This is a genomic window from Paenibacillus sp. AK002 (genome assembly GCF_053903045.1).
In genome coordinates this window covers 6,731,199-6,788,869 of sequence record NZ_CP096377.1, presented here as the reverse complement: position 1 = coordinate 6,788,869, position 57,671 = coordinate 6,731,199, and the positions used below count along the sequence as shown (strand labels likewise).

General features: G+C 50.8%; 55 protein-coding genes and 1 other annotated feature (2 of these 56 cut by a window edge). Of the genes, 35 read left to right on the top strand and 20 right to left on the bottom strand.

Annotated features, from left to right (window positions below; genetic code table 11):
• From M1D70_RS30645 to greA, 4 genes are all read left to right on the top strand, one after another.
• Positions 1-1,317, top strand: the 3' portion of a protein-coding gene (locus M1D70_RS30645) for a BglG family transcription antiterminator (protein ID WP_456288753.1). Its footprint begins 753 nt before the window's first position; only the last 1,317 of its 2,070 coding nucleotides appear in the window; the start codon falls outside the window, past its left edge; the stop codon is at positions 1,315-1,317.
• 16 nt (positions 1,318-1,333) lie between these two features.
• Positions 1,334-1,774, top strand: coding sequence for a PTS sugar transporter subunit IIA (locus M1D70_RS30640; protein WP_009591149.1), 441 nt, complete (start codon positions 1,334-1,336; stop codon positions 1,772-1,774).
• Positions 1,771-2,940: a mannitol-1-phosphate 5-dehydrogenase gene (locus tag M1D70_RS30635; RefSeq protein WP_456288752.1), complete on the top strand. Its 1,170-nt coding sequence runs from the start codon at positions 1,771-1,773 to the stop codon at positions 2,938-2,940. The genes M1D70_RS30640 and M1D70_RS30635 overlap by 4 nt, the downstream gene beginning before the upstream one ends.
• Before the next feature lie 240 nt (positions 2,941-3,180).
• Positions 3,181-3,657, top strand: a complete 477-nt coding sequence (gene greA, locus M1D70_RS30630) for a transcription elongation factor GreA (RefSeq protein ID WP_036671773.1) — start codon at positions 3,181-3,183, stop codon at positions 3,655-3,657.
• Positions 3,658-3,776: 119 nt separating this feature from the next.
• Here the strand turns inward: greA and M1D70_RS30625 are convergent, their stop codons facing one another.
• Both M1D70_RS30625 and M1D70_RS30620 read right to left on the bottom strand, forming a co-directional pair.
• Complete coding sequence (locus M1D70_RS30625; RefSeq protein ID WP_456288751.1) at positions 3,777-4,982, bottom strand: MFS transporter; 1,206 nt, start codon at positions 4,980-4,982, stop codon at positions 3,777-3,779.
• 660 nt (positions 4,983-5,642) lie between these two features.
• Complete coding sequence (locus M1D70_RS30620; protein ID WP_009591136.1) at positions 5,643-5,954, bottom strand: hypothetical protein; 312 nt, start codon at positions 5,952-5,954, stop codon at positions 5,643-5,645.
• 162 nt (positions 5,955-6,116) lie between these two features.
• Between M1D70_RS30620 and M1D70_RS30615 the strand changes: the two genes are divergently transcribed.
• The 5 genes from M1D70_RS30615 (at position 6,117) to M1D70_RS30595 (ending at position 9,468) form a co-directional block, all read left to right on the top strand.
• Positions 6,117-6,473, top strand: a complete 357-nt coding sequence (locus tag M1D70_RS30615; RefSeq protein WP_009591150.1) for a nucleotide excision repair endonuclease — start codon at positions 6,117-6,119, stop codon at positions 6,471-6,473.
• A gap of 271 nt (positions 6,474-6,744) precedes the next feature.
• The gene (locus M1D70_RS30610; RefSeq protein WP_009591218.1) at positions 6,745-7,074 is read left to right on the top strand and encodes an ArsR/SmtB family transcription factor; all 330 of its coding nucleotides are present in this window, start codon (positions 6,745-6,747) and stop codon (positions 7,072-7,074) included.
• Between the two features lie 29 nt (positions 7,075-7,103).
• The gene (locus tag M1D70_RS30605) at positions 7,104-7,613 is read left to right on the top strand and encodes an SRPBCC domain-containing protein (RefSeq protein WP_456288750.1); all 510 of its coding nucleotides are present in this window, start codon (positions 7,104-7,106) and stop codon (positions 7,611-7,613) included.
• A gap of 260 nt (positions 7,614-7,873) precedes the next feature.
• The gene (locus tag M1D70_RS30600; RefSeq protein WP_009591187.1) at positions 7,874-8,935 is read left to right on the top strand and encodes an LLM class flavin-dependent oxidoreductase; all 1,062 of its coding nucleotides are present in this window, start codon (positions 7,874-7,876) and stop codon (positions 8,933-8,935) included.
• Positions 8,936-9,036: 101 nt separating this feature from the next.
• A complete protein-coding gene (locus tag M1D70_RS30595) occupies positions 9,037-9,468 on the top strand; it encodes a hypothetical protein (protein ID WP_456290517.1) in 432 nt (143 codons plus the stop codon).
• Positions 9,469-9,532: 64 nt separating this feature from the next.
• On the opposite strand, the gene M1D70_RS30590 is transcribed toward M1D70_RS30595, so the two are convergent.
• From M1D70_RS30590 to M1D70_RS30575, 4 genes are all read right to left on the bottom strand, one after another.
• Positions 9,533-10,237: a zf-HC2 domain-containing protein gene (locus tag M1D70_RS30590; protein WP_009591222.1), complete on the bottom strand. Its 705-nt coding sequence runs from the start codon at positions 10,235-10,237 to the stop codon at positions 9,533-9,535.
• Entirely contained in the window at positions 10,234-10,722 is a 489-nt protein-coding gene (locus M1D70_RS30585) for an RNA polymerase sigma factor (protein WP_456288749.1), read from the bottom strand. The genes M1D70_RS30590 and M1D70_RS30585 overlap by 4 nt, the downstream gene beginning before the upstream one ends.
• 80 nt (positions 10,723-10,802) lie before the next feature.
• Complete coding sequence (locus M1D70_RS30580; protein WP_456288748.1) at positions 10,803-11,318, bottom strand: Crp/Fnr family transcriptional regulator; 516 nt, start codon at positions 11,316-11,318, stop codon at positions 10,803-10,805.
• Positions 11,319-11,330: 12 nt separating this feature from the next.
• Positions 11,331-11,501, bottom strand: a complete 171-nt coding sequence (locus tag M1D70_RS30575; protein WP_456288747.1) for a hypothetical protein — start codon at positions 11,499-11,501, stop codon at positions 11,331-11,333.
• Positions 11,502-11,804: 303 nt separating this feature from the next.
• Between M1D70_RS30575 and M1D70_RS30570 the strand changes: the two genes are divergently transcribed.
• From M1D70_RS30570 to M1D70_RS30540, 7 genes are all read left to right on the top strand, one after another.
• Entirely contained in the window at positions 11,805-13,088 is a 1,284-nt protein-coding gene (locus tag M1D70_RS30570; protein WP_456288746.1) for a BclA C-terminal domain-containing protein, read from the top strand.
• 134 nt (positions 13,089-13,222) lie between these two features.
• Positions 13,223-14,410 (top strand): amino acid deaminase/aldolase, encoded by a 1,188-nt coding sequence (locus tag M1D70_RS30565; RefSeq protein ID WP_456288745.1) that lies wholly within the window; start codon positions 13,223-13,225, stop codon positions 14,408-14,410.
• Positions 14,407-15,741, top strand: a complete 1,335-nt coding sequence (locus M1D70_RS30560; protein ID WP_456288744.1) for a D-arabinono-1,4-lactone oxidase — start codon at positions 14,407-14,409, stop codon at positions 15,739-15,741. Before M1D70_RS30565 ends, M1D70_RS30560 begins: the two co-directional genes overlap by 4 nt.
• 306 nt (positions 15,742-16,047) lie before the next feature.
• Positions 16,048-16,476, top strand: coding sequence for a MarR family winged helix-turn-helix transcriptional regulator (locus tag M1D70_RS30555; RefSeq protein ID WP_456288743.1), 429 nt, complete (start codon positions 16,048-16,050; stop codon positions 16,474-16,476).
• On the top strand, positions 16,469-17,701 hold the full coding sequence (locus M1D70_RS30550) for an MFS transporter (protein ID WP_456288742.1): 1,233 nt from the start codon (positions 16,469-16,471) through the stop codon (positions 17,699-17,701). The genes M1D70_RS30555 and M1D70_RS30550 overlap by 8 nt, the downstream gene beginning before the upstream one ends.
• Before the next feature lie 121 nt (positions 17,702-17,822).
• Positions 17,823-18,224, top strand: a complete 402-nt coding sequence (locus M1D70_RS30545; protein ID WP_009591144.1) for a hypothetical protein — start codon at positions 17,823-17,825, stop codon at positions 18,222-18,224.
• 138 nt (positions 18,225-18,362) lie between these two features.
• Positions 18,363-18,848 carry a DinB family protein gene (locus M1D70_RS30540; RefSeq protein WP_009591194.1) on the top strand — a complete coding sequence of 162 codons (486 nt, stop codon included), beginning with the start codon at positions 18,363-18,365 and terminating at the stop codon, positions 18,846-18,848.
• 81 nt (positions 18,849-18,929) lie between these two features.
• On the opposite strand, the gene M1D70_RS30535 is transcribed toward M1D70_RS30540, so the two are convergent.
• The 4 genes from M1D70_RS30535 to M1D70_RS30520 all read right to left on the bottom strand — a co-directional run bounded on the left by M1D70_RS30535 (position 18,930) and on the right by M1D70_RS30520 (position 23,420).
• Complete coding sequence (locus M1D70_RS30535) at positions 18,930-20,879, bottom strand: FtsX-like permease family protein (RefSeq protein ID WP_456288741.1); 1,950 nt, start codon at positions 20,877-20,879, stop codon at positions 18,930-18,932.
• The gene (locus M1D70_RS30530) at positions 20,869-21,630 is read right to left on the bottom strand and encodes an ABC transporter ATP-binding protein (RefSeq protein WP_009591195.1); all 762 of its coding nucleotides are present in this window, start codon (positions 21,628-21,630) and stop codon (positions 20,869-20,871) included. The genes M1D70_RS30535 and M1D70_RS30530 overlap by 11 nt, the downstream gene beginning before the upstream one ends.
• Positions 21,631-21,729: 99 nt before the next feature.
• Positions 21,730-22,734 carry a sensor histidine kinase gene (locus M1D70_RS30525; RefSeq protein WP_009591203.1) on the bottom strand — a complete coding sequence of 335 codons (1,005 nt, stop codon included), beginning with the start codon at positions 22,732-22,734 and terminating at the stop codon, positions 21,730-21,732.
• A complete protein-coding gene (locus M1D70_RS30520; protein ID WP_009591170.1) occupies positions 22,731-23,420 on the bottom strand; it encodes a response regulator transcription factor in 690 nt (229 codons plus the stop codon). Before M1D70_RS30520 ends, M1D70_RS30525 begins: the two co-directional genes overlap by 4 nt.
• Positions 23,421-23,664: 244 nt before the next feature.
• Here M1D70_RS30520 and M1D70_RS30515 point away from each other — a divergent pair, with 244 nt between their 5' ends.
• From M1D70_RS30515 to M1D70_RS30495, 5 genes are all read left to right on the top strand, one after another.
• Positions 23,665-25,155, top strand: a complete 1,491-nt coding sequence (locus tag M1D70_RS30515) for a copper amine oxidase N-terminal domain-containing protein (RefSeq protein ID WP_456288740.1) — start codon at positions 23,665-23,667, stop codon at positions 25,153-25,155.
• 262 nt (positions 25,156-25,417) lie between these two features.
• Entirely contained in the window at positions 25,418-26,368 is a 951-nt protein-coding gene (locus M1D70_RS30510; protein ID WP_456288739.1) for a DMT family transporter, read from the top strand.
• A gap of 152 nt (positions 26,369-26,520) precedes the next feature.
• Positions 26,521-26,763, top strand: coding sequence for a helix-turn-helix domain-containing protein (locus M1D70_RS30505; RefSeq protein ID WP_009591216.1), 243 nt, complete (start codon positions 26,521-26,523; stop codon positions 26,761-26,763).
• Between the two features lie 4 nt (positions 26,764-26,767).
• Positions 26,768-27,286 carry a peptide deformylase gene (gene def, locus M1D70_RS30500; protein WP_009591212.1) on the top strand — a complete coding sequence of 173 codons (519 nt, stop codon included), beginning with the start codon at positions 26,768-26,770 and terminating at the stop codon, positions 27,284-27,286.
• Positions 27,287-27,497: 211 nt separating this feature from the next.
• The gene (locus M1D70_RS30495) at positions 27,498-28,475 is read left to right on the top strand and encodes a ring-cleaving dioxygenase (RefSeq protein WP_456288738.1); all 978 of its coding nucleotides are present in this window, start codon (positions 27,498-27,500) and stop codon (positions 28,473-28,475) included.
• 85 nt (positions 28,476-28,560) lie between these two features.
• On the opposite strand, the gene M1D70_RS30490 is transcribed toward M1D70_RS30495, so the two are convergent.
• Positions 28,561-28,965 carry a YybH family protein gene (locus M1D70_RS30490; RefSeq protein WP_009591138.1) on the bottom strand — a complete coding sequence of 135 codons (405 nt, stop codon included), beginning with the start codon at positions 28,963-28,965 and terminating at the stop codon, positions 28,561-28,563.
• A gap of 123 nt (positions 28,966-29,088) precedes the next feature.
• Here M1D70_RS30490 and M1D70_RS30485 point away from each other — a divergent pair, with 123 nt between their 5' ends.
• Positions 29,089-29,430 carry a winged helix-turn-helix transcriptional regulator gene (locus tag M1D70_RS30485; RefSeq protein WP_456288737.1) on the top strand — a complete coding sequence of 114 codons (342 nt, stop codon included), beginning with the start codon at positions 29,089-29,091 and terminating at the stop codon, positions 29,428-29,430.
• 127 nt (positions 29,431-29,557) lie between these two features.
• Positions 29,558-31,108, top strand: coding sequence for a BCCT family transporter (locus M1D70_RS30480; protein WP_456288736.1), 1,551 nt, complete (start codon positions 29,558-29,560; stop codon positions 31,106-31,108).
• A 298-nt stretch (positions 31,109-31,406) separates the two neighbouring features.
• Here the strand turns inward: M1D70_RS30480 and M1D70_RS30475 are convergent, their stop codons facing one another.
• Complete coding sequence (locus tag M1D70_RS30475; RefSeq protein ID WP_456288735.1) at positions 31,407-32,282, bottom strand: ABC transporter ATP-binding protein; 876 nt, start codon at positions 32,280-32,282, stop codon at positions 31,407-31,409.
• A gap of 324 nt (positions 32,283-32,606) precedes the next feature.
• On the opposite strand from M1D70_RS30475, the gene M1D70_RS30470 reads away from it, so the two are divergent.
• A complete protein-coding gene (locus M1D70_RS30470) occupies positions 32,607-33,656 on the top strand; it encodes an NAD(P)/FAD-dependent oxidoreductase (protein WP_096775683.1) in 1,050 nt (349 codons plus the stop codon).
• Between the two features lie 77 nt (positions 33,657-33,733).
• On the opposite strand, the gene M1D70_RS30465 is transcribed toward M1D70_RS30470, so the two are convergent.
• The gene (locus M1D70_RS30465; RefSeq protein ID WP_009591146.1) at positions 33,734-34,345 is read right to left on the bottom strand and encodes a TetR/AcrR family transcriptional regulator; all 612 of its coding nucleotides are present in this window, start codon (positions 34,343-34,345) and stop codon (positions 33,734-33,736) included.
• Positions 34,346-34,517: 172 nt separating this feature from the next.
• On the opposite strand from M1D70_RS30465, the gene M1D70_RS30460 reads away from it, so the two are divergent.
• The 6 genes from M1D70_RS30460 to M1D70_RS30435 all read left to right on the top strand — a co-directional run bounded on the left by M1D70_RS30460 (position 34,518) and on the right by M1D70_RS30435 (position 41,116).
• Positions 34,518-35,696: a YhgE/Pip domain-containing protein gene (locus M1D70_RS30460; RefSeq protein ID WP_456288734.1), complete on the top strand. Its 1,179-nt coding sequence runs from the start codon at positions 34,518-34,520 to the stop codon at positions 35,694-35,696.
• Positions 35,697-35,898: 202 nt separating this feature from the next.
• Positions 35,899-36,552 (top strand): response regulator, encoded by a 654-nt coding sequence (locus M1D70_RS30455; protein WP_456288733.1) that lies wholly within the window; start codon positions 35,899-35,901, stop codon positions 36,550-36,552.
• A 47-nt stretch (positions 36,553-36,599) separates the two neighbouring features.
• On the top strand, positions 36,600-37,673 hold the full coding sequence (locus tag M1D70_RS30450; RefSeq protein WP_456290516.1) for a sensor histidine kinase: 1,074 nt from the start codon (positions 36,600-36,602) through the stop codon (positions 37,671-37,673).
• 208 nt (positions 37,674-37,881) lie between these two features.
• Positions 37,882-38,817 carry an ATP-binding cassette domain-containing protein gene (locus tag M1D70_RS30445; protein WP_456290515.1) on the top strand — a complete coding sequence of 312 codons (936 nt, stop codon included), beginning with the start codon at positions 37,882-37,884 and terminating at the stop codon, positions 38,815-38,817.
• A 29-nt stretch (positions 38,818-38,846) separates the two neighbouring features.
• Positions 38,847-39,965: an ABC transporter permease gene (locus M1D70_RS30440; protein ID WP_456288732.1), complete on the top strand. Its 1,119-nt coding sequence runs from the start codon at positions 38,847-38,849 to the stop codon at positions 39,963-39,965.
• Positions 39,965-41,116, top strand: a complete 1,152-nt coding sequence (locus M1D70_RS30435; RefSeq protein ID WP_456288731.1) for an ABC transporter permease — start codon at positions 39,965-39,967, stop codon at positions 41,114-41,116. Before M1D70_RS30440 ends, M1D70_RS30435 begins: the two co-directional genes overlap by 1 nt.
• Positions 41,117-41,298: 182 nt before the next feature.
• Here the strand turns inward: M1D70_RS30435 and M1D70_RS30430 are convergent, their stop codons facing one another.
• The 5 genes from M1D70_RS30430 to M1D70_RS30410 form a co-directional block, all read right to left on the bottom strand.
• The gene (locus M1D70_RS30430) at positions 41,299-42,999 is read right to left on the bottom strand and encodes a DUF4855 domain-containing protein (RefSeq protein WP_456288730.1); all 1,701 of its coding nucleotides are present in this window, start codon (positions 42,997-42,999) and stop codon (positions 41,299-41,301) included.
• 27 nt (positions 43,000-43,026) lie between these two features.
• Positions 43,027-45,270 carry a helix-turn-helix transcriptional regulator gene (locus M1D70_RS30425; protein WP_456288729.1) on the bottom strand — a complete coding sequence of 748 codons (2,244 nt, stop codon included), beginning with the start codon at positions 45,268-45,270 and terminating at the stop codon, positions 43,027-43,029.
• 100 nt (positions 45,271-45,370) lie between these two features.
• A complete protein-coding gene (locus tag M1D70_RS30420) occupies positions 45,371-47,017 on the bottom strand; it encodes an extracellular solute-binding protein (RefSeq protein ID WP_009591209.1) in 1,647 nt (548 codons plus the stop codon).
• Between the two features lie 165 nt (positions 47,018-47,182).
• Entirely contained in the window at positions 47,183-48,091 is a 909-nt protein-coding gene (locus tag M1D70_RS30415; protein ID WP_433941794.1) for an ABC transporter permease subunit, read from the bottom strand.
• Positions 48,092-48,102: 11 nt separating this feature from the next.
• Positions 48,103-49,035 carry an ABC transporter permease gene (locus M1D70_RS30410; RefSeq protein WP_456288728.1) on the bottom strand — a complete coding sequence of 311 codons (933 nt, stop codon included), beginning with the start codon at positions 49,033-49,035 and terminating at the stop codon, positions 48,103-48,105.
• Between the two features lie 330 nt (positions 49,036-49,365).
• On the opposite strand from M1D70_RS30410, the gene M1D70_RS30405 reads away from it, so the two are divergent.
• Genes M1D70_RS30405 through M1D70_RS30395 form a run of 3 tightly spaced genes read left to right on the top strand, consistent with a single transcriptional unit; the run spans position 49,366 to position 53,093 of the window.
• Positions 49,366-50,778: an MFS transporter gene (locus tag M1D70_RS30405; RefSeq protein ID WP_456288727.1), complete on the top strand. Its 1,413-nt coding sequence runs from the start codon at positions 49,366-49,368 to the stop codon at positions 50,776-50,778.
• Positions 50,775-51,599: a MerR family DNA-binding transcriptional regulator gene (locus M1D70_RS30400; protein WP_456288726.1), complete on the top strand. Its 825-nt coding sequence runs from the start codon at positions 50,775-50,777 to the stop codon at positions 51,597-51,599. Before M1D70_RS30405 ends, M1D70_RS30400 begins: the two co-directional genes overlap by 4 nt.
• Positions 51,600-51,611: 12 nt before the next feature.
• Positions 51,612-53,093 (top strand): cellulase family glycosylhydrolase, encoded by a 1,482-nt coding sequence (locus M1D70_RS30395; RefSeq protein ID WP_456288725.1) that lies wholly within the window; start codon positions 51,612-51,614, stop codon positions 53,091-53,093.
• A gap of 209 nt (positions 53,094-53,302) precedes the next feature.
• On the opposite strand, the gene trpS is transcribed toward M1D70_RS30395, so the two are convergent.
• Entirely contained in the window at positions 53,303-54,286 is a 984-nt protein-coding gene (trpS, locus tag M1D70_RS30390) for a tryptophan--tRNA ligase (RefSeq protein WP_009591156.1), read from the bottom strand.
• 50 nt (positions 54,287-54,336) lie between these two features.
• Positions 54,337-54,611 (bottom strand) — a binding site (T-box leader).
• 120 nt (positions 54,612-54,731) lie between these two features.
• Between trpS and M1D70_RS30385 the strand changes: the two genes are divergently transcribed.
• On the top strand, positions 54,732-55,703 hold the full coding sequence (locus M1D70_RS30385) for a hypothetical protein (protein WP_456288724.1): 972 nt from the start codon (positions 54,732-54,734) through the stop codon (positions 55,701-55,703).
• A 64-nt stretch (positions 55,704-55,767) separates the two neighbouring features.
• Positions 55,768-57,348, top strand: a complete 1,581-nt coding sequence (locus tag M1D70_RS30380) for a sigma-70 family RNA polymerase sigma factor (protein WP_456288723.1) — start codon at positions 55,768-55,770, stop codon at positions 57,346-57,348.
• A 121-nt stretch (positions 57,349-57,469) separates the two neighbouring features.
• Here M1D70_RS30380 and M1D70_RS30375 read toward each other — a convergent pair whose 3' ends face one another.
• Positions 57,470-57,671, bottom strand: the final stretch of a protein-coding gene (locus tag M1D70_RS30375) for an SDR family oxidoreductase (protein WP_456288722.1). It continues 563 nt past the right edge of the window; the window shows 202 of its 765 coding nt (coding positions 564-765); its start codon lies beyond the right edge, outside the window — the gene reads right to left on this strand; its stop codon occupies positions 57,470-57,472.

Below are 57,671 nucleotides of genomic sequence, written 5' to 3'. Positions count from 1 at the left end.
ATCGCGGGATACCCTCCTTCCTCTGTTTCCGTCGAGGAGGCGCGAGATTTTGTTGGTCGCCTCGGCGAGAAACTGGAGATGATTTTCCCCGAATCTGAAATGATCTATATCGCCTATTTGTTTGAGGCGGCGAAGAACATGTCCGAGGTCAGCGAACTGGTTCATGCGGACGTGGAAATGGTGGAGATCGCCCATCGCCTGATCGAACGGGTTCAGGGGCGCACCGGCATTCCGTTCCAGGAGGACCGCACGCTGCGGGCAGGTCTGGTGGAGCACATCGGGGCTGCACTGAAACGGATTCGGGAAGGGACCCGGATCCGAAATCCGCTGCTCAGTCCGATTCGGAAGGATTATGAGGAATTGTTCGGGGTCGTCCGGCGCTCGGTCGACGAGCTGAAGCTGGATTTAAGCATCCCGGATGAAGAAATCGGGTTTCTGGTTATGCATTTCGGAGCATCGAGCGAACGGCTGAACCAGCCGGGACACCATCTGAAGGCCATCCTGGTATGCTCCAGCGGTCTCAGCTCCTCCAGGCTTCTCGGGACCCGGCTGAACAAGGAGATGCCGCAGATCGAGGTGCTCGGCAACGTATCGTGGTATGAAGCGGCGCGGATCCCGAAGGAGCAATACGATCTCATCATATCGACCATTGATCTGCCGCTGCCGAAGGATCGATATGTAAGATTAAGCCCGTTGCTGACGGCGGATGATAAAGAGGCGCTGCTTCGATTCATCCAGAGCACATCCTTCGAGCCGGCCAGCAGCAGGGCTGCAATCAGCCGAATCGAGGAAGATCGTAAAGCTGCATCTTTCGAGCGGCTCCGCATGCAGGCCGCCCTGATGAACGAAATCGTATCGCTTCTGGACGGCTTCCATGTCTACCATCTGGATAATCTTCAGAATGATTTGCAGGGCACTTTGAACGAGGCTTTGGCCAAGGTATATGAGCAAGGGGCTGTCCGTGATGCGGAGATGGTGAAGGAGCGCCTGCTTGAACGCGAACGGATGGGTACCCAGCTAATTCCCGACACGACGCTGGCTTTATTCCATACGCGAAGCCGCTATATCACCTGGCCTTCGCTGTCCTTGTTCAGGCTGGCGCATCGAGCGCCGCTTGAGGATGGGGCCCAGGCGGGCGTCATTCTGCTGATGCTGGCACCGAAGCAGCTCCCGAAGGAGAGCCTGGAGGTGCTCAGCGAAATCAGCGCCATGCTGCTTCGCTCCGAGCTGATCGAGCTGATGGAGCGGGGCGGCGAGGAAGAGATTCGATCCTATTTGGCGGAAGAGCTTCAGCATTTTTTCAATCACAGACCATAGAAAGAGGGAGACTAACATGAATAACATACTGTCCAAAGATAAAGTCGTACTGAACGCAAAGGCTGACAGCAAGAGCGAAGCCATTCGCATGGCGGGGAACCTGCTGGTGCAGGCAGGCCATGTATCGGCCGATTACGTGGATAAAATGCTCGAACGCGAAGAAATTGCGTCCACTTACATGGGCGGGGGACTTGCGATTCCCCATGGCACGAAAGAAGCAAAAGGTATGGTCATCTCCACGGGATTGTCGATCGTTCGCTTCCCGGAAGGCGTGGATTTCGGCGGAGACGAGCCGGCGTTCATCGTCATTGGCATCGCGGCTGCCGGCGGCGACCATATGGAGATTCTGACGAATGTGGCCATGATTTTCACGGATGACGAGAGCATTGAGAAGGTCATGAACGCTTCCAGCGAGGAGGAGATTCTGGCCATCTTCGAGGGAGGAATGGGCGCATGAAGGCAGTCCATTTCGGAGCGGGCAACATCGGACGCGGTTTTATAGGGCTCTTGCTGTCACAGGCCGGTTATGAGGTTTGTTTTGTCGACGTAAACGAAGAGCTGGTATCAGAGCTGAAGGCGCGCGGGGAGTATCCCGTAACCCTGGCCAGCGAAGGGCAGGAGACCACGGTGGTCAAAGGCATCACCGCTCTCAATAGCGCCTCGGAACCGGAAGCTGCCGCGCGTGCGGTAGCGGAAGCGGATCTCGTCACGACGGCGGTCGGCGTCAACATCCTCAAATTTATCGCCGGCACCATTGCCGAGGGGCTGAAGCTTCGGCTGCAAACGGGCTCGGCATCGCCGCTTCATATTATTGCATGCGAGAACGCCATCGGCGGCAGCTCGCAGCTGAAAGAGCATGTCTATGGGAAGCTTGATGACGAGACGAAGCGTAAGGCTGACCAGCTCGTGGCTTTCCCGGATGCGGCCGTAGACCGGATCGTGCCGCTGCAGCAGCATGAGGACCGTCTGAAGGTCGTGGTGGAGCCGTTCTATGAGTGGGCGGTGGATCGTTCGCAGATGTTTGAGGATTATGTCCCTGTTGAAGGCATACACTACGTGGACCGCCTGGAGCCATACATTGAACGCAAGCTGTTCACGGTGAATACCGGTCACTGCTCGGCTGCGTATGTAGGCTTTCTGAAAGGCTATGAGACGATCCAGGACGCCATGAAGGACGAAGCGGTTGCAGGCCATGTCCGCGCGGTGCTCGAGGAAACGGGAGCTGCGCTCATACACAAGCACGGCTTCGATCCTTCCGAGCACCAAGCGTACATTGACACCATCCTGGAGCGTTTTCGCAATCCCGCGCTGACCGACGAGGTGTCCCGCGTTGGCCGCTCCCCGATCCGGAAGCTGTCCCCGGGCGACCGTCTGGTTTCGCCGGCTATGTTGGCTTTCGAGAGCGGACTCGAGTATAAGAGCCTGGCAAAATCCATGGCGGCGGCCCTGCTGTTCGATGTTCCGGAAGATCCGGAAAGCGTGGAGCTGCAAGCCTCCGTCCGGGATATCGGCGTAAGCGACACGGCTTCCCAATATACCGGCATTGCCGGAGAGCATCCCATCATGGGCGAGCTGATGGAGCAGTATGAGGCCTTGAAGGCCGAGCTCGAAACGAATGCATAATGATTTGAAAGTAAGATCATAAGCCCCTGGTTCTCCTCGCGGAGACATCTGGGGCTTTATGCATAGCGGCCAGGTTCACATGCATTAAAATCTGTTCGCTTCGTTGGCGCTGATCGGTCGAAACTACCATTAGGTATTAAATACCAAATATTCCATCCATAATATTTCAGAAAATTTTCGCTTATTTTCGAAATAAAGAGTACACTAGAAGTAAGAAACTACAAAATGGATGTGATGAGCATGGCAGAAGAACTGATCTTGACCCAGGAGGGCTATGACAAACTCCAGGAGGAACTTGACGATCTCAAGTATGTAAAACGCAAAGAATTAGCGGAACGGATCAAGCTCGCGATCAGCTATGGTGACTTGAAGGAGAACAGCGAGTACCACTCGGCCAAGAACGACCAGGCGTTTATGGAAACGCGCATCATCATCCTGGAAAAAACGCTTAACAACGCCCGGATCGTCGACGCTAAGGATATCAGCTCGACGACGGTGAATGTCGGTTCGAACGTCGTCCTGAATGACATCGAGTTTTCGGAGAGGCTTGAATATCAGGTGGTCGGCCCGGCTGAAGCGGATGTGGCGAACAATAAAGTTTCTTATGAAAGCCCGCTCGGCAAAGCGCTGATGGGCAAAGCGGTAGGCGATAAAGTCCACGTGGAAGCGCCGATGGGCATCGTGAAGTACGAATTGCTGGAGATCAAGGCGTTGTAGCACCGATGGATCAACGCATATATAGATGCAAAAAGGCGTAACCGTGCACATGTCCGGTTACGCCTTTCTTACTGCTCGTCCCGGTTAAAGGATCGGCTTTTCATGCCTGTTGGAGCCCTTTAGGCATTAGCCGTCACGGCCTTGCGCTCATACATATAGCAGGCTGCTCCCAGAATGAAGGCGAGCGCTACCAATCCGGCGCCCACCCAAGGCAGGGCCGTTAAGCTTAGATGCGTAATGACCAATCCCCCGATAAAAGCGCCCGCCGCATTTCCGAGATTGCCTGCGGAATGGGTTGCTGTGGAGGCCAGTGCAGGAGCGGATTGGGCCAGACTCATCACGCGCACCTGCATTCCCGGCATAACGGCGAAAGAGGCGGCTCCCCACAGCACGATGGTCAGCACAGCCGTGAACGGGTGATGGATAGTCACCGTGAGGATGGTCAGAATGACGGCCGTCGCAAAGTAAACGCCCAGGATGGAGGGCAGCAGCTTCCAGTCCGCCAGCCTGCCGCCTACGATGTTGCCGACGGTCACGCCGATACCGAACAGGATCAGAATCCAGGTGACGCTGGGTTCCGCAAAGCCCGTGATCTCAATCAGCAGGGGCGCGATATAAGTGAAGACGGCGAACAGGCCGGCATTGCCAAGCGCGCCAATCAGCAGGAAGAGAAGAAGCTGGGGTCTAATGATGGCCGTGATCTGCTGAACGATGCTTGTCGCTTGCTCCTGCCGTATCTTAGGTATGAAAATCAGGATGCCGATCAATGCCAACACGCCCATGATGGCAATCGCGCCGAATGAAGCGCGCCAGCCCATCGTTTGGCCGATGAAGGTACCGATCGGAACCCCGATGATATTGGCTATCGTTAATCCTGCCATCATGATGGACACCGCTCCGGCACGCTTGTCCGGCCGCACCAGATTGGATGCGATGACAGCGCCCACGCCGAAGAAGGTCCCGTGCGTCAGCGCGGTCAGCATCCGGGCGCCCATCAGAACGGCATAGTTCGGAGCGAAGACCGAGATGCCGTTGCCCAGGATGAACAGGCCCATGAGCAGCAGTAACAGCTTTTTCTGCGGAATTTGGTTAGTAAGGACGGTCAGAATAGGGGCTCCTACGGCTACCCCGAGGGCATACATCGTAATCAGCTGCCCGGCAGACGCGATGCTGACATTCAGATCATCGGCTACATTGGGGAGGATCCCCATAATGACAAACTCCGTCATGCCAATGGCAAATGCACCCACGGTGAGAGAGAGTATAGAGATGGGAAAGGGTTCTTTGCCGCTTTTTTCCCCAGTGGCATGTTGCGAAATATCCATGGTGTTCAAGTCAACCTTTCTGCTCTGTATGTTAAAGATATAATCCAATCTCCATTATCGGTTTTATAGAGGGACTGTTACATATTATTTAACGTAGCGGGAGGATAATCAAGAACTTTATTTTTCGTAAAACAGGGGCATCCTGTTAAGGTAGACTCTTCCATGAACAGGAGCTTGTCCGTCATGTAAGAGCTTAAGAGCGCCATTGCAGGCGCTCTTCCCATAAGCAGGCGCTATAGAGGTGCCTGTGGGAGCGGATTGACCCATTCCTTTTGATATAAGAGCATCAGAAGCAGGTGAACGACTCGATACTTCTTAAGTCGAGCCCTGAATATACCCACATCCATCCCGTCCAGCGGAAGCCGGCAACCGAGGTGCGGCCAACAAAAGTCGGGAAAAACCAGAAGCCGGGTCCACGTGTCGGCCAAATATAGGTATTTCTGAACAAACAGCCCCTGATCGCTCCAGGATCAACTGCGAAGGTACTGGCCAAAGGCTGTTGGGGGACAGATGTTGGGGGCGGGGAAGTGGGCCCTTGCATCGGTCCCTGGGGTCCTTGCGGCGGCATAAATGCCATAATGAATTCACTCCTTAATCGGGTAATTAGGTTTGGAATTACGTGGGACGCTGCCGAATAACGATGTAAGCCTAGATCTTCTTCTAGATGTAAAGCAAGGTGATGACAAGCAATTCGAAGAGGACAAGTGGCAGGATTACATTATTATAGTAACTGGGACCGAAGCCGCGCTGGTTTCCGTATCCGGGCATGCTCAAGTACAGAATTCCCTTTTCGCAATGCATGATCGTACCTTCAAAAACATCGCCGTCAAGCGTTTCGACGCGAACCAGCTGGTTCGCATGCTGCTTGCATAGATGGTGGATATGATCGCGAACCGATTTGATGCTGTGCTTCATGCTGGGTTCAGCTTGATATAAGGTTTGCTCCTGGTGTCCGGGATATTGAATGCTCATATGGAAAAGACCCCCATCGTGAATTAGTCATACATAATCTCATCCTATGCAAATGCCCAGAGAAGGGTGTTAAGGGTCTGTTGTATTTTCCGCATGGGCAAATGAGCCGATCAGTGATACGATTTAGGTCAATACATTGAATAGAGGAAGTGAACGTTAGTCGTGATCCATATAACCATCCCTAAGCCGGACGTCACCATAACCAAGCAGGATGCTCCGGAACTGAGCCATATTTACGGATTTACGGATTTTCACCTGATTCCGAGAGACCGGGGCGGGATTTTCATGTTCTACAACAGCAAAGGGGAGCTTCTGTTCGTTGGCAAAGCAAGAAAGCTGAGACCGCGGATCAAGAAGCATTTTGAAGACAGCGTCTCCCCGATCAAGGAGCATCGGAACGAAGTGGCGAGCATCGAGGTTTGCGTCATTGAAGATGCCGTGCATAGAGAGATATATGAAACCTACATCATTAATGAATTCAAGGCCAAATACAATGTGGACAAGGTGTTCTTTCGATAAGGAATACGAATAGTAAAGCGAAGAGGAGCAATAAGCGAGGTCAGGTAAGGAGCCGCGTTTGTTGCTTTTTTTTGCGCTGTGATAAAAATAAATTGAAAAAACATCTAAATATTCCTTTACAGGAATATTCCCTTCATGGTATATTTAAGACAAGAAGAACGGCAGCAAAAAAGAAGCCGAAAAAAGAGGTGATGATGGTGACGGTAACAGAGAGAACAGACATTCACCGTAAACGCTGTAACAGCGGGTCTGTACCCGTCATCACGACAAGATGGAACTGACCACATTTAACGCATTAGCCGAACCAAGCCGTTTTCGCATCGTGAATCTCCTGCAGAAGGGGCCGCTTACGGTAGGGGAAATCGCCGAACGTCTTGACATTCGCCAGCCTCAAGCCTCGAAACATTTGAAGGTGCTGCTGGATGCCGGACTGGTCGAGGTGAGGGCGGATGCAAACCGACGGAATTACATGCTGCGGTCGGAGCCGTTTCAGGAATTGGACCGTTGGCTCGATAATTACCGCAGCATATGGAACGAACGGTTTGACAACTTGGATGATTACTTGGAGAAGCTTCAATCGGATATGAAGAAACAAGAATAAACACCATCTAATTCGAGGAGGAATAGATAATGACAAGCAAAATGATTACACGGGTAGAAGGTCAAGTGATCGTACTGGAGCGCGTATTTAATGCACCAAGAGAGCTGGTATTCAAGGTGCTCACCGATGGAGAGCATCTGAAGCAGTGGTGGGGACCTCGCGGATGGGAAGTTACCGTATCCAACATGGATTTCCGTCCTGGCGGCCAATGGCATTACTGCATGAAGTGCATGGATCAGAATCAAGGGGATTTCTATGGTATGGAATCCTGGGGCAAATCGGTCTACCAGGAAATTGACGAGCCCGAGAAAATCGTCTACATCGACTATTTCTCGGATGCGGAAGGCAATATTGCGGAGGGAATGCCCGCAACCACGGTGACGATGACGTTTGAGAAAGTGGATGGAAAGACCAAGCTGGTCAATCGAGGGGTATATGAATCCGCGGAAGCGCTCCAAGCGGTATTGGATATGGGAATGGAAGAAGGCATTACCCAAACCTGGGATCGGTTGGAGGAATACTTGGCATCGAAACAATAAGCCCATTTCAAATGCATGGTGAAAAGGTAAAATGAATGGCCGGAATCCGTATGGATCCCGGTCATTTTTGGATTCCCAATGCATCGAATCCACCGATTTCACGTTATCAGTTAACTTGTAACTTGAAAAATCCGAGCCAAAAGTTCAATATAAAGATAATTGCAAGATGATTAACGATATGGACTGCCCTAGGCGGGAAGCATCGATAACCTTTGCCTACGGTTTTGACCGCGGCAAAGCATAATAGGGAGGAAATCATAATGGAGATTGGGGTTAGCTCGTTCGTGGAGACGTGGCCGGATGTGAAGACCGGCGAAGTGATAAGCCATGCGCAGCGGCTGCGCGAGGTGGTTGAGGAAATCGTCCTGGCCGATCAGGTTGGATTGGATGTTTATGGCGTAGGGGAGCATCACCGCAAGGATTATGCAGCGTCTTCGCCTGCGGTCGTTCTTGCCGCGGCTGCGTCGCAGACGAAGTGGATTCGGCTGACCAGCGCGGTGACGGTGCTGTCTTCCGCGGATCCGGTACGGGTCTTTCAGGATTTTGCCACCTTGGACGCGATTTCGAACGGACGCGCGGAGATTATGGCCGGCAGGGGTTCGTTCATCGAATCGTTCCCGTTATTCGGCTATGATCTGAGTCATTATGACGAGCTGTTCGAGGAGAAGCTGGAGCTGCTGCTCAAAATACGCGAGTCGGAAAAAGTCACTTGGCAGGGCGAGCATCGCCCGGCGATCCATAACTTGGGCGTCTATCCGCGTCCGGTTCAGAACCCGCTGCCGGTGTGGATCGGAAGCGGAGGCAATTCGGAATCGGTCGTGCGGGCAGGCCTGCTCGGCCTCCCGCTGGTACTGGCGATTATCGGCGGCAGTCCCCTGCAGTTCGCGCCGCTGGTCAAGCTGTATAAAGAAGCGGCAGCTCATGCCGGTCATGATGTGTCAAAGCTGCCGATCGGCTCGCATTCCCACGGATTCATTGCGGAAGAAACCGAGCTGGCAGCGGACAAGTTCTTCCCTTCAACCCAAGCCAGCATGAACGTGCTGGGACGGGAGCGCGGCTGGGGGTACTATGACCGGGCAAGATTCGATGCGGCCCGAAGCTTCGAAGGTGCATTGTATGTAGGAGATCCTGAGACGGTGGCCGAGAAGATCATTCACCTGCGCAAGCATGTGGGCATTACCCGCTTTATGCTGCATGTGCCTGTGGGAACGATGCCTCACGACGAAGTCATGAGGGCCATCGAACTGCTGGGGACCGAAGTCGCCCCTTTGGTCCGCAAGGAAATCGACCGCTGGGAAGCGGCTGGTGAGCCTGCGGAGTAAGCAGAATTACTTTTTGACGATATGAAATGAAGACGCATGTAACTTTTTCCGGCACGAATTCGTCTATGACATAAACGGACAGGGCGGTGTACAACTTGCGGGTGGCCAGATATTTTGTGTTGTGGTTCGTCTTTATATTTCTGTTTACCGGTGCTGTCGTAGGCTTGGAGTATACCGAAGGATACAAGATCACGACGACGGAATATTTCGGCCTTCGTAATGCGGGTTTTGTTCTGATGATTATCCCGATTCTCATATCCTCGCTTCTATACCCGGTGATCGTGCTCCCTTTATCGTGGTTAATGGGCATGATTCGATGGGTCAGAGCTTCACTCATCCTGAATGCCCTGCTGTATGCCGTAATGTGGGCTGCGGCCGGAATCGTGCTGTTCTATGAAATCTATGATGATCGATTCATACAGGAATATGAACTTCATGTCAGCAACGCAGTCATGCTGTTTGGGGTTATCGGCTTGATCTACGGCTGGATCGAGCGGAAGGTTCGGCGTAATCATCCGGCCGACTTGGTGTAAGGTTCAAGAAAAGACCATGGGAAGCCATTAGGGCATCCGATGGTCTTTTTAATACAAATAAAATTTACTCGCCGCTCCTGAACTGCATCTCGACAGACTCGCTTGCCGGTGGCAGCTCCATGCCTTGCTCCCAGATCAGAACGCGGTCATCCGGCGTCCCCAAGTAGAGGGCCTTGATCTGAACGCCGTCGCCAAAGCTCTTCTCGTAGGCATTTCGCTCTTCAATATCGTTCGTATAGTACATATTGGACAGTCCCATATTCGCGAATTTTTTAGATTTGATGATGGGACGCTTGGGTGTCACATAGAAGTTTCCTTCCTCATCCGTATCGTAGCTGGCTTGGTTGACATTATAGCCGTCGGTCATCTTCACGTGATAAGCAATGCGCCCATCCTTCAGCTGACTGATATCGGATACCTGCATCACGCGGGTCGGCACGCTTGTAATGTTCCATTCGAACAGTCCCGCATATGCCAGGAACAAGAGGCCGACTGCTAAGCAGCTGATCAATAGACCTTTGGTAAACGAGATCCATTTGGTGCGCGACCACTGGGCCGCAACTTGCCGCAAGGCGGCTCCCTCATCCTTGTTTTGCTCCATCGTTTGGGTGGGCAGCGACATCGGGGAGCTCATATGGCTCAGCACCTCCCGGCAAGCCGGGCAATCCGCCAGATGCTCTTCTACCAAGGTTTTGGTGTCTGCGCTGCATACATCATCATGGTACAAAGGCAGCAAATCCTGAATAATCTCGCACGATATTCGGCTCACGATTGATTCCCCTCCTTGTATAGGCTTTGGATTTTTTGCTTGGCTCGAAAGAAGGTGACTCTTGCCCAGCTCTCGGTTTTTCCAAACAGCCGGCTGATTTCGCCAAACGACAATTCCCCGAACACTCGCAGCGTAAACACCTCTTTATACGGCTCGTCCATCCGGTGCAGGATTTGATGGATGCGAAAAGCCTCAGCCCTTTCCACGGTTTTCCATGCGATATCCTGACCGCTGCCGTGGTCGATCTGCGGGGCCGGCTCATACCGCTTTTGTTTATCAAGATAGGAGAAGTATGTATGTTTAGCGATTTGGCATAGCCACACGCTCAGCTTGCACGTGCCTTGAAACGAATCGATATGCTTCAGTGCTTTGAAAAACGTCTCCTGCGTGAGTTCTTCCGCAACATGCTCGTCTCTGCTTAGCGACTGCAGAAACCGGTACACGTCTTGAAAGTGTTGATGGTAGATCTGGTGCAAATCCGTCACCTGTTCACCTCCTTGCCTATATGACCGGGTCATGGCCGATTCGTTACAAGAATCCGCGAAAAAAGTTTCGACCGGGGGATCTACTCATAGCGGATGCCGTTCGAGGCGTGCTCCAGAGCTGGCCAGTTCAGAATGCGGATAGTCTGTCCGTTTCGTTCCAGGACCCCCTTTTGGGCGAAGGCATGCATTACCCTATTCAAATGTCGGTGCGTGGTGCCAAGCAAGCTGGCAATCTCCCCGATATGGTCGGTTCTCAGCTCCATCCCGAAGGAAGGATCCGGTCCAGGCGACATGGTGGACATCAGGTAGCTGGCAAACCGGTTCTCCATGGAAGCCAACAGATTGATGCGGGAAGCGGTCGTGCAGGTCTGGAGTTTGTAGCTCAGGTGATCCAGCAAGGCGGAGGTAAAGCGGGCGTTCGTCATTTCATGCTGCCTGATATAATCAAACGACAGCCCGATGAACAGGCATTCGTTAACGGCTTCAATCTGGGATTGGACAGGAACGTCTCGAACCAATTCAATATCCCCGATGATGGAAAAGAGATGGCCAAAACGCAGAAGCAGCGATTTGCCGGTTTCGATGCTGGAGGTCACCTTGATTTTCCCTTACACGAAGAACAACAGGGACTGCATAGCAAAACCCTCATGCAGAATGATCTCGCCGGGCTCGTATTGCTGTAAGGTAAAGGGCGCAGGATTGCCCAAATTCAGCATGCTTCCGAATTGAAATTGCTCCAGCTTGGCTTTCAGCAATGGTGCATCATGAAGTCGTTTCATGGGTTTCTTTTGCGCTCCCTTCTCAACTGGACAAATGTCCTTTTCATTATACGACCAACTGCTATGATAAGAGCAATGAGAAGATACATGAGGAAATGGGCATGAAATTCGTATGGTAAATGGATTTAATTAGGGTGGGGACATTCCTCATCCTTTTTTGCTTAGGCCAGAATTAACAAAAAATGTTTAATATTTCGCGATCGCACACAGGAAATATCATGATTCTCGTGTAATTATTTATATTAACTCGCGAGTAGGTTCGACCGATAAATTAATTATTCCATGATCGATAAGGAGGTAATTGTGTTGAAGAAAAAACGGCTGTATTTTGCGGCAGCAATGATGCTCACCTTGAGTTTAGCGATCGCACCCGTCACGCAAGCGGCAGGCATCACGATGCAAGTCAACGGGATAACCAAGTCTTTGGATGTTGCCCCGGTTATGGTCAAAGGCAAAGTGCTGGTGCCCATTAAGCATGTAACCGAAATATTGGGCCTGTCCATTCGGTGGGATGCTTCTGCAAAGAAGATCACAGCCGTTCGAGGCGATGTCTCTGCCGAGCTGGTTCTGGGCAGTGATGTGGCTACGGTAAGAAAAGAAACTATCGTCACAAAAGTGAAGCTGGACCAGCCCGCCAAACTGCAGGATAACAGGGTGATGGTTCCGCTTCGTTTTTTGGCGGAAGTGTTTGAGGCCAAGGTGCAGTGGAACCAACAAAAACAGCTGGTTAGCATTGCGTATGGCAGTGGCGGGGGAACTCAGGAGCAGGGGCAGCCGGGTCCGGCCGGCCCGCAGGGTCCAAAAGGCGAACCTGGCGAAAAGGGCCCGCAGGGTCCACAGGGGCCTCAAGGGCCCCAAGGTCCGCAAGGTCCGTCCGGGTCTTCAGGATCTTCGGGCTCCCAAGGTCCAACTGGACCAGCAGGGCCATCCGGGCCTAAGGGCGATCCAGGCCCCACGGGATCCCCGGGTCCGAAAGGCGATAAAGGAGATCAAGGCGAACAAGGCCCGGCAGGTCCGCAGGGTGAAAAGGGGGATCAAGGGGATCCTGGACCTCAGGGAATCCAGGGCGATAAGGGCGACCTCGGCCCGGTAGGGCCACAAGGTCCGCAAGGGATACAAGGAGCTCAGGGACCCCAAGGCCCCGCAGGTCCAGCGGGGCCTGTTGGACCTGCGGGAGGGAGCTCCACAGGAACTTATGCATACGCAGGGAATACGTCGGGAGGCGTTATTCCAGTACTGCTCGGCGGGACCCCGGTTCAGCTGCCGGACAATCCGAAAGTAGCAGGAATCATGGCAGATGGAAGTTCAACATTGTTTACGGTTCATGAAACAGGGATTTACTATATTTCTTATACGATTAATTTAACGTCAGATTTGCTTATGGGCTCAAGGATTACTCGAAACGGTATCTCAATCATGCAGAGTGACGAAGCACCAATTAAATCGAAGTCGCATTTTCACGCCCAGTTTATAGAACAATTGAATGCAGGCGATATGCTTAATCTTCAATTGTATGGCGTATTAGGTGCTGCAACCCTTGCACAAGGCAACGGCGCTTCCCTAACCATCATCAAATTAGCCGATTAGGATTCGGGTCCAGCCAACCAAAGGCTGGGCTCTTTTTATTTGCGCGGATAGTGGTGGGCGGAAGGATAATCCGTTACCTTCGAGAATATCATGTGGCATAGGCGTGAGGGAAACGGGAAGGTGTTGATGTAGGGGTGTCGACATACGAGTATTATAAAGAGATTTTCGCGCAGATTCCGAGGCCGTTCGCCTTGGTGGATCTGGACATGCTGGACGACAATGCCGAAGCGATTGCACAGGCGGCGGGGGGGAAGAAGGTTCGGCTGGCCAGCAAGTCCATCCGCTCCGTGGACGTGCTGAACCGTCTCCTTCGTTCGAACCCGATCTTTCAGGGAATCATGTGTTATACGGCAGCGGAGGCCGTATTTCTGGCGGAACAGGGCTTTGACGATCTGCTGCTGGGATATCCGCAGTGGCAGCCGGAAGCCATTCGCTCCATCGTGAATTTGGTCGGCGAAGGCCGCAGCATTACCTTAATGGTGGACAGCGTGGAGCATGTCGAGCACATCGAACAGTTCGCCAAACAACAGCGGATCGCGATTCCGCTCTGCATTGATATGGATATGTCGGTCCAATATCCGGGTCTGCACTTCGGTGTATGGCGATCGCCCGTCCGTTCATGGGAGGGCATGTATCCTGTCGTAGAACGGATTATCCGCTCCCCGTGGCTTCGCCTGGACGGTATCATGGGGTACGAGGCGCAGGTAGCAGGCGTTGGGGATAACGCAGCCAAGAAGCGTATGAAGAACACCATGGTCCGGTGGCTGAAAAAACGCTCCATCGTTGAAGCGGCCAAGCGGAGGAAAGAAGCCGTTGAGCGGCTTGCCGCCATGGATCTTCGGCTCCGCTTCGTGAATGCAGGGGGAACCGGAAGTTTGGACAGCTCCCGGGAGGAAGCTTGGGTAACCGAAATTACGGCCGGATCAGGCTTCTATGCGCCGGGTCTGTTCGATCATTACGCCTCATTCCGTTATAAGCCGGCAGCGGCTTATGCGGTAGAGGTGGTTCGCATCCCGAAGGCAGGGATCGTGACCTGCATGGGAGGCGGCTACACGGCATCGGGTACGGCGGATAAGGATAAGCTGGCGATGCCTTACTTGCCTTCGGGATTGAAGCTGTTCTCGCTCGAAGGAGCCGGGGAAGTGCAGACGCCGCTGCGTTTGCCAACCCATGTGGAGCTTGGCCTGGGAGACCCGGTGTTCTTCCGCCATGCGAAGGCCGGCGAGCTGTGCGAGCGGTTCAAGGTGCTGTATGCGGTATCGAAAGGCCGCATCGTAGGCGAATATGCAACCTATCGCGGAATGGGGGAGTGTTTTCTATGAAGCAGATCCAGTGGTCGAATTGGTCGGGATCAGTACGAGCCTATCCAAGAACGGTGTTGTATCCTGCCTCTATTACGGAAGTCGAAAAAGTGGTCCGGATGTGCCGGCAGGAGGGCCGGCGGCTGCGAGTGGTCGGGTCAGGGCATTCGTTTACCCCCATTGCCGCATCCGAGGACTGCCTGATCTCCTTGGACAAGATGCAGGGCCTGGTCCATGTCGATGCTGAAGCCCGAACCGCCACCGTGTGGGCAGGGACGAAGCTGAAGCTGCTGGGCGAGCTGTTGTTTCAGCAGGGGCTGGCACAGGAGAACCTGGGGGATATTGATGTACAGTCCATTGCCGGCGCCATTAGTACAGGGACGCATGGTACGGGCCGGACTTTCGGAAATATATCCACGCAGGTTGTCGGATTGACGGTGGTCACCGGTACAGGCGAGGTGCTGGAGTGCAGCGGTGAGTCGCACCCCGATTGGTTCAAGGCGCTGCAGGTATCCTTAGGCACGCTCGGCATTATCGTGCAAGTGACATTGAGGCTTGAGCCGGCTTACAAAATCGAATATGAAAGCCGGAGAATACCGCTGGGCGAATGCTTGAAGCAGCAGGCGCAATTGGCGGAGGAGAATCGCCACTTCGAGTTTTATTGGTTCCCTTACGCAGAGCCGTGCCAGATCAAGCTGATGAACAAGACGGACCAAGAGGTGAAGGAGCATCGGATCAAGGATTATATCAGCGACGTGTTGGTGGAGAACACCCTCTTCGGGCTGATCTCGGAGCTGTGCCGCAAGCTGCCCAAAGCAAGCCCGTATGTCAGCCGCCTCTCGGCGTCGCAGGTTCCGCTGGGTCGCAAAGTGAATTACAGCCACCGGTTATTCGCGACCCGGCGGCTCGTTCGTTTCAACGAAATGGAGTACAACATTCCCGCAGAGTCAATGAATGCGGTCATTGAAGAAATGCGTGAGGAAATGTCGCGAAGCAAGTACCATGTGCATTTCCCCGTAGAATGCCGTTATGCCAAGGGCGATGATATTTGGTTAAGCCCCGCCTACGGCCGGGACTCCGCCTATATTGCGATCCATATGTACAAAGGCATGCCGCATGAAGATTACTTCAGTGCGATGGAGGGCATCTTCCTGCGGTACGGCGGCAGGCCGCATTGGGGGAAAATGCATCATCTTGAGGCTGCTCAATTGAAGGAGCTGTATCCCATGTGGGAAGCATTCCGCGCAGTGCGGCAAGAGCTGGACCCGGACGGTATCCTGCTGAGCGATTATATGGGCAGGCTGCTTGATGTATCCGGGCCCGTCCCAGATTCGTTCAGTGATATTGGATAGAAATCACAACAGATTTGATCCCCAATTGAAATAGCCGCAGATCGCTTATCTGCTTGAATCGTCCTTAAGATGGCAGGTACCACTTACCATCGTCCAAGGGGCGATTTTTTTTGTCCACCGCTATTTGTAATAAGCGGCAGAAACGTGAATAGAGCCATTCCTAAACAGGGAGAATAAGCGTCGGCATGCCGTCCGCATGAGTCTGATCTAGGATTTGGAAGGCCGTTCCGGATGGACAAGCAGAAGGATCCTCTTTATAATCAATAAGTAGTTACCCAAGGTAACTATTTTGAACGGAGGTCTCGAATGGACGCCCACAGACACTTTTTTCATAAATACTTTACGCTGTATCGCCCTTTCGTCAATGAGCTTAATCGTAAGCTCGAAGATTACAACCTGTATTATGCCCAGTGGTCCATCATGTACTATCTGGATTTTTATCAGTCGATGACTTTGGTGGAGCTGTCCAGAATGCTGTACGTGGAGAAGCCCACCGTCACCCGAACCGTGAACGCGCTGATCAAGCTGGAATATGTGGAGCAAATCCCGGTGCGCGATAAACGGGAGAAGCGCATTCAGCTATCCAAGGCCGGAGCCGACGTCTTCCTGCAAATTCGCAAGATATTTGACCAATATGAACAGGAGGTTATGGAAGGCGTTTCTGAAGAGGATCAAAATGCGGTCATTCGCGTGATGGAGACGGTCAGGGACAACATTATTAGAAAAGGTGATTAACTTGGAGCAAGCAGACTCGCGAGAACGATTGTGGAGCAAGGACTTTTTGATTGTGTTCGGCGTCAATTTCCTGCTCTTTTTATGTTTTTATTTATTAGTGGTGATTATGTCCTCATATGCAAAGAATGAGTTTCACGCATCGACGGGAATGGCTGGCCTGGCTTCCAGCATTTTTGTCGTCGGCGCATTGATTGGGCGGTTGGTCGGAGGCAGCATCATCGAGCGGGTCGGCCGCAAAAAACTGCTGTTTACCGGTCTGATCGCCTTCAGCGTTCTCATCGGTTTATACTTTGTCGTAAACAGCTTGAGCGTGCTGCTCGTTGTTCGTTTCTTGCACGGTATCGCCTTCGCCCTTGCCTCAACGGCAACAGGCACGATTGCGGCCAGCCTGATTCCGAATTCGAGAAGAGGCGAAGGTACAGGTTACTATGGCGTAAGCATTATAATCGCTTCGGCAATTGGCCCTTTTATCGGTTTGATGATTAACGAGCATGCTTCGATGATGGCTAACTTTACGCTGTGCGGGGCGCTAGGGGTGCTTTCGCTGCTGTCGGCTTTCTTTATGAACATACCGAAACTGAAACTGACAGCGGAGCAGAAGAAGGATCTGCAAGGGTTGAAGCTATCCAACTTTATTGAGCCGAAGGCGGTGCCGATTTCGCTGGTCAGCTTTGTCATGGGGTTCGGGTATTCCAGCATTTTGACGTACCTGATGATTTTTGCCGGGCAGATCAGTCTGGCCCAAGTGGCGAGTTATTTCTTTATTGTCTATGCTATTGTGGTCATTCTGTCGAGACCGTTCACGGGTCGCTGGTTTGACCAGAGAGGGGCCAATGTGGTGATGTACCCGGCCATTCTATCGTTTGCGATCGGGATGGTTCTGCTCAGCCAAGCCCATCACGGCCTGACCTTGCTGCTCTCGGCCGTATTCGTCGGTCTGGGCTACGGCACGACGCAGTCCAGCGCTCAGGCCCTGGCTATTAAGCGTTCGCCGGCGCACCGGATCGGGCTTGCAACATCGACCTTTTATATTTTCGTGGACGTGGGCATCGGGTTCGGCCCCTTTATACTTGGCTTCCTGACGCCGCTTGTCGGCTTCCGAGGCATGTACGTCGCGATGGCGGTCCTGCTAGCTGCGGGAATCGCCCTCTATCATATACTGGTCGGGAAAAAAGAAAACGACGGGAACGACGGCCATGCGATCGTGCATTCATCAACGATTTAAACCAGTGAAAGACTGCCTTGTAGGGCAGTCTTTTTTTGTATAGGGGGGACGAAGCTGCAAGTCGGACTAAATAGGATCGAAAAGGAGACTCTATATAGAAAAAACGAAAAGGTGAACGCGTATGAACCAACGATTCTTCATCTGCCTGCTGCTCTCAGGCGGACTCCTTCTATTAAGCTCGGGAAGCAGCACAGCTTATGCAGGGCCGCAAGACAAGTCTAGAGAGCAGCAGCTTGAGAAGGCCATGCTGCAGCAGCTATACCCGGTAATCCGATCGTCCCTTCAGGACATATACAAGGAGTCGTATCCTGCCTTTGGCTGCGAACGGATTCTATCGATTAACGAGCGGACCACGATGAAAGAGGATAACCAACAGGCCAGTCCGGTTGATGCGGTGCACGGGGCAAGCTATTTTGAGATTACGGTGGGCCTATGCAAGGGAAGCGGGGAGAAGATCGAGCTGCGTTTCAAGAACGATACGCCAACGGCGCAGTATTATTTGGATTTGTTCCGTGTGAGGTAGAAGTTATTCAAGACGTAGCGAGCCGAGAAAGAATGATTTTAATCATTTTTTGCGAATCACAAGGCTTCATCCTATAGTAAAATTAGTCATGATTTGTGATGCTGCTCATTACCGGGCGCATGAAGGAGTGAATGACCCATGGCGCATGCAAATGATGTTCTAATGAATCAGCTGTTAGCGAACGCGAACGATCCCAGCTGGCACGTCCCGTTCCAGCAATCCGTGGAGCAACTGACGGAGGACGAAGCGTTCTGGACGCCGGCCAATGGCAGCCACAGCATTGCGGAGATCATACAGCATCTGCTGTATTGGAACGAAACGTGGCAGACGCGGTACCGCGAATCGCAGGTAGATGCCGTTCCTTCTATTGGAGACAACCATAATAGCTTCATGATTCCGGATAACGCGACTTTTGCCGAGTTAAGGGATCGGCTGCTTGAGGTTTTGCTGCAATGGCAGGAGCTGTTGTCGGCGGCCAAGCTTGAGCAGGAAGTGAACGGATTCCCAGTGCCGGCCAAGTGGTGGGAATTGGTGAGTAATGCGGCCACGCACAATGCTTATCATATCGGTCAAATCGTGTATATCCGGAAGCTGCAGAAGAGCTGCAGCCCGTTGGAATGGTAATCCGCGGTTTTTTCACGCCTGCGCACGAAAAAATGCATGGATGGTACCCGAATCATCCCTGGGCCCAACCATGCACCTCGTTTATAACGCTTCTTTAATTACCCGTTTATAGAACATGACCGACAACAAACCGAATATGGAGTACAGCGCCGTATACAGGAGCATTACCATAACCATCGGCAGCCACAGCTCGGTTCCGAAGAAGAACCAGCCGGATTTAACGGCAAAGTAACTGTGGGACAAGCCGACGACCAGCGGTATGCCGAAGTTGAACAGCTGCTTGATCTGAATCCCCGTCAGCAGGTTCCCTTGAGTGAATCCCAGTTTCCGAAGGATCGTGTAATTCGGCTTCTCCTCTTCACCTTCGTCCATCTGCTTGAAGTACAGGATGCATCCTGAAGTAATCAGGAAGGTAAGCCCCAGGAATCCCACGATGAACATCATCAAGCCCATATTGCTCTTCTGGTTGAAAGCCATTTCCGTCTGAGAGAGGTTCCCTGTTCCCTCGCTAAGGCCGAGGCTCTTAAAGATCTTATTGGCCTGATCCACAGCGTTTGGATCCACAATATCGATGCCGTGATAGACATTGGTTTTCTTCTGGATCTTCGGATCCAGATCCTGAACCAGCTGATCAAATACGGTCTGGTCCACAATCGCTGTCGGCAGCCCGCCGCTTGCATAATAATAGGATACGTAGGCTTCCTTGTCCAAGCCGATCAGCTTCTGCTTAAAGCTTTGTTTAGGGCTTATGAGTTCAATTTCCCCTGTGGTCTGAATCGCCATGAATTGCTGGATCGCGTCACTGTACCCCGTGAACAGCGTCTCACCGGGGGAAACATCCTTACCCTTCACGCTGGCATCACTGATTACCGGGATGATCATGGAGCTGGAATCCACTTGCCCAGATACCTCCAGGCTGGCCCCGATAATGTCGGATAGGTCCGCATTCACCTGGATTACGTCCCGTTCGGTCTTCTTAAATTCGATATCTTCATCTGTAAGTGCCTGGATAAATGCGGAAATATCCTTCTGATCCGCTACCGCAAAATGGTTAGGCACGCTCTGCTCGGCCGATTTCTCGGCGGAATAGTACGAAATATAACTAAGAGACAGCAGTCCGATCGCGAGTGCGGACACGGTCGTGATGATCGTTAACAGCAGTGCGTTCGATTTCATGCGGAACATGATGGAGGACAGGGACAGCACATTATTCAGGGACAAGTAACCGCCCTTGCTCTTCCGGATCGCGTTGAATATAAAGCTGACCGACCCTTTATAGAACAGATAAGTCCCGATGATCACCGCCCCCAGGATAAGAATCATGGCCATGAACAGCTCGTTCATGGTGGTGAAATCTCCGCTGAACAGCTTGGTCGACACATAGTAGCCAAGAAGTATGAGTCCGATGCCGAGCAGGCCGAACAGCATTTCGGCGAAGGACATTTTCTTAATTTGGTTCTCGGTCGTCGATACCGCGCGGAAGAGGGAGAGAATGCTCTGCCTTTTGATGAACGTATAATTCATGATCATGATCAGCACATAGATGACGGCAAATACAATCACGGTCTGGATGAGCGCTTCGGTCGAGAAGGAGAGGGCTGCTTCGGTGTCGACGCCGGTCACCTTGAACAGGATCATCAGGATTAAGCGCGAAGCCGCGAAGCCGGCAAAGATGCCGATGACCATGGAGCCGAAGTACAGAATCAGGTTCTCCGCACTGAGGATCCGGAAGATCTTCCCCTTGGTCAGTCCGATGAGCTGAAACAGTCCGATCTCCTTGCTGCGCCTTTTGATGAAAATCGTGTTGGCATACAGCAGGAAGATCGCCACGATGGCCACGAGCAGCACGGAGGCGGCTCCAAGCGCAGCCGCTCCCTTAAGGGAGCCTTTCGCTTCATCCATCGCCGGATCATACTGCAGCGTGACAAACGCGAAGTACAGACCCACGCTGAAGATGAGCGCAAATACATACAGATAATAATTTTTGATATTCTTCTTCAAATTCCGGTAGATCAGATAATTAATGTTCATTCTGAACACCGCCTAGCACGCCCTGAGTCTTAATGATGTCATTGAAGAAGGCCTGCCGGGATTGCTCGCCTTTATTCAGCTGGGTGTAGATCTGTCCGTCCTTAATGAAGACCACCCGGGTGCAATAGCTGGCGGCCACGGGATCATGGGTAACCATGATGATCGTGGAGTCGATCTTCTGATTTAATTCGCTTAGCTTGTTCAACAGATCGGAAGCGGACTTCGAGTCCAGCGCCCCTGTCGGCTCATCGGCAAAAATAATGCTCGGATCATGGATGAACGCCCGGGCGGCAGAGGTCCGCTGCTTCTGTCCTCCGGAGATTTGGTTCGGATATTTATCCTTGAGTTCGTAGATGCCAAGCTCGGTCGCGATTCTTTGGAATTTTTGATCGGCTTCTTTTTTGGATACCTTCTTAATGGAGAGCGGCAGCAGGACGTTTTCTTTGACGGTCAGCGTATCCAGCAGGTTATACTCCTGGAAAATAAACCCGAGATGATGCTTCCGGAACTCGGCCAGCTCCTTCTCCTTGAGGCCCGTAAACTCTTTGCCCTCGATTTTGATGCTGCCGAGGCTCACTTTGTCGATCGAGGAGAGCACGTTCAGCAGGGTGGTTTTCCCTGAGCCCGAAGCGCCCATGATGCTGACGAATTCGCCTTTGTCCACGCGGATGTCGATGCCCTTCAGCACTTCCTGTTTATTGAATTTGTTGCCGTAGCTTTTATGAATTTGGTTTGCTTCAAGAATTGCCAATTTCACTCACTCCTTTGTTATCTGTTCTTATCATAAAGGAGTCGAGAGCCCTTTTCCTTCGATTCGCCGAACAAAGCGCAAAAGCATGTGACATTGTTGTCACATGCCGGTAATGCTTACGAATTCATTCCGTTTCGGAAAGATCAAGGTAAAGGTTGTGCCGATGCCCGGCTTTGATTCCACCTGGATCCGGATCATCAAGGCCTCGGCTACTTTTTTCGTCAGATAGAGCCCCATGCCGGTTGCAGCACTATCCTGATGCGAGGTGGTGGACGTGAAGCCTTTATCGAAAATCCGGGGCATGTCCTTTGGATCAATGCCGCGTCCGGCATCCCGAATGATGAGTCTGACATGGTCGTCCACGAGATCGCTCCCGATGTGAATGTCCGAAGCGGAGCTGTATTTGACCGCATTGGTCAACAGCTGGCGGATGATAAAGCCCAGCCATTTAGCGTCGCTCAGCACTTCCGTTACCTCAAGAGAAACGTCAAACCCAATGCCTTTCTGCATGCACCAGGACTTGAGCGCACGTATTTCCTGAAAGATGATCGGTTCAAGTGCGGATAGCTCGATCAGCAGATCGTTCTGAATAAAGGGGATGCGCTTCTGGTGCAGCTGCTGGTCAAGCAGCAGGTGAATGCGGAGCCATTCATACTGGAGCTGCGCTTTCAACGTTTCGTCTTCCATGCGGTCGATCATCAATTGCATCGTGGTGAGCGGCGTTTTCACTTCATGAATCCAGGATAACAGCTCGTCCTTCTCCCCTTGCATCTCCATCAGGCGAATGGAGGATTCCTTCTTGAAACGCTCGGTCTGCAGGGAGAGCATGTCCATGGCAATCGCCTCAAAAGGGTGCTCCGGCTCGCTGATGGCGGCTAAGTCGTAGGTGTCGTCCCATGCCTGGAGACTTTTGTAGAACTTGGTTTCCCGGTTGTATCTGACGAACAGAAACACCAGGAAGAACAGCGTCGACAGAAACACGATATAGAGGATGGGCAGGAACGGGATTTGGGCGTCCACCGCGGCTATAAACAGAAGCATCAGCTGCAAGAACACGAATAACAGAATCCAGCTTAGCCGTTCCCGGATGTAGGCCATGATCATGCATGGACCTCTTCCGTTGCGATATAACCTTGTCCCACCTTGGTTTCGATGTAAGGGTCAAGTCCCAAGGGCTCCAGCTTCTTGCGCAGACGATTGACGTTGACCGTTAACGTATTATCGCTGACAAAATGCTCGTTGTCCCATAAGCTCTTGATCAGATCCTCCCGGCTGACGATCTGGTTCTTGCGCTCCATGAGGATCTTCAGAATGAACATTTCATTCTTTGTCAGTTCAGCCGTGCCCTGAGGACTGCTTATCGTATTTTTGCCGAATTCGACGGTGGCTCCACGCCATGTTCTCAGCTCGGTCCGCTCGGTGTTGTAATTGTATACCCGGCGCAGGGTGGCCTGGATTTTGGCAATCAGGACATCGAAGTGAAACGGCTTCTGAATGAAATCATCCGCCCCCAGCTGCATGGACATCACCATATCGGTGGGATGATCTCGGGAAGACAGGAATATAATCGGGACGTTGGAGTGGGAACGAATCATTCGGCACCAATGGAACCCGTCAAACTTCGGCAGCTGGATGTCGATAATGACCAGGTCGGGCTGAATCGCTGTGAATTCCTGGAGTACGGCACTGAAATCGCGGACGCCATAAACGTCATATGACCATTGCGAGAGACGCTCCTGCACTTCATGGAACAGGGTCACGTCGTCTTCGATCAGCATAATTTTAAACAAGAGATTCACCACGCTTTAAAAGGTTGTTCAAACCGCACTTCATGAATGTGCGCTGTTCCGTCATGATTTTCATTCCCCAGTGTATAGCAAAAAGTCGATATATGCTATCTTGAGGCGTCTTCCCATGTGCATACATGACGAGGCTAAAATACCTATTTACAAACATTTCCTCCCTTCCCATAATAGAAATGAGCCTATGACCTGGGAGGGGACGAATATCAAAATGTATAAGAAGTTCAAATGGTTGACCGTACTCATTGCAGCCGTGTTGGTCGTTATGACAGGATGTCAGGCCGTCGGGGGACTGGATATCAACAAGGCGATGCTGACCAGTCTTGACGTGAAATCCAGCGAATCCAGCGCAAGTATTCGATTCGAGGTGGTGCCTTCGGACAAGGCCCTATCATCTGAAGATAAAGAAGCGATTGATCTTATTAATTCGTTATCCTTGAATATCGATCATGCCATCGTGGAGGATAGCAATACGGTGTCCATGCAAGGCAGCGTTCATTATTCGGACAAGAAGATTCCGCTTCATCTGTCCATGGATGCCAAGGGAATGGCGATTCAATTGGACGGCGCGAAACAGCCGTTCTATCTATCGATGGATACAACCGTTCCGGGATTGCCTGACACCAGCCAGTATGAGCAGGCGATTCAGGATGTCGTGAAGAAGGCGGCAGGACTCGTCCTGAAGCATTTCCCGAACCCGTCCAAAGTTTCGGTGAAGCCTGTCCAGGAGAAGGTGAACGGGGAGAGCTTGAACCTAACGCATCTTCAGATGGAGCTTACGGGCGAAGAGATTTTGAACATGGTTAAGCCTTTCGCCGAAAGTCTGCTTAAAGACGAAGCCGGCTTGAAGCAGGTGATCGGCGATGCTTATGACGCCATTTATCCGATGATAGCCACCATCGGCGAGGCCTACGGCGAAGACGTTGAACTCCTGCCGCAGGAATCCAAGGAAGAGGTCGTCGCGTCGCTCTACGAGATCGTGCATGGCGCGCTGACCGAATTCACGGAGAACTATGATGAACAGAAGGAGCAGTTATTGGAGGAGCTTCCGGGATCCGAAACCGTCTTCGGCAAGGATACGACCCTCAAACTGGACTATTACTTCGACGAGCAGCTGAATACGCGCAAGAATGCGCTGGAGCTGACCGTCGCGCTTCCGGCATCCGAGGACCTGCCATTGAAGGCCTTCAAGGTGTATTCCGAAGGTGAGGTCTGGAATATCGGCGGCGCAGTGAAAGCCAATAAGGTCGACACGTCCAAAGGCGTGCTGGACGTCCTGAATGATTCCGTGACGCCGGGTCAAGTGCTGCGGAACTTCGAGAAGGATTCCCTCATCTATAACGTGTTGAAGGATGATCTGCAAATTACGCAAAAGTTGATGTTCCTCAGTCCCGCGAGCGATGATTATGGATATGGTGTAATCAAGAAGAACAATCAAAGCTTCGTTCCGCTTCGTTACCTGGCAGATCAGCTGGATGCCGAAGTGAAGTGGAGCAAAGGCTCGAAGAGAATTATAGTTATCAATGATTTGACGGGAGAAGAAATCGTGGTAACCATAGGCTCCAAAAAAGCCAGCGTCGGCGGTAAAAACGTGACGCTGGCGGAAGCCCCATTCGTTCATAGTAACGGATCTACCTACGTTCCGCTCCGGTTTATGGCCGAAGCGCTCGGCGCAACGCTTCATCTCGAGGGCGACGGCTGGATTTCGGTCGAACGCGATTAACGGTTTTTTATCGATAACGGGTCGGCAATGCCGATGCCTGTTATGAGAGAATGCAAGTTGAAGTATAACGGGGCTGTTTTCTGTCATCCTGGGATGACGGAAAACAGCCTTATTGTTGTTACCTCCTTCATCGCGCTAACTGTACCGGTACAGTTAGCGTTATTTCAAATCGTAATGATGTTCTTCCTGCATTAAGATAAATAGCAACTGCACCAACCTCTCGGTTAGGAAGCAAAAGAGAAGATGAAGGAGAACACATATCATGAATATACCGCATACAAGCCGTGCCTATGCCGCCGCTTTGGGATATACGTCCATCATTGGTTTTTCGTTTATGTTCGTAAAGCTGGCGCTGATCCATGCTAACCCGCTGGATACGCTGGCGCACCGGTTTACCATTTCGTTCTTAGCCGCATCGCTGGGCCTCCTCATTGCCCGCAGAAAGGTCCCGATGGATCTGAAACGGCTGCTGGCCATCGTGCCGCTGGCCATATTCTATCCGTTCCTGTTCTTTACGCTGCAAACCTTCGGGTTAGTTTATACCAGTTCGGCCGAGGCCGGAATTATCCACGCTACCGTACCGATCTTTACGCTGCTCTTGGCGTCGCTGTTCTTGAAGGAGCGCTCCAGCTGGGCACAAAAGCTGTTTACCGTGTTGTCGGTGACAGGGATCATCTCCATCTTTGTGTTAAAAGGCGTGTCCTTCGAGCAATCGAGCACGCTCGGAATTGTGCTGATTTTGCTCTCTGCGCTATCCAATGCCGTTTACAGCGTGATGGCCCGCAGGATGACGCAGAAGCAGTCGGTACTGGATATCACCTTCATCATGTCGATGATCGGATTCGTGCTGTTTAACCTGATGTCGGTTGCTCAGCATGCAGCGCTAGGGACGCTCGTCCATTATTTTGACCCGTTTATGCACTCATCCTTCGTCTGGGCGGTTCTTTATCTCGGCGTCTTGTCCTCCCTGGGAACATCGCTCCTGTCCAACTATGCCTTGTCCCAGATCGAGGCTTCCCGGATGGGCATCTTTAACAATCTGGCTACCGTTGTCACGATTTTTGGAGGCGTCGCCTTCTTGAATGAAAAGCTGGCTTACTATCATGTCATCGGAGCAGCGCTCGTCATTGTCGGCGTGATCGGGACCAGCCTTGCAGGCAGAGCCAGGAACGCTAAGAAACGGCTGTCCCGGAACGAATCCAAGCCTGCTTAAAATATCTCTTCCGATTAAGTGTCAGCGAAGGGTCATCAGGACCTCTATAGCACCACTTTTGTCAGACCCCAAAGAAATGGGCTTGAGATATTAGGCAATACCTAATAAAATTAGGTGTAAGCTAATATTTTGATGAACGGGAGGGTGACCCTTTGCTCGAATGGATGTTACGTAACGTGATGGCAGAGAGAGGGATATGGTCGGGAGCGGCTTTGGCGCGGCTGATGAAAGAGAAGGCGGATTACAGCCTGTCGGCTGCTTCCATTAGCGCATTGCTGACGAACCAGCCCAAGCAGATGAAGGCAGAGACGTTAGATGCCCTTTGCACAACCTTAGAGTGTACTCCAAGTGACTTATGGGTGCATACACCTCCTTCCAAAACTAAGGGGGCTTAAGAGAATGACGGTGAAACCTATTGTGCCATTCGGCGATCCCATCCTGCGCAAAATTGCCCGGCCGGTCGATTCCGTGAATGCCAGAGTATTAAAGATACTGGATGATATGGTCGAGACGCTGTACGACAGCGATGGGCGCGCCGGCCTTGCCGCACCGCAAATCGGCATTTTGCGAAGGCTTATTGTCATGGACTGCGGAGAAGGGCTGATCGAACTGATTAATCCTGAAATCGTGGAGATGGACGGGGAACAAATGGGCCCTGAAGCGTGCCTCTCTTATCCGGGCTACTACGGATACGTGAAGAGAGCCGACAAAGTGACGGTGAAGACATTGAACCGGCAAGGCGAGACGGTAATCCTGAAGGGCGAGGATTATCTGGCCAGATGCATGCAGCATGAGATTGATCACCTGAACGGCATTTTGTTTGTGGATCACGTTCGGGATGGATGGTTGTATCATGAGGAGACGCATCGACGCATCGAGCTGTTACCCGTCATTGGATTATCCAATACAGGCTCATAGCGTCCATGTAGAGACCAAGGCGAAATGAATAGAACGGCCGGATCTGATGTCCGGCTGTTTTTTTTATTGGTTATGGCTGCGAATGTTGATGCTTGACGGAAGAGGAAAGCCGTGATATTATTATCTTAAATTAAAGATGTTTTAAATCGAAATAATAAATGAAACGGATTCGACACACACTTTACGATATAAGAGACGGAGGCGTTTAACTATGAACGGATTAAAAGGAATTCACCACGTAACAGCCATTACGAGCAGTGCCGAGAAGAACTACGAGTTCTTCACCTATGTGCTGGGCATGCGGCTCGTGAAGAAGACGGTTAACCAGGACGATATTCAGACCTACCACCTGTTCTTTGCGGATGACAAGGGCAGTGCAGGCACGGATATGACCTTCTTCGACTTCCCGGGTATTCCGAAGGGCAGACACGGTACGGACGAGATCTACAAAACCTCGTTCCGTGTTCCTAACGATGCAGCGCTGGACTATTGGGTCAAGCGATTTGATCGGATGGACGTGAAGCATCAAGGCATTCAAGAGTTATTCGGCAAAAAGACACTCGCTTTTGTTGATTTCGACGATCAGCAATATCAACTCATCTCCGACGAGAACAATGAAGGCGTGGCTTCGGGAACGCCTTGGCAGAAGGGGCCGATTCCCTTGGAGCATGCGATTACAGGACTTGGCCCGGTCTTTGTGCGGGTGTCCAATTTCGATCATTTCAAAGAAGTGATGGAGAAAGTGCTTCAGTTTAAGGAAATCGGCAAGGAAGGCTCACTTCATCTGTTTGAGGTAGGTGAGGGCGGCAATGGCGCGCAGGTCGTTGTCGAGTACAACGCCGTGCTCCCGCGGGCCCAGCAGGGCTTCGGTACCGTTCACCACGCGGCCTTCCGGGTAGAGGACCGTTCGGTGCTGGAGCACTGGATCAAGCGTCTGGACGACTTCCAATTCCATACGTCGGGCTTTGTCGACCGCTATTTCTTCCAGTCCCTGTACGCACGCGTCGCGCCGCAGATTCTGTTCGAGTTTGCCACCGACGGTCCGGGCTTCATGGGGGATGAGCCGTATGAAACGCTGGGCGAAAAATTGTCCCTGCCTCCATTCCTGGAGCCGAAGCGCGAGCAGATCGAGAGCATGGTACGCCCGATCGATACGGTGCGCAGCACGAAGGAATTCGTCAAGGAATGATGCAATGAAAATCAAGAAGCAATCCGCTTGTTCATGACAAGGGCGGATTGCTTTTTTTTGTACCACCAAATAACGGATCTTACGGTCATCCCCATGTATCCGAACCGAAAGGATGGTCCACGATGTACAGCCAGCTTCCATCGGGCTGTTGTCTCACGATCTCGGAGGTATGTCCTTGCAGCACCAGCGGTTGGCCATCCGGATCGGTCGTTTGCAGGGTGAACCGAGCACGCAGCATAGCGATATTTTCAAACGGGATACAGTATACATTGGTGGAGACCATGGTACCTTTGAGCCGCAGTAGCTCCTCCAACGTATGGCGGAAGGAATGGATTCCGATTTCCAGGCTTCCGTTTCGGTGGACATGAACGCTGTTCGGTTCATACAGTGCCAGCAGCTGATCGATATCCTCACTATTATACGCGTCTGCAAAGGCTGCATTCATATCTTCCGGCTTCCATACGGGTTTTGAAGGATTTGATGGTTTCATTGTATCTCCTCTTTCTGTAAGATGATAATCAATAGCCTATCTGAAAAAGAAAGCCAGGGTAAGTACGCAGAATAATGTGACCTAGTCATCAATTCATGACCAAGGGAGTTGAGGGATAACAATATGCCCTATCAGGATGAGAATTTCGGGTGTCCGGCTGAAGTCGGCCTGCACATGATTAGCGGAAAGTGGAAGCCTCGAATACTATATGAGCTGTTTCAGGAAACCCGCCGTTTCGGTGAGCTTCACCGGAGAATACCTGAAGTATCGCGGCACGTGCTGACCTTGCAATTACGGGAGTTGGAGGAGGACGGCATTGTGAAGCGGACCGTGTTTCATGAGCTGCCTCCCAAGGTAGAGTATTCGATCACGGAGTTTGGCCGACAGTTCGAAGCGGTGCTGAAGCAAATGGTCATTTTGGGCAAGCAGTATATCGGATCTCAACAAGATTTTAAGGAGAAGTAACGAAGACGATAGCTTTGATCAGATGAGTACCCGATGCAGCACACATTCAGCGATTAAGTACATCAATTCTGGTTTAAATACAAATACTGTATGGGACAACGATGACTTATCTGCTGAGGTGGAGCTTGTGAAAGGAAGTTTACTGAAGAATATCGTGTTTTCGGTATCAGCTGTCATTATTGCCGTGCTGGCTATACTGGGAGCCGTTAAACCCGGCGCTTTTGGTGAAGTGGCAGGGTATCTGTACAGATTTACGACGAATACGTTCGGCTGGTTCTATTTGCTCTCGATCTTTGCGATTATCATATTTCTGATCTGGGTTGCGGCCAGCAAATACGGCACGATTCGCCTTGGCGGAGATAAGGAGAAGCCCGAGTATCCGTTCTTCACCTGGATCGGCATGCTGTTCTCCGCAGGATTTGGCGTGGGGCTGGTGTTTTGGGGCGTGGCTGAACCCATGAGTCACTTTTTTAAGACGCCCTTCGGAGGTGTCGAAGCACAAGGCGTAGACGCGGCACGCCTGGCTATGGGCTATTCCTTTTTTCACTGGGGGATCAGTCAATGGTCCGTGTTTGCCTTAGTCGGGCTTGTGATTGCGTTTCTACAGTTCCGCAAGCAGAAGGATGGGCTGGTGTCTACCGCGCTTGAGCCTGTTACCGGTTCAAGGCGCAGCGTGAAGAATATGATTGATATCCTGGCGGTCATTGCAACGGTCATGGGTATCGCTACTTCGATCGGACTCGGCGTTCTGCAAATGAGCGGCGGGTTGAATACCATTATGGGAATTAACAATGGCGTTGGATTGCAGTTATTGATGCTGGGGATTATTTTTGTCGCTTACATGATCTCGTCGACAACGGGACTGGACAAGGGGATTAAATACTTAAGCAACCTCAACCTTGCGATGGCGCTAGCCTTTTTATTGTTTGTGTTTATATGCGGACCCTCCGTATTCATCTTGGAGACGTTCACATTAGCGCTTGGCGACTACATTACGAATTTTGTCTCGTACAGTTTAAGGCTCCAACCCTATGCGGAAGGCACATGGGTACGGGAGTGGACGATATTCTACTGGGCGTGGGCGATTGCTTGGTCGCCGTATGTGGGAGCTTTTGTGGCAAGGGTATCCAAGGGAAGGACGGTTCGCGAATTCATTGTGGGCGTGATGGTTGTCCCCCCGGTCATTGCCTGTCTCTGGATCGCCGTGTTCGGCGGGACGGCCATCTGGTTTGACCTGCACGAGAACACCGGGATAGCCGCAGCTGTTAACGCGGATGTCACGTCGGCACTGTTCCAATTGTTCAACCAATTGCCATTCGCTTCCGTCATGAACGTGCTGGCGATCATCCTTATTCTGACGTTCCTGGTAACGTCCGCGGATTCGGCAACGTATATATTAGCCAGCATGACCACTTATGGCAGCTTGAACCCTCCCCAAACGGCAAAAATCGTGTGGGGCACGCTGATGGCAGCCATTGCCGGCGTCCTGCTGTATGCAGGTGGCCTTGAAGCCTTACAGACAGCTTCGCTGATTGCGGCATTGCCGTTCACCGTACTGCTGCTTCTGATGATCGTTGCGGTAGTGAAGCTGCTGAGCCGGGAGCCGATTCCGATTCGCAAGTCGGATTTGAAACGGTTTCGCCGTCTCGAAGAGGCTGCAAACCGTGGGAAGAAGTGAAGGCAAGCGCGAGGTACAGCAAAGTTCAGAAGAATTGGATTCAAGAGGGCACTCATGTGGTGTCCTCTTTATTTTTACAAAATAACTCAGAATTGAAAAAGCCCCCATCACACCTGCGGGCATGCAATGAGAGCATTGGTAGTCCATCAAAAAGTATCCGCGATTCCATGTTGACGCCGAGTGTAAGCAGGTCGTCTCCACGTAGGAGGATAACGCAATCACGCGCTGCGAAATTGGCAGGCACTTAAGCGGGTCCGTTCTCGGACTCCTATGTAATGGTCCCGGAACTCCGCAAGCGCTAAGAATGAACAGCAGTACGATAAACGGGATGAGCAGTTTCTTCGTAGTTGTCGTTATGCTCCGCCGTTTTGAGTATGTCCTCTTTTTCCCCTTTTAATAGATTATAAGTGATGCAGATCGGCTTCGCCGTGCGCGGATCGCGGCCGATCTCTGCGTCGATATGGAATACTTTCTTTAATACCTCGTGCGAAATGACGGCTTCCGGATCGCCGGCCTGAATGATATCTCCATCCTTCATCGCGATAATGTAATCCGCGAATCGTGCGGCTTGGTTCAAATCGTGCAGAACCATGACGATGGTCCGCTCTTGTTCGATATTGAGCCTCTCGAGCAGTTCCAGAATCTCCAGTTGATGCGCCATGTCCAGATACGTGGTCGGCTCGTCGAGGAAGATCATTTCGGTCTCCTGCGCGAGTGCCATCGCAATCCATACCCGCTGCCGCTGTCCGCCGGACAGAGCGTCCACCGAACGGTATTTATAATCCTGGGTTCCGGTAACCTCCAGCGCCCAGTCGATGACGTCCATATCCTGTTTGGTCAAGCGGCCAAAACCGCGCTGATGGGGATAGCGCCCGTAGGATACGAGTTCGCCGACCGTCAATCCGCCCGGCCCTTCCGGAGTCTGGGGCAGAATGGCCAGCTTCTTCGCCAGAAGCTTGGTGTTCATCTTGGCGATTTCTTCCCCGTCCAGAATGGCAGCCCCGGATTGATAAGGAATGATGCGGGTAACAGCCTTCAAAAGAGTGGATTTGCCGCAGCCGTTAGGCCCAATGATGGTCGTGATTCTTTTATCGGGAATATCTACGTTAAGACGATTCAATATCAGATTCTCGCCATAACCGACGCTTATTCGATCTGTACTTAGGCGAATCATCATTTCACCTCCAGAGTAGTTAGCTATCAAACGATAATGATTCTCAATTTCATCCATAAATATAATGTGAGGCTGCGCCGTTGTCAATAAATATCTTAATGGAAATTTCAAATAATATTCATGTTTCAGCCGAAAAATACCCATATATAGTTCAGTGGAATATTACAGGCCTATATCTAGGCGAAATTGTGACAAAATGAATTTTTTCTAAATGTTTGATTGTAAAAAGGGCAAAGGCAACGTATACTAATTGATAATGATAATCATTTACGTTACAAGGTGATCACAAACAGCCTTTTAATTTATAGACCGGGAGTGAAACGCATGAGTGGGAATGAGATATTTGATGTAACGGTTATTGGCGGAGGACCAGCGGGATTGTATTCCGCTTTTTATAGTGGACTGCGTGGCATGAAGACCAAGATAATAGAATATCAGCCCATGCTTGGCGGGAAGGTTCACGTATATCCGGAGAAAATGATATGGGACGTCGGCGGATTGACGCCGATTCCAGGCGCGAAGCTGATCGAGCAAATGGTTCAGCAAGGCCTGACGTTCAATCCCGAAGTGCTGTTAAACGAGAAGGTTGAATCGATCGCCCGCAATGAGGAAGGACTGTTCGAATTACATACGGCGAATTCCGGCGTGCATCTGTCCAAAACGGTCATCGTGGCGGTCGGCGGAGGCATCTTGAATCCGCAGAAGCTGGAGATTGAAGGAGCCGAGCGGTTCGAAGTGTCGAACCTGAACTACACCGTGAAGTCCCTGCAGCATTTCAAGGGCAAAACCGTCATTGTGTCCGGCGGAGGGAATTCAGCCGTAGATTGGGCGAACGAGCTGGAGCCTGTGGCGAAGAAGGTCTACCTGGCCTATCGCAAGGACGAATTGTCAGGCCATGAAGCCCAGGTCGAGCAGCTGATGAACAGTAAGGCGACCTGCCATCTTAATACATCGATCACGAAGCTCATTGCTTCGGATAATCATGAGGTGATTGAGCGGGTAGAATTGACGAATAATGCGACAGGGGAAGTTTCCTATTTAGCCGTAGACGAGGTCATCATTAACCATGGCTATGAACGGGATATGTCGCTGCTGGAGAACAGCAACCTTGATATTCACCGGGTGGATGACTACTATATCGCGGGCAACGCAAGCTGTAATTCTTCCATACCGGGACTGTATGCTGCCGGCGACATCCTGCATTTTGACGGGAAGCTGCACCTGATTGCAGGCGCCTTCCAGGATGCCGCGAACGCGGTGAACAGCGCGAAGCAGTTCATTGAGCCTGATGCCAGGAAGTACGCGATGGTCTCTTCGCATAACGAAGTATTCAAGGAGCGCAATCGCGAATTAGTGAAGCAATTGATCAATTAGAACACGGGCATGCGTATACATGCATGTAACGATAGAAGAGAAGCGAGGGAACCTCCGCTTCTCTTTCTTTGCGTTCCCTATGGTTTTTGAACAATCCCTGAAGTGATCAACGGGCCGTAGTTGATCAGCTGCGTCATCATGATGCCCATCTCTCTTGCGGACTTGTTCATCCCGGACTCGATCCAGTGTATGACCAAGCCGATATTGGCGGAGATCATATAAGCGATCAGGTAATCGCTTGGAATGATCTGATTCCCGCCTGTGGGCATTCTGAACGCATGCTTGGCAAACATATGCTCCTTCATGAACTCCCTGAATTGCCGAACGAAGGAAATGTCCCCATTCGGGCCGACAATAGCCTTGAAGAAGTCGGCGTGCCGGACGAGCTCTTCGAATATTTGTTCTGACGCCGGATAAGGCTCTCCCTTTTCCGCATAGTCCCTGGAATCCCTGGGATCGATATGGACCACGATCTTCTCAATCTTCTGAAGCACCTCTTCCTTGATCTTATCCAGCATATCCGGCACATCCCGATAATGCAGATAGAAGGTACCGCGGTTGATATTGGCGCGATTGGCGATATCGGTGACGGTAATTGCGCTGATGTTTTTTTCGCCCATAAGCTCGAACAAGGTTTGCCGCAGCAGCTGATTGGTCCGGACTTGCCTACGATCCGCCTTTTTAGTCAAGGAATTCCCCTCCAAGTACAATGTGAAGACTTAATCAACAGAGGGCTCGTACACTGATTAGTAATGAACACTCCGCTGAAAGCTGATGATTGAACAAATCTCTCTCTTCATTATAATTAACGCTGTGATTATTAATCAACAGTCTGTTCATTAATAACGAGGAGTGATTGATATGGGGTTTTTAAGACAAAAAATGCTGTGGATCGGCGCATTGGTTGTCCTTCTGGTGCTGGCAGTCTTCGGCGTAGCCATGATGGGGGCGATCGCGGGAGCGAAGCCGAAGGCGCTTCCCGTTGCGCTTGTCGCCTTGGATCAGCCGGTTGAGTTGCCAAGCGGCGAAACCCTCGCTGTCGGTGACATGATGAAAGGAATGCTGCAGGGAAACTCGCAGATGCCCATTCAGTGGGAGATCGTGATTTCGGAAGCGGAGGCAAGGGAAGGGCTCGACAGCCAGAAGTATTACGGTGCCCTCGTGCTGCCTGAGAACTTAAGCGCGGGTATCTTGTCGCTGCAGTCGCCTGCTCCGAAGCCCGCTGTGGTGCAGGTGCTGGTGAACGAGGGGATGAGCACGCAGGCATCCGCCGCGGTGAAGCAGATGCTCGGGCAAGCGATGAAGATGGCGGGAGCGGAGCTATCCAAGCAGGCATTGACCATGATCGGCACGCAGACGGATATGCTGCCGGTCACAACCGCGCAGGCCCTGCTGACCCCGTTCGAGGTCCACGAAGAAGTCGTTCATCCTGTGGGTGCTAACCACGCAAGCGGCAATGCGCCGGGGATGCTGGTACAGATTCTATGGATCGGCTGCCTGATCATTAGCGTATTCCTGTTCCAGGCGCTGCAGAAAGCAGTGGCTGAAGGCAGCGGCCGGGGAATCGCGATACTGCTGCAAGGTGCTGCCGGTTTGCTCCTGGCGGGTCTGACCTCCGGTTTTCTGGTATGGATGGCTTCCTCGTGGTATGGCATGGAGCTTGCGAACGGGGGCAGCGTATGGCTGATGCTGTGGCTGGCCGGTTCCGCTTTTTTCCTTCTACAGTCGACCTTGTTGAACTGGATCGGGCTACCGGCCATGGGCATCTTGGTGCTCCTGATGTTCTTCTCGATGCCGCTTCTCAATATGGCGCCGGAGTTTTTGCCCCAGGCAACGCAGGACTGGCTGTATTCCTGGACGCCGCTGCGCTTTGCCGCTTCCGCTCTCCGGGATGTGATGTATTTTGACGGATATGCTCCATCTTCTTCGCATTCCGCGGTAATGTGGTTTATAGCCGGAGGTTTTCTTGTTCTGCTGCTGGCCTCGACATTCAAGAAAGGGAGACGTTCAGACAAGAGAAAATCAATTGCCGCTTCTTAATAGAATAGGTTGGCACCTAAGCAGTGCGGGGTTCATCCCTGCACTGCTTTCTTAGTTTGCTCAAGCCGACCGGTTCATGTGGACGGGATCATGCCAAAGTCGCAGCATCGGGACGTTGCTCCCTTTATTATAGTGAATAAAATACTATCGTTCTTCAGGATGGCAGGCTGTATAATCCTGAATAAGGGAGCGTGAGCGTAAATTGAAGATTAAAGTGATCATTGCGGACGATAACTCATTTATCAGGGAAGGCATGAAGATCATTCTGGCGACGTTTGATGAGTTCGACGTGGTGGCGACCGTCGAAGACGGACAAGAAGCGGTCGCCTTTTGCGAAGCGCACGAAGTGGATGTGGCGCTGATGGATGTCCGGATGCCGAACCTGAATGGCGTTGAGGCCACGAAACAGCTCACGGAGCGTACGAAGACCAAGACGCTGATCTTAACGACCTTCGACGACGATGAATACATTACCGATGCGATCCTGAATGGCGCCAAGGGTTATCTGCTAAAGAATAACGACCCGGAACGGATTCGGGATGCGATCAAAACCGTGTACCACGGCCATCATGTGCTCCAGGACGTCGTACTGGATAAAATCAAATCCGGGCTGTCCCCCGGAAAGCCTGATAAGACAGACAAGGCAGACAAGTTCGACCGAAGCCTATTCACCGAAAGGGAACTGGATATTATGGCGCTCATTGCCAAAGGGCTGGCCAACAAGGAAATCTCGAAGAAGCTGTTTATTTCCGAAGGCACGATTGCCAATCACATCACTTCGGTTCTCAGCAAGACAGGTTTGGAGCATCGAACCCAGATTGCGATTTTTTATCTGACGGGAGAAGTGAATAAGTGAGCGAACGCCGAAACTATGCCGAACTGTGGGTCATCGGGTTCAAAAGCATGTTGTTCCTGTATGTGATCAGCCAGTCGTATGCCTCTGATCTTGCGATGACGCCATGGTATATCCTTGTCGTTCTTCTCTACCTGTCCGTGAATGTATCCGTCTATATTTTCAAGAGCCGAAGCATACAGCCGTACCTCATGCTTCTTGCGATTCTTGTTGCCATGGCTTCCTCATTCTACATCCATCCGCTGCTCCTCATACTGCTTCCCGTGAATCTGTACGAGCTGTTGTCGCTTTACGTTCGCAGGAGCTGGATGATCCTGATCCCCCTGCTGGTTCCAGCGCTTATCGTGCCTCAGGGGTTTGTTATGACCTATGTTTCTACATCCGTTCTATCCTATATTTATCTTACGATGCTCAGAACCTTTGTTAACCGAGCCGCATCCTACCAGGAGCAGAACGAGCAGATGCATCGTGAACTCGATCGGTTGACCCAGCGGCTGAGCGAAAATAATGAGTACATCCGGCAGTTTGAATATATGTTCAAGCTGGAAGAGCGAAACCGGCTGTCCCAGGAAATTCATGACAAGATCGGGCATTCCATGACGGGAGCGTTGATTCAGATGGAAGCGGCCAAGCGCTTGATGACATCGAATCCGGACAAGTCCGCCGAGCTGCTGCAAAATGCCATATCCATCTCTAAAGAAGGCATTGAGAGCATCAGGCTGGTTCTGAAGAACGTGAAGCCCCCAACGGAGCAGCTCGGCATCAACCGAATGCGTTTATTTCTGGAGGAGTTCTCCGCTCAGCACCCGATCAAGACCGTATTAACGCATGAGGGCAATATGGATGTGATTACGCCGCTTCAATGGAAAATCATTCAGGATAACACCCAGGAAGCGTTAACCAATACGATGAAGTATGCGAATGCAACGGCAGTCTCGTTACATATCGAAGTTCTGGGCACCATGATCAAGGCCAAGGTCAGCGACAACGGCAAGGGCATGCAGAAGGTAATCAAGGGTCTTGGGATTATAGGCATGGAGGAACGCGCCGCGGTCGTGAATGGAACCGTGATCGTGGATGGCTCGAGCGGCTTCTCGGTGACCACTCTAATTCCTTATAGCTAAAGCTGGTAAGCGCATTTGGCGGGTTAGGGATATCGGTTCAAACAAGACATTCCCCACAAGGGTGAAGATTTGGATCGTCAATAACATGAATATTCTCATGGGTAAGGATGAACTTGTGCACTATCGCAAGGGCATCCTTTTTTCGTACGATACATACAGATCAAGTCCACCGGTTGATGCGTGGATGGAATATGGAGGCGAAAAACGTATGAACGTGCTGGAGATCAAAGGGCTCACGAAAAAGTTTGGGGATTTCATAGCGGTAGACCAGCTGTCGTTGAACATACGGGAAGGCGAGATTTTCGGCTTCCTGGGCGCGAACGGAGCAGGCAAGAGCACAACCATCAATATCATATCGTCGCTCATGCCCATGACCAAGGGAGAGGTTCATATCCTGGGCAAGAATCTGACGAAGCATCGAAGGTTCGCGAAGCAGCAGATCGGCGTGGTTCCGCAAGAGGTCGCGATTTACGAGGATCTGACCGCATATGAGAATGTTCATTTTTTTGCCGGATTATATGGATTGAGAGGGTCGGAGCTTAGGAGCAGGGCCGAAGAGGCGCTTGCCTTCGTCGGACTTAGCGACAAACATAAGATGTACCCGAAGAGCTTCTCCGGAGGCATGAAGAGACGACTGAATATCGCTTGCGCGATTGCCCACAGACCGAAGCTGATCATCATGGATGAGCCGACCGTCGGCATCGATCCCCAATCGAGGAACTATATCCTGAACTCGGTCAGGAAGCTGAACGAGATGGGCAGCACGATCCTGTACACGAGCCATTATATGGAGGAAGTGGAGGAGCTCTGCACTCGGATTGCCATCATCGACCACGGCAAGATCATAGCGGAGGGCACGAAGGCACAGCTGAAGGCCATTATTACGGACCAGAAGGATATCGGGATCGAAGTGCAAACGGCCGCCCATCTTGAAGCGAACAAGTTGAAGGAGATTGCAGGCGTCAAATCGGTTGAAGTGAAGGAGAATATCGTGCACATCAGCTCCGACGCAGGAGTCAATAACCTGAATAAAATCATTCAGCAATTCATGGCGCAAGGCATTGAAATTCGTTCCGTTCAAGCGTCCGAGCCGAATTTGGAAACGGTGTTCCTAACGCTGACCGGCAGGAGCCTTCGGGATTAGCAGACTTAGGAAGAGGGAGGTGGAAGTACATGAACGTACTGAGAATCGCGCTGAAGGAGATGAAGATCGTCCGGGAGCCGCAGATGCTGGTATTCATGCTGGCAACCCCGGTGCTGCTCATTCTGATCCTGGGGACGGCGCTTTCGAATGCTTTTAACGGGAGTACCACGATTGGAGACATTCGGGTGTTATACCATAACAACGGAGCAGAACCCGCGCTTACGGAGCAATGGCAGGCATTCATGCAGGAGGCGGAGCGCTCATCGGGCATCGTCTTTGATCAAGTCGAGGAAGGCATGGACGGAGGACAGGAAGTGAGAAACAACCGGTACACCGGTTACGTGGAGATGGACGGCCAAGGCATCCGTTATGAGGGAAACAGCCGCAGCAGCCTGGAGAACGGGATTGTGCAAGGGATGCTGTCCGCATTTACCGACCGGTACCGGCTGTCAGCCGAAGCCGCGAAGATCGATCCGGCATATGAGAGCAAGCCGCTTGTTGATGATGGAGGGAGCTATGTGCTGGAGTCTTCCATACAGGGAGCGAGGCAGCCGGGTTCGCTTGATTATTTTTCGATTGCGGTCACCACAATGATCATCCTGTACAGCGCCTTGACGGCAGGCGGACTCATCGATAGTGAGCGAAAGCGAAATACCGCACAGCGCCTACTGGCCTCACCAGTGACGAAAGCCGAGATTTTTGCCGGAAAAATAATAGGCACGCTCGCAATCAATGCCGTATTTGTCATCATCGTTGTGCTGATCAGCAAATATATGTTCAATGCCTATTGGGGAGAGCACCCCATCATGGTATTCCTGGTGTTGTTCACCGAGATCCTGTTTGCGCTCAGCCTCGGGCTCGGCATCAGTTATGTGCTGAAGGGAAATGCAGCCGGAGCTGTCATCATGGTCATTATTCAACTGGCTGCCTTCTTTGGCGGAGGGTATACGCCGGTTTCTAGCACAACGGGATTCATGAGGGAGGCTGCAACGTATTCTCCCTTGCATTGGTCCAATGAAGCGCTGCTGCAGCTCATTTATTCAGGCAGTGGATCGGCGGCCATGCAGGCGATGATGCTGAATATCGGTTTTTCCATCCTGCTGCTGGCCATAGCCATGATTTCGATGCGAAGAAGGGAGGGACTGTAATGTTGAAGGATATGCTTTGGCTCATTCGAAAGACGATATTGACCTCGTTGAAGGATTATAAAAATCTGCTGCTCGTTATTGCGCTTCCCATTGTCGGCATTCTGCTATCCACCTTAATCTACAAGGGCTCCGGAGATGCTTCCGTTACCCTCGGCATCGTGAATCACGATATCGAACAGAAGGTCACGCAAGATACGATCGATTTTGTTGCTCAATTGGAGCATACCGAGGCATCGGTCATTAGGGAATCGGAAGCGGATGACTTGGTTGTGTCGGGTGAGCTGGATGCGGTGCTGATCTTCCCCGAGGGGTTTGCTAAAGGCGTAATTCAGGGGACACCCGAGCCGGTCCGGATCGAATCGATTAAGGGCGCTCAGGTTACGGGGTATGTCAAATCGTATCTGAACGCGTACGTCCAGAATATTTCATCCATGGGGGTTATAGCGGGTGGCGACGCCGCCGCGTTTAACGAATTATACAGCGGTTATCGCGGTTCTACGTTTCAATTGTCCACGACTACCGTTGCGGATCAATCGGCCAATCATGATATGACCAACCGGACGATCGGTTACTTGGTTGTGTTCATGTTATTCTCCGCCGTGAATCTATCGGCATTGACGATCCGGGATCGCGAGAACCGTACGTACTATAGACTCTTATCGTCGCCTATTACGGCCCGCAGTTACGTCTTCTCGAATGCCATCGTGAACATCGTTCTGATGATGATCCAGATTGCGGCCACCTTGTTCGTCATGACCCGGTTCTTTCATATCGAGCCAGGCATTCCAATATGGCAGATGTTTCTGATTCTGTCGCTGTTCGCTCTGGTCGCGGTTAGTTTATCGCAGGTCATCGTCGCGTTCTCGGACAGCACCATGATGGCTAACGGAATCCAGACGATGGTGATCATGCCGACATCGCTGCTGGCGGGGTGTGTATTCCCGCTCTCCGTGATGCCGGAAGCAATTCAGCGAATCGCCGATTTCCTGCCGCAGTATTGGCTGCTCGATACGTTCGGCAAGCTTCAGCAAGGAAGCGGCCTGAACGACGTGATTCTGAACGTGGCGATTCTGCTGGCTTTTGCCTTGGCCTTATCGCTGATTGCAACCTACAAGTTCGCAAGAAATAGAGATACGCAGAGCTATATTTAAATTTAATGGCGGGGTCTCCTTGTACTTCACATCGGATGACCGACTATAAGCGATCAGGAGCTTGCTTGAACAGCACAGCTCCTTTTTTCATTAGTCTTAAACCGAAGTATTAAATAAAGCAAGGCCATCCCAATCGGGATGGCCTGCGTATCGCTCTAAATGGTATGAATGGTTCGGGCTATTTAAGGTCTGTACTTGCCCTTTATGAACTTGTACATGTCATCATAGGTGGCGCGAACTGCCGGTTCATCAGATCGTGCCGCTTGGAGCAATGTGTCATTCCCTTGATAGTAGGCTCTAAAAGTATCCTTTGCATAATCGAATTGGATAGCACCGTTAAGATAGTCATAATATTTCTGCCTGAAGTTGGCATCTGTCAGGATACGCTCATCGAACTCCATCTCCATCCCCATCCCGAGTGATTTAGCCCAATCAGCCGCATCCCGTATACGATCCAGCGGACTATCCGCTTGGAAGAAATAGTTTGGCTGATAGGCCACAGCATCAAAACCTAATTCCTTCCATGTGAAGAATTGATAGCCACGCAGATGTGGAATCCAGTAGAATAACAAGTCGTTGTCATGAACGATGTTAGACGCGTGTTTTATCAACTGTGCATCATTCGTACCGTCCGGCGCTACTTCTTCGTTTAGCCAATATAATCCGGCAAGATTAAGATTATCGTAACCCTTCGCGTCCCAGCGCTGGATCAACTGATCGATATACCAGTCGACCGCTTTCTTCTTGCTTGCGAGCGAAGCATCGGCACCGACTTGAGAGGCGTTGAAGTTCTCCGTAATACCGTCGCCATCTACGTCTCCGAAATTAGTCTGCGGTTCAGCCGGGTAGGGAACCATAAGAACCACCGGGTATTTTTCAGTGGATTTACCACCCGGCTTGCCGAGCTCCTTCATTACTTCTCCCACTGCAACGTTCAAGGCATCCAGATCTCCGTCGGTGGCGAATGTCTTATCCAAATACCATTTCCAATCGTCCCAATTGGACCCGTTAAAGGACATGGCGAATGAACGGCCAGCAGGCGAACTGAGACCCAGATAGAGAATGCCATCGAATAACCAATCAGTCGGCGTTCCGTTCTGATCTACATGCGCGAGATAAGGAATCAGTTTCTCCGTTGTCCAGTCCCCTAATCCCTTATTGTAATGTCCATTATACAAAAGAGCCAAATTGGAGATACCGCCGGTCTGGGCGCCAGGCTGCAGATATTGTTCCTTCTCATGGGGAACCGTTGCACCTTTGATATGTCCGTCCTGGCCTATGACCTGAATTTCGTCCAGAAGCACCCATTCCTTGGTCGTAAACCGGACTTTAACATAACGGGAGAAGGCCGCCGAAGAATTATCTCCTCCCCCCGGAACGCCGTCTTTCACAGCGTCCCATTCGAAGGTGTATCGGGGAGGGTTAACACCGATCCAGAACGCCACAGGTGGCCCTGCATGCTTCAGCGCCGTCCAGTCTTTCCCGTTTTTCGAGGTATAGATCGACACCGCGTTCGGATATTGAATCTTTGCGGATGGGATCTGCAAGAAGTTAGCGCGAATGGACGAGACCGATTGATCGCTGCCAAGGTCAATCGTGATGACTCGGCTGGAACCTTTGTAGAATCCGGTCCATGCCTCGTCGGCAGGGTCGTCGCTTGCCAGTACGCCGTCGGTCAATTCGCCGCCCGTATCGGGGTAGGGATCATTCGCCGGCTCCGAGACAGTATAAGGCTTGCCTAGCGCTACATTCATTTCGTTCCCTCCATTATTGCCGTTCGATGCTAACTGCGGTTGCGATGAATCAGCTTGCGCAACGGGCTGCAGAATGCCCGTCAACAGCAATGCAGATAGAAGATAGCTTCCGATTCGCCTAAATTTCATTATGATTCCTCCTTAGATTGGATATGATCACATCGCCGAATCCATGTATTCATCCGGCTTGATGCCTTCATAACGGGCAAATGCGCGTTTGAAGGAATATACATTTTCATAGCCTACACGGCGGGCGATGTCATCGATGCCGCATTTTCTTTCTCTCAACAACTCCTTAGCCATTTCCATACGAAGCCGGCATAAATAATCATAAAAATTGATTCCGGAAACTTCTTTGAAGATTTTGGATGCCTTGGAAACCGACATTTGAAATATTTCGGCGAGCTGCTTTAACGAAATGTCGGCGCTGGTGTAATTTTCGTTGACATACTGCAGCAATTGGCTGCCTGCTTCAATTGTCAATGATGTGTTGGAATACCGGTTCCGCTCGCAAATCAAGGTTCCCAATTCATATACATAGCTCCACATCTCCCCGATATCTTCCCCTTTAACTCGATTAGCAAACTGTTTGGAGTAGATGCCTATATCGAGGTTAAGCTCATATAATACTCTCAACATCGTTTCCATTAACAATGAAACCAGATTGTTCATACTAGCTTTGGACAAATTGCGTTTTCCGTTTTCGGTACTGATTTCGTGCAGGATTTGCATCGATGTATCCAGGTTCCCGATCTTCAGATTATTAATTAGCTGCACCTCCCAATCTGTCGGATAATAATAGTCGACAATGGATTGGACAGCTTCCTCTTGTGATATGGGAAGACGGTCTCTCGAAAACAAGATATACTGCAGATTTTCATTGGCCGCATAATACGATTTACTGATACCGACAAGCCCTTCCTCAACGGTTCCTGACAATACATAAGGATGAAATCCGCAGGTCTGCTCGAGCTCCGCCGTAATGCTGACGGCCACTTGCTCCATAATGCCTTCCTGCCCGAAGATGCTCTCGGAGGATAAAATCAGCGCTTTATCCGCATTGGTCACTTCAAATAGTTCATAATCAAACCCGTACCGGTTCATAACTTTCTCGACAATCACAATCGTCATCATTTCGATTTTGCGTAAGCTATCGTAATTAGAGATATCGCGAATGGCGTGGAAGCTGATCAGCAATGTGCAATAATACATTTCATCGTTATAACCGATGCCGAATTTTTCTAATCCATTGATCTGCTGATCATCTGTAAAATAACCCTTGAGCAGGCGCTGGAACAAGTTGGATTTAGCGGCCTTTTCGTAATCCTGCATCGATCGCTGAAGCTTTTCATTTTCATGGATCAGCCGGTCAAACGACTTTTCGATGTAATTGTATTCGGAATCGAAGGTCGTGCTGTCTTTGACGTCATCATAACGGATCGATGCAGACAGCTTACTCAACAAAGCTCCCAGCGGACGATAACTGATTTTGGCCAACAAAAAGGCCATTAAGGTACCAATAGCGACAGAAATTAAAATGGCCAGCAGCGAGCTGAAGAGATTATTAATACCGATCACACTAGTATTAATATAGGATATTTTATATTCCAGATCGCTTTCTTTCGAAGGCACTACAAACTCATAGCTTTGACGGTCCTCACCTCCCTCCACGGCTACACCCCGGGTCTGTCTGTAGATCGGTTCTCCATGGGTTGTAATTAGAATTTCCTTGGATTCGATCCCTCCGAAACGGTGCATATAATCCGTAAAGTAAGCGCTATCAATAAATAATACAAGCACTCCCCGCGGATGATTTACAACCTCCAGGCTTTGAAAGATCGGGATCACGCGTTTGTTGTTTCCCCACAACTTCACGGTTACCGGCGGCATAATCTTGAAATACTGCTGTTCAAGAGTCGTATTTTGGATCATTTGCCGAATGTCGTTATCAAATACGGCGATGCCAGAGAAAAAATCATCTTCCGCAAAGGCCCCCCATGAAGAAAAAATCTGCTTTTTCTCCGGAAACATAATCATCCCGAAAGACAGAATATTCAAAGAGCTGACTGAATTTTCGAAATTCTTGCGGATTTCTAGCATTCTTATCAAATCAAACTCATTATCATACACATTCGTATTTTGCATCATCTTCTTAACCCATGATTCACTGCTCAACAGATTGCCCATATTTTTAAGCTCGTTTACTTTGTTATCGACGACTGCTGCAATCCGGTTGGCATCCGAGGTGTGCTTGTCATGCAACTGCTGCCGTTCCTCCTGGATGTTTCGCTGTACATTCAAGGTGCTGAACACGATGATTGGAATCAGCAAGATTGCGGTGTAAGACAAAAAGGTCTTTCTAAACGTGCCACTTCCAAAGTTTCCATGTCTCAAAGGCACCCCTCCTCAGGTTGAATTCCACTCCATTATGAAGCAGAAGGGGAAAATGGCGAACTCCCCTTGCGGCCAGAGAGAACGTCCATTTTCCCAAATGCATGCGTTACTGGATGCTGTTATATCTGTCAAGCAGTTGCTGATCAATTGCAATTAAATCATCAAGTCCTAACTTTTTCATTTCGGAGATATATTCATCCCAATTGTCGAGCGATTTTTGACCTAGAATAAGCTTGGTCGCGAGCTCTTCCGAATAAGTCCTGAGGTTCGTTAAAATTTTTGTTTTCGTTTCAAGCTGCTTTTCATCCGGAATTGCCAGATAGTTACCGTTCATATTAACGAAGTATGGTTTGTATTTGAGTATATTCAGCTCATGATCGGCTTTTTCTTTGGATACACCGGACAATTCGAATTCCAGGTTAGCAAATTGAACGCGAGGGAACACCGTATCCCCGAATATCTTAATCCCTGGAGTTTGACCTGTTTTGGCTCTTTCTTCGTCCGATATATTCTCGATAAACACTTTCGCCCCGTTGCTATCCTTTTTATAAGTTTGTCCTTCGATTCCCCAATAAAGAAGATCAGCATATTTGTCCGAATAAATCATATCGAAAAATCGGATGGCTGCTTCCACGTCTTTGCAGTCTTTGGTAATTGCATATTTCTGCCATACCAGGAACGGCGGTTCGACCTGTACGGCTGGAGTAATATTGTCAACTGCACTGAGTGGCATCAATGGGAGAAACTCTCCTCCGCCATTGATGGTCGGCTCTAAAAAGGTTTCCAAATTGTAGTCGGTTACAGAACCAACTTTGTTTTCCGTCATTTTCTGTTGTCTTTGCTCGATGGTCGCACCAACCAGGCTCGTATCGAGAATCCCCTCTTTTACGAGCTGCTGCATATATTGAAAGTAATCCTTGATCCCTTCCTGGTACCATGGGGAAACGACTTTTTTATTTTCTACATCAACCGCTGTAATGTCTGTGCCAAGTCCGAACCATTGAGCAATAGCGTCCTCAAATTTACCTGTATCGTAAACCAGAACTTCGTCTTTATTACCGTTGCCGTTGGCATCCTGATCTCTGAACGCTTTTAACGTTTCTAAGTATTCCTGAGCATTTGTTGGTACCGGAAGACTCAGCTTATCAAGCCAATCTTTGCGGATCAACACGGTTCGAGCTACCGGAGCCGGATCTTTGTCCTGATATGTTTTTTTATGCAGATTGCTGAACCAGTACATCTTACCGTCAGGGGAGGTTGTCGTTTTTTTAGCATAAGGGAATTCTTCATCATACATTTTTTTAATGTTGCCGTTGCTATACTTCTCAATCAGTGGCTTCAGGTCAAGCAGAACACCCTGCTTTGCCAAATTCAGCACGGTCGTGTTATCCAAAGCCGAAATGTTGACTATGCCAGGTAGAGATGAACCTGACGCCATTCTCGTCTGAATGACTACATTGTATTGCTCATTTGGAACCAGTTCATATTCCAGATCCAAATTGGCATCCTGGATCATCTTCTCTATTTCCTTCCATACAGGGTATTTATCTCTGTCTTCAAATTTGATGTATTTGTTGCTACCGGTTGGCCCCAGCAATTTAAGCTTGCTTGCTGTTGTGCCGGAACCAGAGCCACCAGCTTCCTCCTTATTACCGTTTCCATTACTGGAGCCTGAGCTTCCGCATGCAGTGAAGGTCCCGATGACAAGAACTGCCACCATGATGGACATCAATGATCTTTTCCAACGTTTCATATTCTAAGCTTCCCCCTTAAAATGTAATAACGCTATCAGATACTTTTGATACAGTTTCCTTCGTTTGACAAGTGCGTGTTCGAAAAGGCTGGTTTGCAGCACTTTTTTGAACAACCTCCCGAAGTAATCGCTTTCACTAAGATGTAAGCTAACTTATCCGTAGATCTATTCCTTCAAAGAACCAAGAAGCGCTCCTTTGATGAAATACTTTTGGAAGAATGGATACGTAAAAATGACCGGTAACGTTGTAAAGACGATGATTGTATATTTTAGTTGAATGTTGGACAGCATGTTCGCTACCGCATTTTTTGTATCCTCCATCGAGAGCATCTTCAGATCCACGGACTGCTGCACGATGACTCGGTATAAATACATTTGCAGCGGATGAAGCTTCTCATTCGGCAAATATACGAGCGCATCGAACCAGCTGTTCCAAATGCCGACAATCGAATAAATAGCGATAACCGCAAGTATAGGTTTGGAAATCGGTATGATGATCTTAAACAGCAGCTGCAGATGGGAAGCGCCATCGATAAAAGCAGATTCCTTTAGTCCATCGGGAATTGTGGTGAAAAACGTTCTTACTAAAATGATATTCCATATACTGACCATCCCAGGTATAATGATCGCCAACATCGTATTGTACAACCCTAGTTTATTCACCAGCAGGAAGGAAGGAATCAAGCCACCCCCGAAATACATAGGGATCAGCAGATACGCGACCACCCATTTTCTCCCCTTTAGATTTCGTACGGTTAACGGGTAAGCCCCCAACACAGCCATCAAGCAGTTCAATAGGGTACCGACTCCAACGTAAATCAACGTATTGGAATATGCCCACCACATTTTCAGATCTTTTACAATCACTTCATAAGAGCTGAGGTTGAAGCCTTTAGGAAACCAAAAGACATTCATTGCCGCTACTTCTGAAGGCGAACTGATAGACATGATAATGACAAAATAAAAAGGATATAGTGTGATTATACAGAGAATTAACGCAATCACTAGAAGGATGATGTCGACCACGACAGAGCCTTCCTTGATCTTGTTCGGTTTTCTACGTACCAAGGCCATGATACTCCCCCTTACCACAAGCCGAAATCTGCAAATTTTCGACTTTGCGAGTTTGCGAAATACAGCAGCGTGAAGTTAAGAATCGATATAAATAGTCCGACTGCTGTCCCCATGCTGAAATTACCGCCAAGCAGGCCATCGCGGTACAAATAGGTGCCAATAACATCCGCTGTTTCATACACTATTGGATTGTATATCAACAGAATAAACTCGGTATTGGCCGAAAACAGACCGCCGACTGCGAAAATAAGCAAAATAAAGATGGTTGGACGAATGGATGGCAGCGAAATATGCAGCATTTGTTTAAAGCGGTTGGCCCCGTCCATTTTGGCTGCTTCATATAAATGAGGATCAACGGAAGACATGGCTGCCAGATACAAAATACTGCTCCAGCCGAATGACTTCCATATGCTAGCGATGGTATATATGGCCGGGAAATAAGCCGGCTCCGTGTTTAACGCAATTGCTGTGCCTCCAAACATTTTGATAATAACGTTTATGATGCCATCAACATTGATAAAGGACAACACCATACCCGCTACAACGACGTTCGAAATAAAATGAGGTAAGTAACTAGCTGTTTGCACAAACTTCTTAAAGAAGCCATGTCGCAGTTCGTTTACCAATAATGAGAATAAAATAGGCACCCAAAAGCCAAACACCAGAATAAAGAAACTGAGCAAAAACGTGTTCCGCATCAGCCTTCCAAAATAAGGCCCATTGAAAAAATTGATGAAATGCTTAAATCCAACCCAGTTCGTTTCCGTCAATGAGAAGAACGGTTTTCCTGGGAAATAATCCTGAAACGCAATAACAAGTCCATACATGGGTATATAGCTGAAAATAAAAATTTGAAGCAGAACGGGAAGCATTATCAGGTAAGGCTGAACATTATCACGGATGTGAAATGATCGGCGTTTTCTGGGTGGATCGATTGTTTTCATGATCTTCCCCTTCCATTTGGCGATTTCGGTTATTTCGGGCCCGCTTCCGCATTTCCATCATAGTCGCGCCCCGATTTGGATAGCAAGGAACATAATTTTCTCGGGTTCGCAATATTTTCGCAGGCCCCAAGTCTCCCTATTTAAGTGAACTTCACAAGCCTCTGGCAATCCAAGTAGACCAGAAATATGACACAATAAAATCCGCTCTTCCGGGAAAAAAACGATTAGAAAAAAAAGAACAAAGCTATTTCATCTGGAGTTACTCCATGGTTTACAATGAGTCCAAGATACATGAGCTGGTTGAAACGTTGAACGATCGGGGGATGGTAAATGTTAGGTAAAGCGCGAAGTGCCTTGCGGCAAGCCTTTCGCTTCACTGCTACCGGACTGACTCTAGGGGAGAAATGGCGCCTGGCTCTTCCTGGTCCGATCCTGTCAGTCGGGGGAGTGCTCATCCACAATGTGTTCTTGAAGTATTACACGGATATCATCGGTCTCAGTCCGAAGTATGTCGCTTGGGTGTATATTATCTATAACATCTGGAACGCGATCAACGACCCGGTGCTTGGCGTATGGATCGATCGAACGAGGCATCGCGCACAGCGTGGGAAATACGTCTATATCATGAGAGTGACGGTGCCGTTCATGATCGTTGCCTCCTTCCTCATGATGCTGTCTAATCCGGCATGGGATCAGTGGTTGATCTTTCTGCTGTATACCGGGCTGCTATTTATTTACGACACGGCTGCAACCGCTTACAGTATAGCCTATCAATCGTTTATGCTGATCGCGGCTCCAACCAAGGAGGAACGCATCGATGTTGGTGTGATCCAGAACTATTTATCCCAGGCGATGTCATTTCTGATCACCTTGATTCCGACGCTGCTGCTCGTTGGGGACGGAAAGCAGGAGGTTATCATCCCGATCTTCTCTGCCGTAATCGTGGCAGAAGCGATATTCTTCACCTGGGCCCTGAGGGGACTGAGAGAAGATGCGCAAATGTACGAATCGCTGGATAAGCAGCATATCGATACAAAAGAGGTTTACAAAGAAGCCTGGCAGATCATCAAATCCAGGCCTTTCCTCACCTTTATTATATTTACCATCGTCACCGGCCCCGTGTTTTTCTACTTTACGCCGTTTCTCTACTACATGGACAGCGTAGTGCAATCAACGGGTATCGAAGCTACCGTCATCGATGTGAGTACGCATGTGATCGCGCTCCTGTTCTTGCCGGTCATGGGATCTATCGTCAAAAAAAATGGAACGAAGAAGAGTGTATACCTGGGGACCATCTTCGTGGTGCTCGGATACGGCGGGATTTTTCTTGCTGACGACATATGGACCGCGGCGGCATCCTACGTTCTGATCGTTTTTGCTGTGAACTATCTTCGAACGGCAATATCTCCTGCCCCGGCGCTGCTCATCGACGAGAATGAACGCACGACCGGCGTGCGGAAAACCGGGCTGTTCAACGGATTGTTCTCGTTATTCACGGTCGCCTTCTCCAGCCTGCAAACGGTTATCTTCATTAATGTGATCGGGGCATACGGATATGACGGTCTTGCGGCGGAACAGTCCGAGTCCGCCATGCTCGGCATTCGGGTAGCAACCGGCTTGATTCCGCTGGCTGCTTTTCTCCTCGGATTAATTCCGCTGGCGTTGTACCCTTTTGATAAGAAAAAAGAGGATGACATCTCCGCGTTCAGCAATAATGCCAGAAGAGGGGGGGTGAAGATGTGAAGGAATCGGCGTTAAATTTGAATTTTACGATTGGCGAAGTGTCCAAAATTCTGGATATCCCGATCGATACCTTGCGTTATTACGATAAGATCGGACTCCTTCATTCCCGCAATCGGGACGCGAACAAGTACCGCTATTATGATCTTGAGCAGTTCGATTCACTTATCACGATTCGAATGCTGCGGGCCATGGATGTGTCGATCGAGCGAATCCAAGCGCTGCTTCGGGACAACAGCCTATACGCTATGCGCAGGCTGCTCTCCGACAAGCGGCAAGACATCGATCGCCAGCGGACTTATTTGAAACATTTGTCTCACAAGCTGGAAGTGTTGGATGTTCAGCTGCAACGGTTTGATAACACGGAGGTCATTGAGCTTGTACTAAGCCACCCGTGCTGGGTGCTTCTTACCGATTCTATCATGGAGAGCGCCGATCAAGGACTCGGGGGTAAAGTACAGGAACAGGTTCGCAGAATCAATGCCAGGGAATGGCTTGCATTCTGCCATACCATATCGATCGTGTCCCAAGATAACCTTAACGCAGGCCGTTATCACAATTACCTGTACAATGGCATTCTGTCCACCTTCCCGATGGAGGATGACTCTTCCGTCTTTCAGAGACTAGAGCCTCGCTACTGTGCCAGAAAATGCGTGATTATCGGCAGGGACGACTATGCCAAGATGGATGATCACTATGATCAGATGAAAGCTTTCATTCGCAATCGCGGATTACAGATCGCAGGCCATTCTCTTGAAGTCAATCTATATAACCAGTACGACAATCATTACATTGAAATTTACATTCCGGTAGAAGAACGGTAGGGGGAAGCAGACATGAAAAAATTAGTGGTCGACGGACAACGATTCTTAAATGAAGACGGCGCTCAGGTGATCCTGAACGGCATCAATCTTGTATGCAAGGAGAAGGCAAAGGGATATGTAGAGCCCTGTGATGCAGCTCTGTTCGCCTGGTTCCGCGAACAAGGCTTTAACGTTATCCGTTTAGGTTTAATATGGGATGGAGTCGAGCCTGAGCCTGGCGTCTATGACGATGCGTATCTGAGCAGAATCAAGCAGCAGGTTGTATGGGCCGAGCAGAATGATCTCTATGTTTTTTTGGATATGCATCAGGATTTATACAGCGTGCACTATGGCGACGGGGCTCCCGCATGGGCCACTCTCTCCGATGACCTTCCCCATGTTACCGGACATATTTGGAGTGACGCTTACCTGGAAAGTCCGGCTGTGAACCGTGCTCTGGATCACTTCTGGCGGAATACATCCGCTTCCGACGGGATCGGACTGCAGGATCACTATGCAGCGATGTGGAAGCATGCGGCACAGTTCATGGCTGATTGTCCGAATATTATCGGTTATGACATGATGAACGAGCCGTACCCCGGAACAAGCGGACAGGAGGTGCTCGGCACCATCATTGCCGCATATGCGGGGCATGTGATGGGAATAGCCGACCCGAATATGGATCAGATAGCCGGACTGTGGTTTGACGAGGAAAAGAGGCTGGAGGTTCTTGCCGGGATGGCGGAGATGGATACGTACCGCAAACTCGTTGACAGCGCCAGAGAAGTATCGCAAATCTTCGAACGGGAGGTTCTCGCGCCCTTTTTCAACAAGACGGCGGCAGCCATTCGCGTCGTGTCCCCGGATGGATTCTTGATGCTGGAAACGAGCTATTTCTCGAACATGGGGATCGAGTCCGGCTTGCAGCTTGTACAGGATCCAGCCGGTCAAACCTTACACCAACAGGTGTTCGCACCGCACGGCTATGATCTGGTGGTCGATACGGAGCATTATGACATTTACAATCAGGATCGCGTCCAGCTGATTTTTGATGCCCATCGCAAGGTGCAGGAACGATTGAACGTGCCGGTTCTGGTTGGGGAATGGGGAGCCTTCTCCCACCATCCGGCAACCTTTCAGCTTTCCAGGCAGATCATTGCGATATTCGAACGGTATCTTTGGAGCAATACATACTGGTGCTGGTGTGACGGCTTCAAGGAAGCCCCATATGCCAAGGCGTTGAATCGCGCGTATCCGCAAGCGACAGCCGGCGTGCTCTCAGCATACCGTTATGATCATGATACCGGCAGTTTAAGTATAGATTTCGTTTCATCCGTTGGAGAGACTTTGATTTACCATCCCCATCTGGAGTCGATATCCAGGAGCGACGTGGCGGTTGCCGGTACGGACGCCTATCAAATCGAGCTGCGTGCTTTTCCGGATTCGAAGAGCGGCATCTTGGCGATCACCGTTCCTGATCAAGGGAATAAGATTACGGTTACGATAGGGAGATGATGTCAAGGGGGCGACAGCGACATGGCAGGCATCTCAATAAACAAGTCGGGATTCAGAAGAACCGTGGGGTATAGCGAGGCAGGACAGACTAAAGCGGTGTAGACGCTTGTGTGCAACATAACAAGGCCAGCCGACAAAAATAAGCAGGGCGTCCCTTGTTCTGATTCCCGATAAGGAACAGTAATCAAGGGAACGCCCTCTCGGTTCTTTCAGAACATGACCAATCCCATCGCTTTCTTGGCGGCAAGCAGTGTCGGGACTGCGGTATCGGAAGCCCGCTTCGCTCCGTCCATCAAAATGCGATCAAGCTCGGAGGAATTCACGATTTGATGGAACCTCTCCTGGATCGGTTGAAGTTTCTCGATGACCACTTCGGCTAATTCCTTCTTGAACGTACCGTATCCTTGGCCTTCATACCGTTTCTCGATGACGGAGATGGCTTCCTCGGAGAATACGGAATAAATCTCGATCAGATTGCTGACCGCCGGCTTATGCTCCCAGTCATGCCGGACCTGGCCATCGGAGTCGGTAACGGCCCTGGAGAACTTCTTGCGGATATCCTCCGGCGTATCCATCATGTGGACGCAGCTGTTCTTATTCGGGTTGCTTTTGCTCATCTTCTTGGACGGATCGTCAAGCCCCATGACGCGGGAGCCAATATCCTGGATGATCGGCTCAGGCACCGTAAACGTGCGGCCATACCGGTTGTTGAAGCGCTCGGCCACATCGCGGGTCAGTTCCAGATGCTGCTTCTGGTCGTCGCCGACAGGCACGTGCGTTGCCTGGTAGAGCAGCACATCGGCAGCCATCAGGACCGGATACGTAAACAACGCGGAGCTCACGGTATCCTTTCCGTCCGATTTCTCCTTGAATTGGGTCATGCGCTTTAATTCACCAAAATGGGCCTGCGTCTCCAGCAACCATCCGAGCTCTACATGCGCGGGGACCTGGGATTGCAGAAAGATCGTCGCTTTATCGGGGTCAATGCCCGACGCAATGTACAGCGCGGCAATGTCCCGCGTGCGCTGGTGCAGCTCCACAGGGTCCTGATAGACCGTGATCGCATGCAGATCCGGCACGAAGAAATAGGACTCATACTCATGCTGCAGCTTCACATATTGACGGAGGGCACCTCCATATCCGCCGATATTCAAATCTCCGCTCGGCTTGATGCCTGACAATAATCGTTGCATAATAACCACCTCCTGATTGTTTGCGAACAACACAAAAACACCTCATCCCTCTATGGGACGAAGTGTAACTTCGCGGTACCACCCAAATTCGACCGTCCGGTCGCTCTTTAGCATGACGTGGAAACGGTGAAATGCACCATTATTCCTGCCATATCTCCCAAAGTAACGGTGGAGGGCCGTCAAGGCCTACTGCTCCGGCACAGCTCGGAGGTTCGGGTTGAAGCGAGAAGATCCATTCACTTATTCCGGAGTACCGGGCCTCGCACCATTCGCCGGTTCGCTTGGACTCAAGAGATAAGCTACTATTTCTTCTCATAGCCGTGTGGTATGTTGTTCTTAAATTCATCTGTGCAGCTCTGTTCGAATGTGAAGAGAGAACAAGATGATTTGATGAGTATCATCACACAGGTGTTAGGTGAATGTCAAGAGGAATCGGGGGGTCAGGATGAGCGATAAGGACAGAGCGATTCTTGGGGACGGATTATCCATACTGTCGCAGTGCAGAATGCTAACAGGGGATATTTGGCAGGCCCATTACGGAGCGGCCGCGATCGCGGGTTATTTTTTTGTCAAGGCAAACCATTTGCCCGGGAAGGTCGAGAAGGCCGTCGAGGCGGAGAACCAGAGGATGATCGCCAAGTATTTGCAGACGGGAACGGTGACAGGGGAAAGCGTGAGTGTGGAAAGTGCCGAATCAAGGATTCTTGCGGCCCTTGACGATACGATTGATGGGCTGCACTGGGTCGGGCACAATGTGATCTATGCTGCAATAAGCCTGGCTGCACTCCACGAGCTTGGAGGCGGTCTACGGCATGAAGCAGCCGATATCGCGGAATTAATTAGCTCTTTCGCGAAGACGATTCCGGGAAGGTCCTGGATCGGATATTCTGCAGCCGAGGTCAAACGGTTGACCCTGGATGAACTTGACGGAATATATGAAATAACGGACGGCAATCAGCTGTCAAATTTTATTTTGAATGAACTGGCCTCTTATTCGGTGATCTTCCGCGCAGAAGCCCATCATGACTTGATGGGGCATATGCTGACGTACTCGCATGCCTTAAACATCTTGTACGATCTTGGCCATCATGATTATTTCCACAGAGGCTTGCCGGGTCTGCTCAAAATCGTGAAGGTGCTCCGTGCCAGTCGCCAGCTGGACCCTGCAGAGCCGATCCGGCTTGTATCTCCGGTGGATCGGCTGCCACTCGTGGAGGCTCCAAGATCGGCGTGGCTGCCGCATCAGCCGGAGTATTGGGCGGGTATAGACGGGGATGTAATCGACTGGGACTTCGGCCATCTGTTTAAATTCCCGTTCAGTTTCTACCATCATTGGAACCGTGTTTCGGAGGCACCGGCGAAGGCCGTGGAGAATTTTCGATATATTATCCATCCGGTGCAGACGATCATTTCCTGAAGATAGGTAACCTTTTTCATATGGATCGGCACTTAAGGGATAGAGACACCGAGAGGGAGGTGAAGTGAGCGTGATCCAGTGGATTGAGGAAGCCCGGAAGGGCAGTGCCGAGGCTCAGGAAAGCTTGGTCCGGCATTTTACCGGCATGGCGCTGGCCGTGGCCTACGATAAGCTGCGGGACTCCCATTTGGCGGAGGACGCCGTGCAGGAGGCCTTTACGGAGGCCTTTGCGAATCTGCATAAGCTGCAGGATTCCCGGCGTTTTCCCGGATGGTTCAAAGTGATCGTGGAGCGGCAGTGTTACAGAGACTTGCGCCGCAAGCAATTGCAGACGTTACCGCTGCATGAGGTTGAGCTGCCGGCTGGAGAACAGCGTAGCTTGGAGGCGGTTGTGGAAAAGAGAGAGATGGTACGCCAGCTGCATGCCACGGTCGCCGACCTGCCACCCGGCATGCGGATAGCCGTGCAGCTTTATTATTTTCAAGGCTACAGCCTGCGGGAGATCTCGCAATATTTGGACGTTTCTTTGCCGGCTTTGAAGAAGCGACTCTTTGATGCCCGGCGGAAGCTGAAGAACGCGCTTCACGTAGCCGACTTTGTATCGGTGTTCACCGATCTGTATGAGGGAGGAAAACGCATGCTGCATATCGTTAACGGGGATTCGGTAGGGGATAAGCTGAAGCAAGGAAACATTCAAGGAGATATTCTGGTGTGGAGGGAGCTTTATTCGTTTGGTCCGGTCTATACGAAGATGGACGAGCCGGATCATCGGAGAACAAGAGCTCAGTATTTGGAGCAAACGCTGGGGATTCCGCAGAAGGAATATATCGGGACCTGCGAGTCGCAGGAGAGGAAGCTCCAGGATTTTCGAATATATGACGAAGTAGTGCTCTGGTTTGAGCATGATCTGTTTGACCAGACCATGCTGGCCTACTTGCTGCATTGGTTTAAGGAACAGTCACTGGGAAATACGAAGCTGAGTCTGCTGTGCATTGGCGCATACCCGGGCATCGAGCTTTTTCGCGGGCTGGGGCAGCTTAGCACGGAGCAGCTCGAGACTTTGTCGGGCACATGGCACGCGATTGGAGAAGAAGAGCTTATGCTGGGCAGCATGCTGTGGGAAGCCTATACCTCGGATCGGCCGGAGAAGCATCAGCGCATGCTGGAGTTGGATTCCTCGGCACTGCCTTTTGCGAGGGATGCGTTCGAGGCCCATCTGGCACGGCTGCCCTCTGTGAGCCATGGACTCGGGAATATCGAGCAGACGACGTTAGAAGCTGTAGCTGGCGGAATTCATACGCCTTATGAGTTATTTCGCACGGTAGGTGACCGGCTTCATACACTCGGAATGGGAGATCTGGAATTCTGGCACTATTTAAAGAAGATGACGGAGGGGCCGGATTCCTTGCTGGTTATCGATGGTACAGCGTCGTTTCCGGACTTCAAACTGGCTGTACCCCATTTTCAAGAGCGGGTGCTGCAAGTGACGAGTTTGGGGCATGAGGTGCTAGCGGGTAAGACCGACTATGCCTGCACCGGAACGATCGATAAATGGGTAGGAGGCTTGCAGGTAAGGGGGAAGGATCCGTTATGGCGCTGGAACCCGGAGGGGAAGACGGTTGTGCGGATAGCTGAAGCCGATTAACCGAAGACATAGGAAAAGAGCGATATTGAGCAGAGTGACGAATCCGATTAACAGTAGAATATACAGCAAAAGAGCTATCCTTTCTGGCGTTAATGCCAAGCAAGGATAGCTCTTTTCATAGTTACAGATGAGAGCCGCCGGTTGCATCGACCATCTGTCCCGTGACCCAGCGCCCGTCACTTGATAACAGAAACGCTACGACGTCCGCAATATCCGACGGCTGACCGATTCGGCCAAGCGCGGACATCTCTGCGGCATGCTGCTGCCCTTCCGGAGTATGAAGCCATGCAGCATTCACGTCCGTATCCACGATGCCCGGAAGA

Bases quoted from the DNA above. Each gene is read 5' to 3' on its own strand.
- M1D70_RS30640 (WP_009591149.1), top strand. From the start codon at position 1,334: ATGAATAACATACTGTCCAAAGATAAAGTCGTACTGAACGCAAAGGCT.
- M1D70_RS30635 (WP_456288752.1), top strand. From the start codon at position 1,771: ATGAAGGCAGTCCATTTCGGAGCGGGCAACATCGGACGCGGTTTTATA.
- greA (WP_036671773.1), top strand. From the start codon at position 3,181: ATGGCAGAAGAACTGATCTTGACCCAGGAGGGCTATGACAAACTCCAG.
- M1D70_RS30625 (WP_456288751.1), bottom strand. From the start codon at position 4,982: ATGGATATTTCGCAACATGCCACTGGGGAAAAAAGCGGCAAAGAACCC.
- M1D70_RS30620 (WP_009591136.1), bottom strand. From the start codon at position 5,954: ATGAGCATTCAATATCCCGGACACCAGGAGCAAACCTTATATCAAGCT.
- M1D70_RS30610 (WP_009591218.1), top strand. From the start codon at position 6,745: ATGGAACTGACCACATTTAACGCATTAGCCGAACCAAGCCGTTTTCGC.
- M1D70_RS30605 (WP_456288750.1), top strand. From the start codon at position 7,104: ATGACAAGCAAAATGATTACACGGGTAGAAGGTCAAGTGATCGTACTG.
- M1D70_RS30600 (WP_009591187.1), top strand. From the start codon at position 7,874: ATGGAGATTGGGGTTAGCTCGTTCGTGGAGACGTGGCCGGATGTGAAG.
- M1D70_RS30575 (WP_456288747.1), bottom strand. From the start codon at position 11,501: ATGAAACGACTTCATGATGCACCATTGCTGAAAGCCAAGCTGGAGCAA.
- M1D70_RS30560 (WP_456288744.1), top strand. From the start codon at position 14,407: ATGAAGCAGATCCAGTGGTCGAATTGGTCGGGATCAGTACGAGCCTAT.
- M1D70_RS30555 (WP_456288743.1), top strand. From the start codon at position 16,048: ATGGACGCCCACAGACACTTTTTTCATAAATACTTTACGCTGTATCGC.
- M1D70_RS30545 (WP_009591144.1), top strand. From the start codon at position 17,823: ATGAACCAACGATTCTTCATCTGCCTGCTGCTCTCAGGCGGACTCCTT.
- M1D70_RS30540 (WP_009591194.1), top strand. From the start codon at position 18,363: ATGGCGCATGCAAATGATGTTCTAATGAATCAGCTGTTAGCGAACGCG.
- M1D70_RS30535 (WP_456288741.1), bottom strand. From the start codon at position 20,879: ATGAACATTAATTATCTGATCTACCGGAATTTGAAGAAGAATATCAAA.
- M1D70_RS30525 (WP_009591203.1), bottom strand. From the start codon at position 22,734: ATGATCATGGCCTACATCCGGGAACGGCTAAGCTGGATTCTGTTATTC.
- M1D70_RS30510 (WP_456288739.1), top strand. From the start codon at position 25,418: ATGAATATACCGCATACAAGCCGTGCCTATGCCGCCGCTTTGGGATAT.
- def (WP_009591212.1), top strand. From the start codon at position 26,768: ATGACGGTGAAACCTATTGTGCCATTCGGCGATCCCATCCTGCGCAAA.
- M1D70_RS30495 (WP_456288738.1), top strand. From the start codon at position 27,498: ATGAACGGATTAAAAGGAATTCACCACGTAACAGCCATTACGAGCAGT.
- M1D70_RS30490 (WP_009591138.1), bottom strand. From the start codon at position 28,965: ATGAAACCATCAAATCCTTCAAAACCCGTATGGAAGCCGGAAGATATG.
- M1D70_RS30485 (WP_456288737.1), top strand. From the start codon at position 29,089: ATGCCCTATCAGGATGAGAATTTCGGGTGTCCGGCTGAAGTCGGCCTG.
- M1D70_RS30475 (WP_456288735.1), bottom strand. From the start codon at position 32,282: ATGATTCGCCTAAGTACAGATCGAATAAGCGTCGGTTATGGCGAGAAT.
- M1D70_RS30470 (WP_096775683.1), top strand. From the start codon at position 32,607: ATGAGTGGGAATGAGATATTTGATGTAACGGTTATTGGCGGAGGACCA.
- M1D70_RS30460 (WP_456288734.1), top strand. From the start codon at position 34,518: ATGGGGTTTTTAAGACAAAAAATGCTGTGGATCGGCGCATTGGTTGTC.
- M1D70_RS30450 (WP_456290516.1), top strand. From the start codon at position 36,600: ATGTTGTTCCTGTATGTGATCAGCCAGTCGTATGCCTCTGATCTTGCG.
- M1D70_RS30445 (WP_456290515.1), top strand. From the start codon at position 37,882: ATGAACGTGCTGGAGATCAAAGGGCTCACGAAAAAGTTTGGGGATTTC.
- M1D70_RS30440 (WP_456288732.1), top strand. From the start codon at position 38,847: ATGAACGTACTGAGAATCGCGCTGAAGGAGATGAAGATCGTCCGGGAG.
- M1D70_RS30435 (WP_456288731.1), top strand. From the start codon at position 39,965: ATGTTGAAGGATATGCTTTGGCTCATTCGAAAGACGATATTGACCTCG.
- M1D70_RS30430 (WP_456288730.1), bottom strand. From the start codon at position 42,999: ATGAAATTTAGGCGAATCGGAAGCTATCTTCTATCTGCATTGCTGTTG.
- M1D70_RS30420 (WP_009591209.1), bottom strand. From the start codon at position 47,017: ATGAAACGTTGGAAAAGATCATTGATGTCCATCATGGTGGCAGTTCTT.
- M1D70_RS30415 (WP_433941794.1), bottom strand. From the start codon at position 48,091: ATGGCCTTGGTACGTAGAAAACCGAACAAGATCAAGGAAGGCTCTGTC.
- M1D70_RS30410 (WP_456288728.1), bottom strand. From the start codon at position 49,035: ATGAAAACAATCGATCCACCCAGAAAACGCCGATCATTTCACATCCGT.
- M1D70_RS30405 (WP_456288727.1), top strand. From the start codon at position 49,366: ATGTTAGGTAAAGCGCGAAGTGCCTTGCGGCAAGCCTTTCGCTTCACT.
- M1D70_RS30395 (WP_456288725.1), top strand. From the start codon at position 51,612: ATGAAAAAATTAGTGGTCGACGGACAACGATTCTTAAATGAAGACGGC.
- trpS (WP_009591156.1), bottom strand. From the start codon at position 54,286: ATGCAACGATTATTGTCAGGCATCAAGCCGAGCGGAGATTTGAATATC.
- M1D70_RS30385 (WP_456288724.1), top strand. From the start codon at position 54,732: ATGAGCGATAAGGACAGAGCGATTCTTGGGGACGGATTATCCATACTG.